Origin of the sequence: Brevundimonas sp. (genome assembly GCF_036677305.1) — a bacterium.
Taxonomy (GTDB): Bacteria; Pseudomonadota; Alphaproteobacteria; order Caulobacterales; family Caulobacteraceae; genus Brevundimonas.
The window spans coordinates 1-57,671 of the sequence record NZ_JAKFEB010000175.1 but is presented as its reverse complement, the minus strand read 5'-3'; the positions used below and the strand labels follow the sequence as shown (position 1 = coordinate 57,671).

General features: G+C 67.8%; 46 protein-coding genes (1 of these 46 running past the window's edge). 21 read left to right on the top strand and 25 right to left on the bottom strand.

Features of this window, described 5'->3' with window-relative positions; genetic code table 11:
* On the bottom strand, nucleotides 1-5 hold the 5' portion of the coding sequence (locus tag V6M42_RS10365; RefSeq protein WP_332658794.1) for a putative quinol monooxygenase. The gene continues 439 nt to the left of window position 1, outside the view; the window shows 5 of its 444 coding nt (coding positions 1-5); it begins with the start codon at nucleotides 3-5; its stop codon lies beyond the left edge, outside the window.
* 521 nt (nucleotides 6-526) lie between these two features.
* On the opposite strand from V6M42_RS10365, the gene V6M42_RS10360 reads away from it, so the two are divergent.
* On the top strand, nucleotides 527-1,321 hold the full coding sequence (locus V6M42_RS10360; RefSeq protein ID WP_332678417.1) for an OmpA family protein: 795 nt from the start codon (nucleotides 527-529) through the stop codon (nucleotides 1,319-1,321).
* 130 nt (nucleotides 1,322-1,451) lie between these two features.
* Here the strand turns inward: V6M42_RS10360 and V6M42_RS10355 are convergent, their stop codons facing one another.
* From V6M42_RS10355 to V6M42_RS10340, 4 genes are all read right to left on the bottom strand, one after another.
* On the bottom strand, nucleotides 1,452-2,930 hold the full coding sequence (locus V6M42_RS10355) for a TolC family outer membrane protein (protein WP_332678416.1): 1,479 nt from the start codon (nucleotides 2,928-2,930) through the stop codon (nucleotides 1,452-1,454).
* 94 nt (nucleotides 2,931-3,024) lie between these two features.
* Nucleotides 3,025-3,771 (bottom strand): hypothetical protein, encoded by a 747-nt coding sequence (locus V6M42_RS10350; RefSeq protein ID WP_332678415.1) that lies wholly within the window; start codon nucleotides 3,769-3,771, stop codon nucleotides 3,025-3,027.
* Nucleotides 3,772-3,779: 8 nt separating this feature from the next.
* Complete coding sequence (locus tag V6M42_RS10345) at nucleotides 3,780-4,508, bottom strand: DUF2092 domain-containing protein (protein WP_332678421.1); 729 nt, start codon at nucleotides 4,506-4,508, stop codon at nucleotides 3,780-3,782.
* A gap of 285 nt (nucleotides 4,509-4,793) precedes the next feature.
* Nucleotides 4,794-5,429: a response regulator gene (locus V6M42_RS10340; protein WP_332658789.1), complete on the bottom strand. Its 636-nt coding sequence runs from the start codon at nucleotides 5,427-5,429 to the stop codon at nucleotides 4,794-4,796.
* A 315-nt stretch (nucleotides 5,430-5,744) separates the two neighbouring features.
* Here V6M42_RS10340 and V6M42_RS10335 point away from each other — a divergent pair, with 315 nt between their 5' ends.
* The gene (locus tag V6M42_RS10335; RefSeq protein ID WP_332658788.1) at nucleotides 5,745-6,380 is read left to right on the top strand and encodes a response regulator transcription factor; all 636 of its coding nucleotides are present in this window, start codon (nucleotides 5,745-5,747) and stop codon (nucleotides 6,378-6,380) included.
* 281 nt (nucleotides 6,381-6,661) lie between these two features.
* Here V6M42_RS10335 and V6M42_RS10330 read toward each other — a convergent pair whose 3' ends face one another.
* Together V6M42_RS10330 and V6M42_RS10325 are read right to left on the bottom strand one after the other, a co-directional pair.
* Nucleotides 6,662-7,129: an ion channel gene (locus V6M42_RS10330; RefSeq protein WP_332678414.1), complete on the bottom strand. Its 468-nt coding sequence runs from the start codon at nucleotides 7,127-7,129 to the stop codon at nucleotides 6,662-6,664.
* Complete coding sequence (locus V6M42_RS10325) at nucleotides 7,126-8,232, bottom strand: AI-2E family transporter (RefSeq protein WP_332678413.1); 1,107 nt, start codon at nucleotides 8,230-8,232, stop codon at nucleotides 7,126-7,128. Before V6M42_RS10325 ends, V6M42_RS10330 begins: the two co-directional genes overlap by 4 nt.
* Before the next feature lie 347 nt (nucleotides 8,233-8,579).
* Here V6M42_RS10325 and V6M42_RS10320 point away from each other — a divergent pair, with 347 nt between their 5' ends.
* Complete coding sequence (locus V6M42_RS10320) at nucleotides 8,580-9,413, top strand: hypothetical protein (protein WP_332678412.1); 834 nt, start codon at nucleotides 8,580-8,582, stop codon at nucleotides 9,411-9,413.
* 101 nt (nucleotides 9,414-9,514) lie between these two features.
* Here the strand turns inward: V6M42_RS10320 and V6M42_RS10315 are convergent, their stop codons facing one another.
* From V6M42_RS10315 to V6M42_RS10275, 9 genes are all read right to left on the bottom strand, one after another.
* The gene (locus V6M42_RS10315; protein WP_332658784.1) at nucleotides 9,515-10,744 is read right to left on the bottom strand and encodes a patatin-like phospholipase family protein; all 1,230 of its coding nucleotides are present in this window, start codon (nucleotides 10,742-10,744) and stop codon (nucleotides 9,515-9,517) included.
* A 115-nt stretch (nucleotides 10,745-10,859) separates the two neighbouring features.
* Nucleotides 10,860-11,939 (bottom strand): DUF2955 domain-containing protein, encoded by a 1,080-nt coding sequence (locus V6M42_RS10310; RefSeq protein ID WP_332678411.1) that lies wholly within the window; start codon nucleotides 11,937-11,939, stop codon nucleotides 10,860-10,862.
* 1 nt (nucleotide 11,940) lies between these two features.
* The gene (locus V6M42_RS10305) at nucleotides 11,941-12,999 is read right to left on the bottom strand and encodes an HlyD family secretion protein (RefSeq protein WP_332658782.1); all 1,059 of its coding nucleotides are present in this window, start codon (nucleotides 12,997-12,999) and stop codon (nucleotides 11,941-11,943) included.
* Between the two features lie 171 nt (nucleotides 13,000-13,170).
* Nucleotides 13,171-13,635, bottom strand: a complete 465-nt coding sequence (locus V6M42_RS10300) for a hypothetical protein (RefSeq protein ID WP_332658781.1) — start codon at nucleotides 13,633-13,635, stop codon at nucleotides 13,171-13,173.
* A gap of 167 nt (nucleotides 13,636-13,802) precedes the next feature.
* Nucleotides 13,803-14,612 (bottom strand): bestrophin-like domain, encoded by an 810-nt coding sequence (locus V6M42_RS10295; RefSeq protein ID WP_332678410.1) that lies wholly within the window; start codon nucleotides 14,610-14,612, stop codon nucleotides 13,803-13,805.
* Between the two features lie 36 nt (nucleotides 14,613-14,648).
* Entirely contained in the window at nucleotides 14,649-15,038 is a 390-nt protein-coding gene (locus tag V6M42_RS10290; RefSeq protein WP_332658779.1) for a hypothetical protein, read from the bottom strand.
* A 111-nt stretch (nucleotides 15,039-15,149) separates the two neighbouring features.
* Nucleotides 15,150-16,592 (bottom strand): aldehyde dehydrogenase family protein, encoded by a 1,443-nt coding sequence (locus V6M42_RS10285; RefSeq protein WP_332678409.1) that lies wholly within the window; start codon nucleotides 16,590-16,592, stop codon nucleotides 15,150-15,152.
* Between the two features lie 141 nt (nucleotides 16,593-16,733).
* The gene (locus V6M42_RS10280) at nucleotides 16,734-18,035 is read right to left on the bottom strand and encodes an MFS transporter (protein WP_332678408.1); all 1,302 of its coding nucleotides are present in this window, start codon (nucleotides 18,033-18,035) and stop codon (nucleotides 16,734-16,736) included.
* A 118-nt stretch (nucleotides 18,036-18,153) separates the two neighbouring features.
* Nucleotides 18,154-19,653 (bottom strand): UxaA family hydrolase, encoded by a 1,500-nt coding sequence (locus V6M42_RS10275; protein ID WP_332678407.1) that lies wholly within the window; start codon nucleotides 19,651-19,653, stop codon nucleotides 18,154-18,156.
* Nucleotides 19,654-20,069: 416 nt separating this feature from the next.
* Here V6M42_RS10275 and V6M42_RS10270 point away from each other — a divergent pair, with 416 nt between their 5' ends.
* The 4 genes from V6M42_RS10270 (at nucleotide 20,070) to gltB (ending at nucleotide 28,249) form a co-directional block, all read left to right on the top strand.
* Entirely contained in the window at nucleotides 20,070-21,431 is a 1,362-nt protein-coding gene (locus V6M42_RS10270) for an ammonium transporter (protein ID WP_332678406.1), read from the top strand.
* Nucleotides 21,432-21,519: 88 nt separating this feature from the next.
* Nucleotides 21,520-22,200 carry a TorF family putative porin gene (locus tag V6M42_RS10265; protein ID WP_332678405.1) on the top strand — a complete coding sequence of 227 codons (681 nt, stop codon included), beginning with the start codon at nucleotides 21,520-21,522 and terminating at the stop codon, nucleotides 22,198-22,200.
* Between the two features lie 155 nt (nucleotides 22,201-22,355).
* Nucleotides 22,356-23,789, top strand: coding sequence for an NAD(P)-dependent oxidoreductase (locus V6M42_RS10260; RefSeq protein WP_442880952.1), 1,434 nt, complete (start codon nucleotides 22,356-22,358; stop codon nucleotides 23,787-23,789).
* On the top strand, nucleotides 23,786-28,249 hold the full coding sequence (gene gltB / locus V6M42_RS10255) for a glutamate synthase large subunit (RefSeq protein WP_332678403.1): 4,464 nt from the start codon (nucleotides 23,786-23,788) through the stop codon (nucleotides 28,247-28,249). The genes V6M42_RS10260 and gltB overlap by 4 nt, the downstream gene beginning before the upstream one ends.
* Before the next feature lie 6 nt (nucleotides 28,250-28,255).
* Here the strand turns inward: gltB and V6M42_RS10250 are convergent, their stop codons facing one another.
* Both V6M42_RS10250 and V6M42_RS10245 read right to left on the bottom strand, forming a co-directional pair.
* Nucleotides 28,256-29,023, bottom strand: a complete 768-nt coding sequence (locus tag V6M42_RS10250) for an SDR family NAD(P)-dependent oxidoreductase (RefSeq protein ID WP_332678402.1) — start codon at nucleotides 29,021-29,023, stop codon at nucleotides 28,256-28,258.
* A 4-nt stretch (nucleotides 29,024-29,027) separates the two neighbouring features.
* Complete coding sequence (locus V6M42_RS10245) at nucleotides 29,028-29,930, bottom strand: SDR family NAD(P)-dependent oxidoreductase (RefSeq protein WP_332678401.1); 903 nt, start codon at nucleotides 29,928-29,930, stop codon at nucleotides 29,028-29,030.
* Between the two features lie 178 nt (nucleotides 29,931-30,108).
* Between V6M42_RS10245 and V6M42_RS10240 the strand changes: the two genes are divergently transcribed.
* The 5 genes from V6M42_RS10240 (at nucleotide 30,109) to V6M42_RS10220 (ending at nucleotide 37,842) form a co-directional block, all read left to right on the top strand.
* The gene (locus V6M42_RS10240) at nucleotides 30,109-32,283 is read left to right on the top strand and encodes a TonB-dependent receptor (RefSeq protein ID WP_332678400.1); all 2,175 of its coding nucleotides are present in this window, start codon (nucleotides 30,109-30,111) and stop codon (nucleotides 32,281-32,283) included.
* A 146-nt stretch (nucleotides 32,284-32,429) separates the two neighbouring features.
* Entirely contained in the window at nucleotides 32,430-34,022 is a 1,593-nt protein-coding gene (locus V6M42_RS10235) for an AMP-binding protein (protein WP_332678399.1), read from the top strand.
* A gap of 73 nt (nucleotides 34,023-34,095) precedes the next feature.
* Nucleotides 34,096-34,812: a TetR/AcrR family transcriptional regulator gene (locus tag V6M42_RS10230; protein WP_332658861.1), complete on the top strand. Its 717-nt coding sequence runs from the start codon at nucleotides 34,096-34,098 to the stop codon at nucleotides 34,810-34,812.
* Between the two features lie 19 nt (nucleotides 34,813-34,831).
* On the top strand, nucleotides 34,832-36,151 hold the full coding sequence (locus V6M42_RS10225; protein ID WP_332678398.1) for a spinster family MFS transporter: 1,320 nt from the start codon (nucleotides 34,832-34,834) through the stop codon (nucleotides 36,149-36,151).
* Nucleotides 36,148-37,842, top strand: a complete 1,695-nt coding sequence (locus V6M42_RS10220; protein WP_332678397.1) for a carboxylesterase/lipase family protein — start codon at nucleotides 36,148-36,150, stop codon at nucleotides 37,840-37,842. The genes V6M42_RS10225 and V6M42_RS10220 overlap by 4 nt, the downstream gene beginning before the upstream one ends.
* Nucleotides 37,843-37,854: 12 nt before the next feature.
* Here V6M42_RS10220 and V6M42_RS10215 read toward each other — a convergent pair whose 3' ends face one another.
* The 3 genes from V6M42_RS10215 to V6M42_RS10205 form a co-directional block, all read right to left on the bottom strand.
* The gene (locus V6M42_RS10215; RefSeq protein WP_332678396.1) at nucleotides 37,855-38,841 is read right to left on the bottom strand and encodes a YeiH family protein; all 987 of its coding nucleotides are present in this window, start codon (nucleotides 38,839-38,841) and stop codon (nucleotides 37,855-37,857) included.
* A 149-nt stretch (nucleotides 38,842-38,990) separates the two neighbouring features.
* Nucleotides 38,991-41,366, bottom strand: a complete 2,376-nt coding sequence (locus tag V6M42_RS10210) for a TonB-dependent receptor (protein ID WP_332678395.1) — start codon at nucleotides 41,364-41,366, stop codon at nucleotides 38,991-38,993.
* Between the two features lie 177 nt (nucleotides 41,367-41,543).
* A complete protein-coding gene (locus V6M42_RS10205; RefSeq protein ID WP_332678394.1) occupies nucleotides 41,544-42,626 on the bottom strand; it encodes an AraC family transcriptional regulator in 1,083 nt (360 codons plus the stop codon).
* A gap of 173 nt (nucleotides 42,627-42,799) precedes the next feature.
* Here V6M42_RS10205 and V6M42_RS10200 point away from each other — a divergent pair, with 173 nt between their 5' ends.
* The 4 genes from V6M42_RS10200 (at nucleotide 42,800) to V6M42_RS10185 (ending at nucleotide 47,159) form a co-directional block, all read left to right on the top strand.
* Entirely contained in the window at nucleotides 42,800-43,777 is a 978-nt protein-coding gene (locus V6M42_RS10200) for a quinone oxidoreductase family protein (protein WP_332658762.1), read from the top strand.
* 13 nt (nucleotides 43,778-43,790) lie between these two features.
* A complete protein-coding gene (locus V6M42_RS10195) occupies nucleotides 43,791-44,639 on the top strand; it encodes a TauD/TfdA dioxygenase family protein (RefSeq protein WP_332678393.1) in 849 nt (282 codons plus the stop codon).
* 50 nt (nucleotides 44,640-44,689) lie between these two features.
* Complete coding sequence (locus V6M42_RS10190) at nucleotides 44,690-45,745, top strand: 3-keto-5-aminohexanoate cleavage protein (protein WP_332678392.1); 1,056 nt, start codon at nucleotides 44,690-44,692, stop codon at nucleotides 45,743-45,745.
* Nucleotides 45,746-45,848: 103 nt separating this feature from the next.
* Nucleotides 45,849-47,159 (top strand): MFS transporter, encoded by a 1,311-nt coding sequence (locus V6M42_RS10185; RefSeq protein ID WP_332678391.1) that lies wholly within the window; start codon nucleotides 45,849-45,851, stop codon nucleotides 47,157-47,159.
* Here the strand turns inward: V6M42_RS10185 and V6M42_RS10180 are convergent.
* The gene (locus V6M42_RS10180) at nucleotides 47,096-47,971 is read right to left on the bottom strand and encodes a TSUP family transporter (protein WP_332678390.1); all 876 of its coding nucleotides are present in this window, start codon (nucleotides 47,969-47,971) and stop codon (nucleotides 47,096-47,098) included. The genes V6M42_RS10185 and V6M42_RS10180 overlap by 64 nt on opposite strands.
* Before the next feature lie 79 nt (nucleotides 47,972-48,050).
* Between V6M42_RS10180 and V6M42_RS10175 the strand changes: the two genes are divergently transcribed.
* The gene (locus tag V6M42_RS10175; RefSeq protein WP_332678389.1) at nucleotides 48,051-49,220 is read left to right on the top strand and encodes a M24 family metallopeptidase; all 1,170 of its coding nucleotides are present in this window, start codon (nucleotides 48,051-48,053) and stop codon (nucleotides 49,218-49,220) included.
* On the opposite strand, the gene V6M42_RS10170 is transcribed toward V6M42_RS10175, so the two are convergent.
* From V6M42_RS10170 to V6M42_RS10160, 3 genes are read right to left on the bottom strand one after another with little or no spacing between them, the layout of a single operon-like run.
* Entirely contained in the window at nucleotides 49,217-49,867 is a 651-nt protein-coding gene (locus V6M42_RS10170) for a GntR family transcriptional regulator (protein ID WP_332678388.1), read from the bottom strand. The genes V6M42_RS10175 and V6M42_RS10170 overlap by 4 nt on opposite strands.
* Nucleotides 49,868-49,869: 2 nt before the next feature.
* Nucleotides 49,870-50,871 (bottom strand): 4-hydroxyproline epimerase, encoded by a 1,002-nt coding sequence (locus tag V6M42_RS10165; protein WP_332678387.1) that lies wholly within the window; start codon nucleotides 50,869-50,871, stop codon nucleotides 49,870-49,872.
* A gap of 2 nt (nucleotides 50,872-50,873) precedes the next feature.
* On the bottom strand, nucleotides 50,874-51,770 hold the full coding sequence (locus V6M42_RS10160) for a dihydrodipicolinate synthase family protein (protein WP_332678386.1): 897 nt from the start codon (nucleotides 51,768-51,770) through the stop codon (nucleotides 50,874-50,876).
* 68 nt (nucleotides 51,771-51,838) lie between these two features.
* Between V6M42_RS10160 and V6M42_RS10155 the strand changes: the two genes are divergently transcribed.
* The 4 genes from V6M42_RS10155 to V6M42_RS10140 all read left to right on the top strand — a co-directional run.
* Nucleotides 51,839-53,089: an NAD(P)/FAD-dependent oxidoreductase gene (locus tag V6M42_RS10155; RefSeq protein ID WP_332678385.1), complete on the top strand. Its 1,251-nt coding sequence runs from the start codon at nucleotides 51,839-51,841 to the stop codon at nucleotides 53,087-53,089.
* Between the two features lie 118 nt (nucleotides 53,090-53,207).
* Nucleotides 53,208-53,465: a hypothetical protein gene (locus tag V6M42_RS10150; protein ID WP_332678384.1), complete on the top strand. Its 258-nt coding sequence runs from the start codon at nucleotides 53,208-53,210 to the stop codon at nucleotides 53,463-53,465.
* A 25-nt stretch (nucleotides 53,466-53,490) separates the two neighbouring features.
* A complete protein-coding gene (locus V6M42_RS10145; protein ID WP_332678383.1) occupies nucleotides 53,491-55,791 on the top strand; it encodes a beta-glucosidase in 2,301 nt (766 codons plus the stop codon).
* Between the two features lie 43 nt (nucleotides 55,792-55,834).
* Nucleotides 55,835-57,671: TonB-dependent receptor plug domain-containing protein (locus V6M42_RS10140; protein ID WP_332678382.1), on the top strand; the 1,837-nt coding region annotated here is incomplete at its 3' end.

Genomic DNA, 57,671 nt, shown 5'->3' with positions numbered 1-57,671 from the left:
ATCATTGCCGGTCTCATTGCTGGCTCGCATTGGCGGCGCGAACGTCGTCGCCCGGAGGCGACATGCGTTCGACCGAAGCCCCCATGAAGGCTCGCAACGGCTCTCGGGCGCCACCGGGCAAAACCCTTATTTCGGGATGCATTTGCGAGAAAGGACCGCACCGGAAACGGCGCGGCGAAGCGGCCACGGCCCCGCACGTTAGCACGGGGCCGTCTCCACGGTGGGCTATGACACCCAATGCTCAGGGTCAGGGGTTCCGAGCCCTGTGATCTGACCTCATTTGGTCGGCGCGCCACATCGGGTGGAGACCCGAAACGGCGCGCAGCGAATCCCCGTACCGGCAATGATCGGCAACATTCACGTCGATCGATCAGGACATCTCAAGTATCGACGGTATCGAAATGTGACGAGGATCGGGACTTGCTCGTTAAAACCTAGGGGGTCCACCTGATACCGAGCGTCAGCGCACATCGGTACGCCGATATCCTGGCGGGCCATCTCGGCCTCGCTTGACGAGGACACGACGATGACAAGAACAAGGAATGTATTCGCGGCGTTGATGGTCGCCGCAGCGGCATCCTGCGCCGTCGCCGGCGCGGCTCTCGCCCAGGAACCCAGGGAAGTCGGCGGCGTGATCACGGCGAACGAGGGATCGACCGTCGTCATCCGGAACGCCGAGGGCGATCACCGGGTGAATCTGACCAGCTCCACCAGAATTCGCGGCACCACCGGGGTGCTGAATGTCCGCGGCGAGGATCATCCCGCCGCCGATCTCATCCCGGGCCTCACCGTATCGGTCGAGGGCGTGCAGGACGGCGCCGGCGTCACCGCCGCCGAAGTCATCTTCAAGGAAGGCGACCTTCGCACCGCCCGGGCGATCGCCGGCGGGCTGGTCGGCACCGAGGCGCGCGTCGCCGAAAACGCGGAACGCATCGACAACGTGGGACAGCTTGTCCAGGCGGGCCGGACCAAGGTCTTCTTCGCGCTGGGCAGCTCAGCCCTGACCGATGAGGCCAAGGCCAGTCTCGACGCGATCGCGGCCCAGGCGCGCGGGCTCAACACCGCCTACCGGTTTGCCGTCGTCGGTCGCGCGGATCCGACGGGCAACGCCGCGGCCAACGAGCGGCTCAGCCAGCGGCGGGCGCAGGCCGTCATCCGGTATCTGGAACGGTCCGCCGGCATCACGCCTGACAAATTCCTTCTGCCCGCCGCCCTGGGTTCGGCGCCCGTGGCGCACGACCCGGACGTCCCGCAGAACGACGCCGAGGCTCGTCGCGTGACCGTGACGCTCGCGGTCAGCGCCTCGGCCCGGCGCCCCTGAACCCCACGTCCACCCACCCGCTCCGGACGAAGGTCGGGAGCCGTGAGGGGGAGGCGAGCCTGACGGCTGGCCTCCCCTTTGCAATTCCGGGTCGGGTCGCGGCAAGGCTTCGAGGCCGCGCGCGGACGCCTCAATTCCGGGGATCGCTGCCCGGGGTTTCCGACTTGAGCCGCCGATCGATCGGCGCGTCCGGCGCATCCTCCGCCGGTACGACGCGTGGAGCGGCCAGGCGATCGAGCGACTCCACGGCCCCGTCCCAGGGCAGGGCTCCCCGATCGCGGATCCGCTCATAGTTGGCGGCGGGGTCGTAGGGGATCAGTTCAGGATCGAGATCGGGCCCCTCCAGCCGCCCCATGGCGGCCAGCAGGTTCGCCTGGGCCACGTATTCGTTGCGCTGGGCGCTGACCAGGCCGATCTCGGCGTTGCGCAGTTCCAGCTCCTGGTTGAGCACATCCAGGGTGGTGCGCAGGCCGACGTCCGCCTCGTCCCGCACGCCCGCGACCGCGACGGTTCCCGCCCGCACCGACTCCCGGCCGGTGCCCAGGGCCGCCCGGGCGGACAGAGCCTGGGCATAGGCCGAACTGACCGCCTGCAGCGTGTTGCGACGCTCGCGTTCCACATTGATCTGGGCCGCGTTGGCGCGCTCGTAGGCCTCGGCGATCCGCGAGCCGTTCAGGCCCCCGGTCGACAGGGGCACCGACAGGGTCGCGCCGGCCAGGAACTGGGTGTTGTCGATGATGTCGCCCAGCTGGTCGAAGTCGTCGTTCGAGCCGCCGTACGATGCGGTCAGTCGGGCCGACGGCATGTTTTCGGACTTGGCCGCCGCGACCGCGGCCTCCGCCGCCTGCAGCTGATAGCCCGCGGCGCGGATGCCGGGATTGTCCAGGTTGGCGATATCCAGCGCCTGATCGAAGTCAGTCGGAATCCCGGGCAGCGGCGGCATGGGTTCCAGATCGCCCGGCGTCTGGCCCACGACCGAGGCGTAGGCCGCGCGGGATATGCCCAGCTGTCCCTGTGCGTCCGTGAAATCGGTCTCGGCCTGGCTCAGGCGGGCCTCGGACTGGGCGACGTCGGTGCGGGTGATCTCTCCGACCTCGAACCGTGACGTGGTGTCGTACAGCTGCCGGCGCAGAACCACGACGTTGTCCCGGCGGATGCGCAGTATCTCCGTGTCGCGAACGACATCGGCATAGGCCTGGATGACCGACGCCAGGACCTGCTGCTCGATATCCCGCAGGCCTTCCCGTCCGGCCATGATCGTCGCTTCGGCCGCCGTGATCGCGTGGGAGATCCGGCCGCCGGAGTACAGGATCTGCGACAGCCCGATGCTGACCGACGCGCTGTCGCTGTCCTCCGACCCCAGCGGGGATTCCACCTTCGCATAGGCGCCGGCGACCGACACATCCACCCGTGGCCGCAGACCCGACCGGGCCTGCACGATCAGCTCGTCCAGCGCCCGCTGGTTGGCGCGCTGATACAGCAGCGACGGATTGGTCTGGTACGCCAGCGCCAGGGCTTCCCTCAGCGTATCCGCCCATGCCGGCGCGCCGAGCCCCGCCGCAAGGGTCATCACGGCGAACGGGACGAGGGCGCGGGTGCGTTTCATCATGACCAGGGTCCCGAATGACAGCGGTCAGCCCCGCCCCGCGCGCCTCTGGACCTTCCCCCGCCCGAGCAGAGGAAGGCCCCACCCCCGGACCGGCCTAGGGCGTCTGCACCACCGTCGTCGTCGTCGCCGGATCGTCGACCGTGACATAGACCACCGTGTCCCCCTCGTACTGGGGTTGGTAGTAGACGCCGCCGCAGTAGTAGTAGGACACGTAATAGGGCGAGCAGCCGTAGGGCAGGGCGAACATCCGGGCGCCGATGCCGATGGCCGCGCCGACGGCGATGCCTCCGGCGATGGGGTGATCCCAATCCCAGCCGCCATCGCCCCAGCCGCCGTCAGCATCGATGTTGATGTCGCCGGTGTTGATGCGATTGCCGCTGTTATTGATCCGGTCGCCGCCGTTGATCCGGTCGCCGCCATTGATGCGGTCGCCGCCGTTTATGCGATCGCCGGTGTTGGTCCGGTTGCCGGTGCGGTCGCCGGAGGTCCGGTTGCCCGAGCGGTCGCCGGTCGAGGGCCGGTTTCCTGCGCGGTCCCCGGTCGCGGCCCGGTTGCCGGCGCCGGCCGACCGATCGCTGGCTCCCGCGCTGCGGTTCGACGCCGACGCCCGGTTTCCCGCCGAGGCCGAACGGGAGCCCATGCTGCTGGAGCGTGAACTCATCCCGCTGGAGCGGGCGCTCATGCCGCCGCCGGAGAAACCTCCGCGCGAAGAGGCGCCGATGCTGGATCGGGCGCCGCCGCCGCCGCCGCGGCGTTGGGCTTCGGCCATGGTGGGCACGACCGTGGCGATGACGGTGACCATCATCAGCGCGGCGGCCTGGGCAACCTTCCGGGTTTTCATGACGCTTCTCACAGGGGTTCGACGGTCGCGATGCCGATAGGCATGGCGCCGCTGGGCGGGGTGAAGGTGAAGGAGTCCGCGGTAAGCTGCGGAGGCTCGTTCCAGGTCAGCTGACCCTCGTAGCGGGGCAGTGAGGTCTGGGCGCGGTCGATGATGACGATCCTGCGCGGCAGGGGCTTGTCGCCGCGCTGGATCCAGATCTGCCAGTCGACCGAGCCTTCCCGGAACGCCAGGTGATCGCAGTCGACGCCGTCGATCCGGGTTACCCCGATCACCGAAGCGGTCTCGGGTCCGGGACGGGTGTGCTGGCTCAGGTCGGTCCAGGCGAACAGGTCCTGGAGAGGGATGGCGAGGCCGTATCTGGCTTCCGCCAGGTCCAGCGCTTCGCGCGCGGTGGGCGGCGCATCGACGGTCGCATAGACGCCGCGTTCCGGCGCGTACAACGTCATCTGCTTGCCGTCATAGATGAGCTGCCGCACCCGGTGATCGGTAGCGACTTCCACCCGGAAACCGTCGGGACGGCGGACCAGATACCGGTTGATCCCGTCAATCTGGATTTTCTGGTCGTCGGCGGTGACCAGATCCTGGCTGGTGCGGGCGACGATCTCGAAGGTGGTGAGGGTTTTCAGGTAGGCGCTCATGCGCTCGAGGGTCTCGAGAGCCGCGGGTTCAACTGCCACTTCGGGCGGCGATGGCGCGGCTTCCGCAGGCGGGGGTGCTGTCTGGGCCGCGGCCATGGGCGCGGCGGCGGTTGCCAACGCAAGCACCAGGCCGGCGCCGAGTGTCAGACGAAGCGATCTCATGCCGTGATCTCCAACGCTGTATTGGCGCGCAGCAATGCGGCCCTTGGAGAGGCTCTACCTTTCAGGGGCCAAACCAAATCGGGCGAAACCCCGAAGGATTTTGCCCCAGTACCCGGGCGCGGAGCGATTGGGAGAACGGCACCGGACACAGCCGGGGCGTGCCGCGCCGCGACGGCCGGGAGGCGGACTCACGGCGCCTTCGGGCCAGGCCGATCGGCGTCAGGCCTGGATGAGGTTCTGCTTGATCGCGAAGCGGACGAACTCAGCGGCCGTGCGTACCCCGGCCTTTCGCATCGCCGCGGCGCGGTGGCATTCCACGGTCTTGATGCTGCGCACCAGTTTGCGGGCGATCTGCTTGTTGGAATTGCCCTCGGCGATCAGCTGCGCCACCTCGAGTTCGCGCATGGTGAAGCTTTCCAGGCGCGAACGCTTGCGGTCGTTGACTGCCGCGTCGAGCAGGAATTCCGAGACCGCGGACGAGAAATAGGTGCGCCTCGCTCCCAGTGAGGAAATGGCCGCCTCGAGGTTCGCGGCGCTGTCGGTCTTGAGCAGATAGCCTCGCGCCCCGGCGCCGAGGCCGCCGCTGATCGTGTCGTCCTCGTCATGCATCGTATAGAGAAGCACGCTGGTGTTCGGGAGGTCCTGGTGCAGCCGGCGGGTGACCCCGACGCCGTTCATGGTCGGCAGCGAGACGTCCAGAACGACAACGTCCGGCCGCTCCTTCATGGCGAGATCCAGCGCGGCCTGGCCGTCGTCAGCCTCGCCGCAGACCTCCCAGCCCGGATGGCATTCCACGACGTTCCTCACGCCGCGCCGGATCAACTCGTGGTCGTCCGCAATCAGAACCCGAAGCATTGCCAGCCCCCCAGCCCAAGAGTCCATCCAACTCTGAAGAAACCCTAGCATACAACCGAAGAAACCCCACCAAAGAAAACACTCATTTTCTATGGGTAGAAACCCTGAGAGGCCCCGTAACTTGACTATCCAGAATGATTTATGGCCATTTACTACAACAGGCAAAGTCTTGATTCTGTCGCTTAACTGATGCCCGGCCGGACTGTTTTCGCGATGCAAGCTTAGGGAGTCGCCGCGCTCCATTCAGGCCTAGACCTGATTTTTTCGCATCAAAGAGTTCGTACGCTGCCCGCTACCGCTCCGGCTGGAGGGCGCATGCTGCGAATTTTGATCGCGGACGAAAACGAAATCGTGCGCCTCGGCGTGCGTCACGTCATCGAGGCACACGACGGCTGGGAGGTTTGCGGCGAGGCCGCGGACGGTCAGTCGGCCCTGGAGATGGCCCTTCGGGAACGCCCGGACATTGTGATCTTCGATGTCTCGCTGCCGGTGCTGGGCGGCATACTGCTGACCCGACGGCTGCACAGCGCCCTGCCGGCGACTCGGGTTCTCATATTCACAATGGCGGCCGACGAGGAAACCGTGAGCAACTGCCTCGTCGCCGGCGCACGGGGCTATCTGCTCAAGACGGAGACCTGTCCGCTTCTGGAGGCCGCCTTCACCGCGCTGGCGACCGGCAAGCCCTACTTCTCGCCGGTGGTCGCCGAAATATTGCTGGAGGCGGCCGTGAACGATCGAAGGCGTTCAAGCCTCGAGGCGTTCACCCCCAGAGAACTGCAGATCGCCCAGCTGATCGCCGAGGGCGCATCCAACAGGGACGTCGCGGACCTGCTCGATATCGCGGTCAAGACGGTCGAAAGCCACCGTGCGTCGGCGATGCGAAAGGCGGGGGTGCGGACCGCCGGGCAGTTCGTTCGCTTCGCCATCAGGAACAACCTGATCCAGGCCTGATCCAGGTCCGGCGCAGGCCGGAATTCCCGGCTCCTCCTTACGTCGGGGCGTCCCGGGCACTCCGGGTTTGTTGAGAACGGCTCGGTGCAGTCTGACGAACACCTAGGGCCTGAGCCCGATGGGCCGAAGGGCGCCAATCGTTCTAGATGGGCCTGCTCAGCAAGAGGCCTTGGGACTTGTCGAGCTCAGCGGGCCACCTACCCGCAGACACGGCCCCGCGCTTGCGCCCCCCCGAAGGCGCGGGGCCACCTTGGCCACCCGATAGAAACCGGTGTCGACCTTCAGGGCTCTTCAGTGGGGCTGATGGATCCGACCGCCCGCTTGCTCTCCACTCGCCGGGTCACGGCGTGCTGGACGGCCGCGAGAAGAGCGGCAGACGAGAGTGCGAACATCATCACTCCGCTGGCGCCCTGGAATGGCGCGAGAAAGCGAAAGCGACCCTCAAGCAGGACGTCGCCATACCCCAGGGTCGTGAAGGTCACGGCCGAGAAATAGGCGGCCGTTTCGAAATCCTGGAAGGCTCCGATGGAGCGGTACAACAGCGCCCAGATGAGAATCTGGATCAGGGTGCCGACCATCAGGCAGACCATCATCGTGGACAACTGGAAGAAGTCGCTGCGCGCTGTGTATCCGGCCGGCCTGCGCTTTGCCGCCCATGCGAAGTATCGCACCGCAAAGGTCAGGGTCGACGCCTGCAAGGCCAGACAGGCGGACATCGCCAGAAGCCCCAGGATGATGCTGAGGATCATGACGGCGGATTGTTCGCGACCAGCGCCGGCGGGACCTGCTGTTGCCGGAACCAGTCCATGAACAGCACATAGGCGACGGCCAGCAGGACCGGGCCCACGAACAGGCCGAGAAGGCCGTCCGCAATCATGCCGCCGATGACGCCGATCAGGATCACCGGCATGGGCACCTCCAGACCACGGCCCAGCAGCAACGGCTTGAGGAAGTTGTCGCTAAGGCCGGCGACGAAGGTCCAGGCGCCGAAAATCAGGGCCGGGGTGAGCGGCTCCTTCAGGAACACATAGGCGATGACAGGCAGGCTCACGATGACCGCCGGCACCTGAACGATTCCGAGCAGGAACACGACCAGGGTTACAAGAATCGCGCCGGGCAGACCGATCAGGAAGAAGCCGGCGCCGAGCAGCGCCGCCTGTATCGCCGCAACGCCCACGACGCCCAGGGCGACGCCCCGGATCGTTGACACCGTAAGGGCCACGAGGCGGCTGCCCTGGTCTGCGCTGCGGGTGAGGATCTGGGCGAGCCGCCGGCTGAAGCTGGTGACGCTTCCACCATAGGCGATCAGAATGGTCCCGATCACGAACGAGAGAATGAAGGCCAGCTCCGCCGTCGCCATCTTTCCGGCGAAGGCCACCAGCGAGGCTGTGAACGAACGGACGGCCGATCGATGCTCGGCGAGGGTCGCTGGAAGATTCACCGCAGCGCTGGCCCATGCCTCGAACATTCTGGCGCCCACAACCGGCACCTCGGCGAGCCCGGCAGGCGGGGGCGGCAGGGGCAGGGTGTGATTCTGCAGATCCGCGATGAGCCCGGAGATGGCCGAGGACAGAGAGGCCGTGAGCAGGACCATCGGCGCGACCGCCAGAACCACGCCCGCGATGCCGATGAGCCAGGCCGACCAGGTGTTGCCGATGCGGCCGGCCAGCCAGAGGTGCAGGGGATAGAGCAGCACCGCCAGTATGACGGACCATGCCAGGATGCTGGCGAACGGCAGCACGACGCGCGCGCAGGCGAAGACCAGCAGGGCCAGCAGGCTGAGCTGCATCACCTGGAGGATGCCGAAGCGGGGTCTCGACGGGCCGTCGATCGGCGGAGAGGCGATGGTCATCCGGGTCTCCCGATCCAAGGGACGAGTCACGCCAGCAGCGATTGGCGCGCTACAGCTCATCACGAGGGGCAGGCCTTCATGACGTCGCCCCGCCACCAGCGGCGGATGCCGATCCTACGGGGGCAGCGTCCCGCGACGGCATCAGGCGCAGCCCGTAGGCAGCCGCACGAATGGCCTTAGCCAGATCGTTTCGGGATCGCCGCGCGGACAGCTTGGAAGCGCGGGCATTTGCGGGTGTGTCTTCCGCGACAGCCTTCGCGGGCCGACCGTGTTCCCCCTAGGGTTCAACCCGATGGAACCTGTGCCGCAGGCCTCGAATACTGGCCTTCCGAATTACAGGAGGGCTCATGTCAAACCATCTGAGGAACGGCGCGCTGCTGGCCGCCATGGCGGTGGCGGGGGTTGCGTCCCTGGCCGCCGCACCCGCCAGCGCACAGGCGCTGGACGAGCGATTCTGGCTTGAGGGGTCCGCCTATTTTCCGGGCATTGAAACCAAGATCAACGTGTCCCGTCCCGGCCAGCCCGGCACGGACATCGACGCCGAGAGCGATCTCGGCATGGAGGACACCGACACCCTGCCGGCGATCTACGGCGGATGGCGGTTCAGCCCGCGGTGGATCGTTACGGGCGAATTCTACGCCCTGGACCGCGAGGCGTCCAAGTCGCTGGAACGGACCATCGAATTCGACGGCACGACCTATCCCATCGGGGTGAGCCTCGACTCCAAGATTGCGTCGAACGTGTACCGCGCCACCATCGGCTATTCGTTCATTCACAACGACCGGAGCGAGCTCGGCGCCTCCCTGGGGCTGCACGCCACGGACTTCACGCTCGAACTGGAAGGCGAGGCCCAGGTCGGTCCCGCCGTTCGTCAGGTCGTTGCAAGACGACGGGACTTCCTGGCGCCCATGCCGACCATCGGGGTGTACGGCACCTACGAGATCACGCCGAAGGTCATCCTGAACGGACGCGTGGACTTCCTGTCCCTTGAAGTCGACGAATACGGCGGCGGCATCACCAACGCCCAGGCGTCGGTGTCCTACCGGTTCACCCGGATGTTCTCGGCCGGCGTGGCCTACCGCTATGTCGCCTACGACCTCCAGGTCGAGAAAACCGACTACAACGCCGACATCGATTATAATTTCAGCGGTCCGTCGGTTTTCGCCCGGGTCAGTTTCTAGGCCTGGCGACAAGCCGGCGATTGGCATCGGACCCGGCAATGCCGGGTCCGATCTTTCTTGCCTGGATGCGATGCAGGAACGGCCGCCCCGGGGAGGCGGACCTACGGGACGCTGACCGCTTCCTCCGGGGCATAGCCGGGCGGGTATTTGTCCCAGGCATAGCCGGCGGCGGCCATGGCGCGGCCCCGTTCGAAAAGGGCGGTCATGTATCTGCTGTCGAATTCGCTGTTCTTCACCACGGTGAAGTCGCGCGGAATATAGGCCAGGTTGTAGTCGATGCCGTCGCGTCGGGACGACAGGAACATGCGATTGAGATCCCCCACGCCCTGGGCCTGGATCAGGGCGGACACCGACCGGTTGACGATGCTCATGAGCCGGCGATCCACGCTGGCCCAGTCGGGGTCCAGACGGGAGTTGCGGATGATGTAGAGGTGCCGGTCCCGCTCCAGCCCCGCCTGTCTCGCCAGGTCCCCGACGTGGACCGTGGGAGGATACAGGAAGACCTGACGGCTGGCCCCGCCGTCGACGTGCATCTCCTGATAGGGCTGACCATCGACCGTGACGTCGATCATGATCGGAGGAAAGGCGCCGGGGATGGCGGCCGAGGCCAGGGTGATGCGCCGGAACAGCTCGAGCGCGGCCGGATCCTGGCTGGAGGCGATGGCGCCCATGTTCCAGTAGACGGCTTCCCGGGCGTCCAGATTGGTCGTGCCGATGAAGAGGATGCGCCCCTTGGCGTATTCGGCGGCGATGCGGTCGAGCAGTTCGCGGGTGACATAACGGCTGACCATTTCCGCCATGGGCGCGGTATCGGCCATGGCGTCGCTGAACATCAGGGCGGTGATGTCCCGCTTCTTGAAGATGTTGTCGTCCGTCACCTGGGTGTAGGTTTCCCGGAGGATCGGGTCGTAGTCGGACCCGAGGAAGGCGAAGGGCGCGATCAAGGCCCCGGTGCTGATCCCCGTGACGTATTTGAAGGTCGGACGCGTCCCGGCCTCGGTCCAGCCGACCAGCAATCCCGCGCCGAACGCTCCGTCGCCGCCGCCGCCCGACACCGCCAGATAGGAAACCGGCGGCAGGGGCGTTCCTTCAGGCAGCTGCGCGCGGATCGCGCGCTCCCGCTCGACGGCCGCTCCCATGATCCGCACGAAGGTCTCGGGATCCCTGTCCGGGAAAAAACGGGCGTCGGGGATCGAGGTTATGGCGCGCGCGGTGTCGGCGCTGGGCACGGCCTCGAGCCGCTGCGGCGTGGCGCAGGCGGAGAGGAGCAGCTGCAATGCCGCCACCACGGCGACTGAGATGCTGGCCGGTGACGCGGAGGGTCTGTCCATCTTGAGATACCGCAAGGTGTCTGCCCCCTTGGGGGACCTCTCTCAATGTCGCCGTGACGAACAGGCGTTGCCATCAGGGAAAACCCGCAACACCGGACCGGGGCGAACTCGGTCCTCAACCCTGAGCGGGAGCGGGGGGCGTCGGCCCGGGCTGGACCCGGCGCAGGGGCGACACAACGACAAGGGCGACGACCGCCCAGACCCCGGCGACCAGGATATGGATGATGCGCAGGAGGTAGGATTGCTCGGACCCGCCGGGCAGGGGAGTCACCGCCAGGCCGAGGATCAGCATGAAGGTGCCGGCCGCGAGTCGGTACAGGTCGGCGGACGGACCGGGGCGCGTCAGTCCGCGGGCGAACCACAGCGTCGTCAGGAAGACGGTCAACAGGAAGAAGAACAGGTTGTCCGCGAGGAGCACGACCTGCTGGGCCGCGACCGCCAGCAGCCCGCCGATCGAATTGCCGAGGATCATGTTCATGCCGGCGGTGCGCGTGCGGGTCGGTTCGAGCTCATTCAGAATGGTGATCGTCATCATCACCATGACGAAGTTGTGGATGGCCGAGCCCAGTAGGAGGTAGGCCAGCAGGGGGACCAGCACCAGGACGTCGGCAAGGGCGACCCGCGCCGCAGAGGCCGGTGAAAGGCGCAGCGGCGCCGCGCGCGGAGGGGCTTCCTGGGGCGCGGGCGGAAGCGCCGGCACCAGCAGATGACTGATCAACATGGTCGCCGCAGCTGCGACCGTGTTCCGCTGCAGGAACCCGGCGACGAAATGGCCCAACTCGAGCGAGACCGTCGCGAAGAGCGGAATGACGCAGAATCCGACCTGCAGGAGCAGGATGACGACGCCCGGAGCCCCCCGCCACTTGGCGTAGAAGGTGGCGAAGATCACCAGGGTGAGGACGATCAACTGCACAAGCGGCGCATCGCCCAGCACGGACACAAGCAGCATCGAGGCGGTCGTGCCGACCCACATCACGACCGGCAGGAGCGCGGCCTGGATAGGGTTTGGAAACGTCGGCATCGCCGGGATCATCTTCACGGCCAGCATCGGCGCGAGGAAGCTGATCGGCCAGCCCAGCCAGACGGCGATGGCGAAGCCCAGGGTCCCCGCGACGGCCATGCGCAGCATGAAGCGGTCGGTTGCCGAGAAGCGGGGTCGCAACGCTCCGGCATCGCTCGGCTGGGCGGCGGTCATGTCAGTTCAGATAGCTGAGCCACGACACGAGCCGGATCCAGATCCGCCCCACGATGTCCGTCAGCCCGTTTACGCCGGTGTAGACGACGACACTGGCCTGCGACCCGACGCGCACGTCGCCGGGGCGCTTTTCGGGGTCGAGACGAATCCGCACCACGAACCGCTGGGGATCGCGAACCCAGCCGCTGTCGTTGTTGACCGTGGGAAGCCCCGTCTGGGGGTCGGTGTCACGATTGTCGATGCCCCAGCCGACGCTGTCGACCTTGCCGGGGTAGACCCGGCCCGGCCGTACATCGAGCACGATGGCGACGGGGTCGCCGACCTTGATGTGCTCAAGGGAGTTTTCCCTGAACTCGGCCTCTATCCAGACGGCGTCGTTCTCCACGAACGTCATGACCGCCTGACCCGCGCCCGCGAACCGGCCGGGTGCGAGCTGAAGGTTGGTGACCCTGCCGTTTGAAGGCGCCCGCACCACGGTATCGGCCAGATCCCGGCGGGCGGCGCTGAGCGCGGCCTGTGCCTGACGGATCTGGGGATTGTCGGCGCCCGACGGGCCAAGGCTTTGCCGGGCCTGCTCGAGTTCGGCCCTGCTCCGCGCCACATCTGCGATCGCATTGCGGACGCTGGCGCGGGAGTCGTCGCCCCGGCTGGGGCTGCTGACGCCGCGCCGGACCAGTTCGAAGACCCGTTCGCTCTGGACCCTGGCGTTGACCAGGGTCGCCTCGGACGCGGCCAGCCGGGCCTCGGCGGCGACCACGCTGGCCGTTGAGGCTCCGACTGACTGGCCGGCGGTGGAGAGTTGCGCCTGGGCGGCCTCGACCGCGATCTCGTATCGTTCGTTGTCGATTGTGAACAGGACGTCCCCGGTCCGGACCAGCTGGTTGTCGCGAACGCCGATGTGGTTGACCCGGCCGCTCACGTCCGGGGCGATCATGATCACGCTGGACTGGACGGCGCTCTGGTCGGTGTAGGGCGTCCAGCGATCGGCGAAGAGGCCGTAGACGAATATGACCATGGCGGTGAGGAGCACGATCACCGTCAGCTTGCGCAAGGGGCTCATGGGCGCCCGTGGCGGTTTGGCAGGCGCCGTCGGCTCGTCCGAGGGCGGGGGCGCTGGAGGGGGCGCGGACGCCGGCGGCTCCGGTTGGGGGGCGGGGGCCTTTACCGCGTCATCCATGGCTCAAGCCTCGCTCGCCCCTGACCCAGCAGGGCCGCGCGTTGACCGGCGCTGTCACGCCGCCGCGGGGCCATCGGCCTTCGGGCCGAGCCGGCGGTAGAAGCGCACGATGACTTCCTCCACCACCAGCATGACGACGACCACCACGATGAGGGTGATGATCCCGTGGAAGACGCCCGAGAAATGCACCTGGTCGCCGAAGGCCAACGCCAGCGCTTCCAGGATGACGAATTTGGAGCCGAACAGGACCAGCCAGGCGCAGAAGAAGCGCATGAACTTCATGAACCCGCCCGGGCGAGCCTTGAAGAAGCCCGCCACGACATGCTCGATCGCGATCGTCACCTTCAGCAGTATCTGAAGCAGCACTGCGGCCAGCACCATGACGGTGAAGGACGCGACGTGAACCTTGTCCCAGTATTCGTCGAACAGTCCGAGGACGAGCAGGTCGATCAGCATCCCCGTGAAATAGCGCGCGAACATCCGCTGGCGGTCGGACGGCGCCTGTATCGTGGCCGGCATCAAGCTGTCGTTCGCCGCTGTCATGCCTGCCCCTCTGTCTACCAGCCGCGCCCGGATGCGATTCCGCGCGAATACAGACGCCATCTATCCGGGTGTTCACGGCGCCAGACATCAGGTTTGACCCCTAGAAGCAGCGCGCCGTGTGCCGAGGGGCGGGGCCCGAGCGTTTACGGAGCTGTCTGTCCCTTGGGCGGAAAACCCGCGACGAGCTGGGTCATCGGCGTCTGGTCGATGCGGATCGTCCCGCCCTGCGGCCGGTCGAGATCGAGGATCAGCAGGATGGCCAGGCTCAGCAGGGTGAACAGGATCACCGTCGTTGCGCGGTGGCGGGCCCGGGCTCCGGTCAGCCCATAGCCGAGCATCGCCGCGGTCAGCAGGGCGTAGAGGACGAGGGCCCTCAGGATGGTCAGAGGCACCCGCGCGTCATTCATCGCCTCCCGTTCGACCCCGATGTCGAGCACGGCGTTGATCGACGCCCCCACGAACGCCGCCAGCGCGGTGGTCGATACCGGAGCCAGGGACGAGAGAGCCGCCGTCTGCAATGCGCTGCGCTGAATCGCCGAGGACCGGGCCAGGGACGGCCTGTCGGTCGTGTCGGCCAGGCCATAGGCCGCGCGCGTCCGGGCGTAGTCCCGCAACATGTCCGCCAGCCGGGCGCCGTCCGGAGGAGGCAGCAGTTGCACCCGCATCTCGGCGGTCCCGATGGCGTTGGCTTCCTCCGTCACCAGGTGACGACGTCCCTCGTAACGGTCCACCGCGAGGCCGAAGGTGAAAGCGATCAGAAGCGCAAGAAGGCCCAGCACGCCTGACAGGAGGTATCCCTTGTCGGAGACTTCCTCGGCCGACTCGCCGGCATCGGCCGACACGCGGCGCCGGATCCAGCCGCCGACCTCCCTCATCAGGCATTGGGCGAGAAACAGCAGTCCCGCGATGAGGAGGAGCGGCGCGTCGTTGATGAAGGCCGTGAGTCCGTCCATGGCGACCTGCCTCCCCGGGAGCGCCTCCGACCGCCGTCAGCCGTCCTCGCTGTAGGCGGTGCTGAACTGCCCGTCGTACAGTCCGCCGATTATCCAGGTCATCGTAAACCCGTCGACGAAGCCGAGCTCGTAGGTCTCGTAGAGGACGCCGCCCCGATCTTCCGCCTTGAGGAGAGTGATCTTCTGCACGTCCCCGAAGCGCTCAAGCGTGAGCGCGATCTGGTCGATGCGACGCTGGCACGCCAGCTGAACCCCGGCGGACATGAGTTCGGAACAGGTCCCGGCCCTGGCGTCGGCGACGATCCGGGTCAGGGCCTCTGCGTACTGCCCGCCCTGCGCCTCCGCGGCCTGGCCTTCCTGGGCCGAGGCGGAAAAGGCCAGCAGGGAAGCCGCCGCGGCCCCGCACAGAATTTGGTGGATGCGCATGACGGCCCCCTCGTTTTCCTGCCCTGACGATAGGCGGGCGGGCAGGGCGGGCAATCAGGCCTTTCCCCGGTAGGGCGCAGTCCGGCGCCGGGGCGTTTCGGCGTCGGGGGGTCAGGCCGTCGGATGCTTCCGGATCACCAGATTGCGGATCTCGGTCATGTCCTCCATGGCGAACCGCACGCCCTCGCGGCCCAGTCCGGAGTCCTTCACCCCGCCGTAGGGCATGTTGTCGACGCGATAGCTGGGCACGTCGCCGATCAGAACCCCGCCGACTTCCAGCACCTCCCAGGCCCGCATGGCCTTGTGGATGTCGCGGGTGAAGAGGCCCGCCTGCAGGCCGAAGCGGCTGTCATTGACCTCTTCCAGCGCCGCCTCGAAATCGGAGAAGCGGGACAGGATCGCCACCGGGCCGAACGCTTCCTCCTCGCGGATCTTCAGACCGCGTCCGACGCCTTCCAGCAGGGTCGCCTCCAGCATCGCGCCTTCGCGGCGCCCCCCGCACAGAAGCGTCGCGCCCGCGGCGGTGGCCTCGGTGATCCAGTCCTCCAGTCGGCGGGCTTCGCCCTCGTCGATCATGGGACCGATGAAGACGTTTTCGTCCTGCGGGTCGCCCGAGACCAGCGAGCGGGTCTTCGCGACCAGCCGGTCGCGCAGGGCGTCATAGATGTCGTCGTGGATCAGGATGCGCTGCACCCCGATGCAGGACTGGCCCGACTGGTAGAAGGCGCCGAAGATGATCCGGTCGGTGGCGTCGTGCAGATCGGCGTCCCGGTCGACGATCACGGCGGCGTTTCCGCCGAGCTCCAGCACCACCTTCTTCTTTCCGGACTTCGCCTTGAGCGCCCAGCCCACTTCCGGCGAGCCGGTGAACGACAGCAGCTTCAAGCGGTCGTCGGTGGTGAACAGGTCCGCGCCGTCGCGGGTGGCGGGCAGGATCGAGAAGGCGCCCTTGGGCAGATCGGTTTCGGCCAGAACCTCGCCGATGATCAGCGCGCCCAGCGGCGTGCGCGAGGCCGGTTTCATCACGAACGGGCAGCCCACCGCCAGGGCGGGGGCGATCTTGTGGGCCGCGAGGTTGAGCGGGAAGTTGAACGGCGAGATGAAGGAACAGGGGCCGATCGGCACGCGCTTCCACATGCCCTGATACCCTTTTGCCCGGGCGGAGATATCCAGCGGCTGGACCTCGCCGGTCATGCGCACGGATTCCTCGGCCGCGATGCGGAAGGTGTCGATCAGCCGGCTGACCTCGCCGCGGGAATCCTTGATCGGCTTTCCGGCCTCGATGCACAGGGCATAGGCCAGTTCGTCGGCCCGTTCCTGGAACCGCGTCACGCAGTGGGCGAGGACCGCCTGCCGCTCATAGGCCGCCATCTCGGCCATGGGCCGGACCGCCTCGACCGCCGCGCCGATGGCCCTGTCGATGGTCGCGGCGTCGGCCATGGCCACCCGCGTCGCCACCTCGCCGGAGTATTTGTCCGTGACCGCGAGATCCTGATTGGGGGTCAGCGCCTCATTGGCCAGATAAAGCGGATACGAGGGCTTCAGGGACGGCATGGGAGATCGCTCCACGATGGGACTGCGACCAGCCTACAACGCAGCGTGCGCGTCGGGCACCTGATTATTCATAGGGTTACGTGACGGAAGGCCGCCGGGTTGAGGTCGCCCGCGCTCAGGCGGACGACCTCAGGGGCAGGATCAGACCTTGGCCGGCTCGTAGCGCGGCGACAGCAGGTGGATGACGAACAGGGCGATCAGATAGGCCGAGGCCGCGACCACGAAGATGGGCGTGTAGCTGCCGATCTTGTCCAGGACGTAGCCGGCGTATTTGGCCATGGCCATGCCGCCGAAGCCGCCGATCATGCCGCCGATGCCCACCACCGAGCCCACCGCCGAGCGCGGGAAGACGTCGCCCGGCATGGCGTAGAGGTTGGCCGAGAAGCCCTGGTGGGCGGCCGTGGCGATGCCGATGATCAGGACCGCGGTCCAGACGTTGGAGGCCATGCCCGCGAAGGCCACGGGGATGACGGCCAGGGCGCAGATCAACATGGTCAGCTTGCGTGCGGCGTTCAGGCTCATGCCGCGCTTGAGGAACTGGCTGGACAGCCATCCTCCGCCGATCGAACCGACGTCGCTGAGCAGATAGATGGCGATCAGCGGCGGGCCGAAGGTCAGAAGGTTGAGGTCGTACTGGGTGCCCAGGAAGCCTGGCAGCCAGAACAGGAAGAACCACCAGATCGGGTCGATCAGGAATTTGCCCAGCGCATAGGCCCAGGTCTCCTTGACGGTCAGCAGCTTCAGCCAGCCGATCTTGTGCGCGGGGTCGGGCGCGTCCTGGGCGATATAGGCCAGCTCTTCGGGGGTGACCTTCTTGTGCTCGCTGGGCCGCTTGTAGACCCAGAACCAGACGGGCACCCACAGGAAGCCGAGCGCGCCGACGATGATCAGGGCCATGCGCCAATTGGGCTCCTCGACCGTGCCCAGCCAGATCGAGGCGATGAACGGAATGATCAGCGGGGTGACGATGGCGCCGATGTTGGTGCCGGCGTTGAACAGGCCGACAGCGAACGCGCGTTCCTTCTTGGGGAACCACTCGGTCACGGCCTTGATGCCCGCCGGGAAGCCGCCGCCTTCACCCACGCCCAGCGCCAGACGGGCGAAGATGGCGGTGTTCAGACTGCGGATGCCGGCGTGGGCGATGAAGGCGATCTGCCAGAGGATGAAGGCGATGCCGAAGCCCCATCGGGCCCCGATCTTGTCGACGATCCGGCCCCACAACAGGTAGGAGATGGCGTAGGCGAACTGGAACCAGAAGACGATGTCGGCATAGTTGGTCTCGGTCCAACTGAACTCGGCCATCAGCGTGGGCTTGAGCACGCCCAGCGCCTGACGGTCGACGTAGTTGATGACCATGGCGGCGAACAGCAGCCACACCACCACCCAGCGGTACTTGCCCGCGGGCGCGGGCTGGTTCGCAGTCGCGCCTGCAACGTTGCTCATGATCCCTCGTCCCGTTCGTTTCCTGCCGGTCCGTCCTGTTTCCGGGCGGTTGTCGGCGACGTCAGACCGCAGAATGCGGACGCATGGTAACCGGTGTCAATGCCTGTTCGTGCGCAGCCTAAAGGTAGCCTCCAACCTGCCAGGGGACGAATTCGTTGTCGCCGATTCCGAGCGTTTCCGACTTCGACGGTTCGCCCGAGGCGACGGCCAGCATGCGGGCGAAGATGATCTCGCCCATGGCGGCCAATGAGACGCCGTCCAGGACCGGCGAGGCGTCGATGTCGATGTCCTCGTCCATCCAGCTCGCCACGCGGGCGTTGGAGGCCAGTTTGATCGACGGCGCCGGCTTGGCCCCGAACACCGAACCGCGTCCCGTGGTGAAGGCCAGAAGATTGGCGCCCGAGGCGATCTGGCCGGTCGCCGAGCAGGGATCGTAGCCGGGGCTGTCCATGAAGCTGAGGCCCCGCGCGGTCACGGGCTCGGCGTAGCCGATCACGTCGTTGAGCGGCGTGCCTCCCGCCTTGGCCACGGCGCCGAGGGATTTTTCGAGAATGGTCGTCAGGCCGCCGGCGAGATTGCCGGGCGAGGGGTTGTTGTTCAGCGCCATGTCGTGCCGGTCGGCATAGGCCCGCCACCAGTCCAGCCGGGCCAGCAACCTGTCTGCGACCTCGGGCGACGTCGCCCGCCGCAACAGAAGGTGTTCGGCGCCCCAGATCTCCGGCGTTTCGGACAGCATGGCCCGGCCGCCGTGGGCGACCAGCAGGTCGACGGCGGCGCCGAGCGCGGGATTGGCTGTGACTCCGGACCAGCCGTCCGACCCGCCGCACTGCAGGCCGACGGTCAGGTGAGCGGCGGACACCCGCTGGCGGCGCGCCGCCGCAGCGTCGGCGATCATCTCGCGGACGATAGCCACGCCGGCCTCGATGGCCCGGCGGGTGCCGCCGGCTTCCTGGATGGTCAGGGTGCGCAGGCCGGGGGAGGGTGCAAGGCCTTCCCTGGCCAGCCAGTCCGGGATCTGGTTCGCCTCGCAACCCAGGCCGACGACGAGGACGGCCGCGAAATTCGGATGGCGGGCGTAGCCGGCCATGGTCCGCTGCAGGACGGCCGTGTCCACGCTCAGGGACGAACCCCCGCAACCGCCCTGATGGGTGAAGGCCACGACGCCGTCGACCCCTTGGGGCAGGGCTGAGTCGGGGAAGGCGTCCGCGATCCGGCGGGCGACGGTCGCCGAACAGTTCACGCTGGTCAGGACGCCGATGTAGTTGCGCGTGCCGACCGTTCCATCCGGGCGGACGAAGCCTTCGAAGGTCGCCCCGTGGAGACCGGCTGCGGGCTGCGCGTCCGCCCCGATCGAGGCGTCTGCGCGGGCTTCGCTCATCGCCAGATTATGGACGTGGACGTGGGCGCCGGCGGCGATGTCGCTGACCGCTTCGCCGATGACCTGCCCGTATTTGCGCACCACGGTTCCGGCGGCGATGGCATGACGGGCGATCTTGTGGCCGGCCGGTATGGCGTCGACCGCCCGCAGGTCCAGGCTCTCGATTACAGCGCCCGGTTCGAGCGGTTCGAGCGCGATCGCCACATCGTCTGCCGGAGTCAGCGTCAGCGCCCGGGTCATTCCGCGACCCTCCTGGAGACGCGAACAGGGGTTCCGGCGCTGGATCGCGCGGCGAGTCGAGGGTTCGCGAACCGCGACGGACGGGCGTGTCCCTGAGTGCGCATGAGGCGATCCTGACCAGCGGCTGACCAGACACCGGTTACCACAACTCGCAGCGGATCGGCCTTTCCCACCGGGATTCACCAAACCGGGCGCCGGTCGCGCGGGGGAAATGCTGCAACAGCGAGGGCCTCCGTGGGGTCGAGAGCGGCAATTCGACCGCGGAATGCCGCCAAGAAAGGGCAGCAAGTTGCAGAATTAAGAAGAGTTCCCGGACAATCCGCAAAAAAGTCCCATAAAACGCCGTGCGCCCACTTGTCTATTTCGCAAATGCGGTAAACATTTCGCACATGCGTAATGCTGGCCCGGGGGATCCCATGACTCGACTTCGTATCGGACTTGCGGCGGCTCTGACCCTTACGGCGAGCGGACTGACCGGCGCGGCTTCAGCCGCCGCGCCGGCCGCTCCGCCTGCCGCGCTTCTGGCGCACCAGACGACGCTCGCCCTCGACGGCGCGGCGACGGGCTGGATCCTGACATCGACCGCCCTGGTCCTGCTGATGACCCTGCCGGGTCTGGCCCTGTTCTACGGCGGCATGGTCCGGCGCAAGAACGTCATCGCCACAATCACCCAGTCGCTGGGCGTGGCCTCGGTGGTCACCCTGGCCTGGTTCATAGCGGGCTACAGCCTGTCGTTCGGCGTGGGCCAGCCGATCGGCGGTTACCCGGGCGAAGAGGTGCAGAGCTACATCGGCTCGTTGCAGTCGCTGTTCCTGAACGGCGTGACGCCGACCACGGCGCACAGTTTGACGCCCGGTCTGCCGGAATATCTCTGGATCGCCTATCAGCTGACCTTCGCCATCATCACCCCTGCGCTGATCGCGGGGGCGTTCGCGGAACGCATCAAATATTCGGGCCTGCTGCTGTTCACCGGCCTGTGGACACTGCTGGTCTACGCCCCGATCTGTCACTGGGTATGGGGCGGCGGCTTCCTGGGCGCCGCGGGCGTGCTGGATTTCGCCGGCGGCGCCGTGGTGCACGTCAACGCGGGCGTGGCCGGTCTGGTCTGCGCCATCTTCCTCGGCGCGCGGAAGGGCTACGGCAAGGAGAGCATCGTCGCCCACAATCCGGTGCTGACCATGATCGGCGCCTCGCTGCTGCTGGTCGGCTGGATCGGCTTCAACGCCGGCTCGGCCTGGACCGCGGACTCGATCGCCTCGGTCGCCATTCTGAACACCATCCTGGCCGCCATGGCCGGCTCCCTGACCTGGAAGATCGTCGAGATCATGGAGAAGCGGAAGCCGTCGCTGATCGGCGTGCTTTCGGGCCTGATCGCCGGCCTGGTCGCCATCACGCCCGCTGCGGGTCTGGTCGATCCGAAAGGGGCGGTGATCATCGGGCTGGCCTCGGGCCCGGTCTGCTACGCGGCCTCGGTCTGGATCAAGAAATTGCTGCGCTATGACGACAGCCTGGACGCCTTCGGCATCCACGGCGCCGGCGGCATCCTGGGCGCGGTTCTGACCGGCGTCTTCGCCTCGGCCGCCGTCAACGGCGTGGCGGAGGGCGCGACGGTCGCCAAACAGCTCTGGGGTCTGGGCGTGACGATCGGCTGGAGCGCCGTCGTCACCTTCCTGATCCTCATCGTCTGCAAGTTCACGACCGGTCTTCGGGTCTCCGCCATGCAGGAGGTCGAAGGTCTGGACGGGCATCTGCACGGCGAGGTGATGGAGGGGGTCTGACCGAACCACAGCCGGCGCGAAGCCTCCCCTCCGCGCCGTCGCCCAGTAGGCGTGAGTCTCGAACAGCCATCGATAACAAGGGGATACGATGATGAGATCAGCTTTCGCCTGCGCGGTCGCTGCGGCCGCCCTGCTGACCGCCGGGGCCGCCGCCGCCCAGTCCGCGCCCGAGGCGGCCTGGAACGTCGGGGTGGTCAGCGACTATGTCTTCCGCGGCTTCAGCCAGACGGACGAAGAGCCCGCCATCCAGGGCGGCGTGGACGTCACGATCGGCGCCTTCTACGTCGGGGCCTGGGCGTCCAGCGTCGATTTCGGCGATGACACCGACGCCGAGGTGGACCTCTACGGCGGCTTCCGCGGCGAGGCCGGGGGCTTCGCTTTCGACGTGGGAGCGATCGGCTATGGCTATGTCAACGCGCCGGACGGCGCCGACTACGACTTCCTGGAGTTCAAGGCCGCGGCGTCGCGCGCCGTGGGGCCGGCGACGTTCGGGGCGGCGCTCTACTGGTCGCCGGACTTCTTCGGCCTGGACGAGGAAGCGACTTACGCCGAAGGCAGCGTCGCCTTCACGCCGGCCGAAAAATGGACCGTATCGGGCGCGGTCGGCCATCAGTGGCTGGACGTGAACGACGACTATGCGACGTGGAATCTCGGGGCCGGCTACGCCGTCACCGAACACGTGGCGATTGATGTCCGGTACTACGACACTGACGTGGACGGCCCGTTGTCCGACTCGCGCGGCGTGGCCGGAATCAAGGTCCTCTTCTGAATGCGCCGCACAAACCAGACCGGTCAGGCGTTATGATTTTCGGCGCCTGACCGGCATATTTTTGCACCCGCGGGGGCTTCTGCTGCATATGTTGCACGGAAGTTGCCACATCTCGTTCCTGACCCTAAGCCCTGTGCGATAGCGAAGGGATCGATGTGGCGTCCGTGAACCAGACCTTTGTCGTGACTCCGAGGACCGGCCCGGCCAAGGCCGGAGCCGCCGACCGGGTGCGCGGATTCGACGAGATCTATGCGGACTTCACCCCCGTCGCCGGGGCGGGCCAGTCGAGCCGTTGCGCCCAGTGCGGCGTGCCCTTCTGCCAGACCGGCTGCCCGCTGCAGAACAACATCCCCGACTGGCTGAAGCTGGCTGCAGAAGGCCGGGCCGAAGAGGCCTGGCGACAGGCCGAAGCCACCTCGACCCTGCCGGAGATCTGCGGCCGCATCTGTCCGCAGGACCGGCTGTGCGAAGGCAGTTGCACCCTGGAGCAGGCGGGCTGGGAAACGGTGACCATCGGCTCGGTCGAACGCTGGCTGGGCGACATGGCCTTCGAGAACGGCTGGGTCGATCCGATCCGGCCGCGGATCGAGCGCGGGACCTCCGTCGGAATCGTCGGCGCGGGACCGGCCGGGATGGCCGCTGCGGACCGGCTGCGGTCGGCCGGCTATGCGGTGACCGTCTACGACCGCCACGACCGGGCGGGCGGCCTGCTCACCTATGGCATTCCCGGCTTCAAGCTGGAGAAGCACGTGGTCCGGCGACGGCTGGACCGATTGGCCGATGGCGGCGTCGAGTTCCGGCTGGGCGTGGACGTCGGCGGAGATCTGCCGTTCGCCGAGGTGCGGGCGGCCCATGATGCGGTGCTGGTGGCGACGGGCGTCTATCAGGCGCGGCGGCTGACGGCGCCCGGGTGCGGGTCTGACGGCGTGGTCGCGGCGCTCGACTATCTGATCGCCTCCAACCGGAAGGGGTTCGGCGACGCCGTGCCGGCCTTTGACGGCGGGGTCCTGAACGCCTCGGGCAAGCGGGTGGTGGTGATCGGCGGCGGTGATACGGCCATGGACTGCGTGCGCACCGCCGTACGGCAGGGCGCGGTCTCGGTGACCTGCCTGTATCGCCGCGACCGGGACAATATGCCGGGCAGCGCGCGCGAGGTCGCCAACGCCGAGGAGGAGGGCGTGGTCTTCGAATGGCTGGCCGCGCCGCGCGCCGTGCTGGGCGAGGCCGAGCGGGTGACCGGCGTGCGGGCCCAGCGGATGGCGCTGGCGGCGCAGTCGGTCGATGGCCGCTGGAGCGTCGAGCCGGTTCCGGGCGGCGAGTTCGACCTCGCCGCCGATCTGGTGATCGAGGCCCTGGGCTTCGATCCCGAGGACATGCCGGACCTGTTCTCCGAGCCCGATCTGGCCCTGACCGAATGGCGGACGATCCGCACCGCGGGCCATACGAAGGCGACGACCCTCGAAGGCGTGTTCGCCGCCGGCGACATCGTCCGCGGGGCCTCGTTGGTGGTGTGGGCGGTGCGGGACGGACAGGACGCGGCGGCCGAGATCGACGCCTGGTTGACCAGCCGCCAGAGGGCGGCGGCATGACCTTCGATCCCGAACAATACCTGGCGGCCCGCCAGCGGCTGATCGACGGCCACGCCTATGATCCCGCGTCCGAACGTGACGCCTGCGGGGTCGGTCTGGTCGCCGCCATCGACGGCAAGCCGCGTCGCGAAGTCGTCGATCTGGCGCTGAAGGCGTTGAAGGCCGTCTGGCACCGGGGCGCGGTTGACGCCGACGGCAAGTCCGGCGACGGGGCCGGCATCCTGATCGGCTTGCCGCGCGCCTTCTTCGAGAGCCAGGTGCGCGACGCCGGGCATGAGCCGCGGCGGGGACCCATCGCCGTGGGCATGATCTTCCTGCCGCGCGTCGATCTGGCCGCCCAGGAGCGGGCCCGGACCATCGTCGAGCGCGAGGTGATGGCGGCCGGCTTCTGGCTGTACGGCTGGCGTCAGGTGCCGACCCATGTCTCCGTGCTGGGCCAGCGCGCCGCCGCGACCCGGCCGGAGATCGAGCAGATCATGCTCAGCGCGCCCGAGGGTCTGGACGGCGAGGAACTGGAGCGGGCCCTGTACCTGCTGCGCCGCCGGATCGAGGCGCGGGCGACGGCGGCGGGGCTGCAGCATTTCTATGTCTGCTCGCTGTCGGCGCGGTCGGTCATCTACAAGGGGATGATGCTGGCCCAGGCGCTGGCGGACTTCTATCCGGACCTGAACGACCCGCGGGTCGAGGCCAATGTGGCCCTGTTCCATCAGCGATATTCGACCAACACCTTCCCCGAATGGCGGCTGGCCCAGCCGTTCCGGATGCTGGCCCACAACGGCGAGATCAACACCCTGCGCGGCAACGCCGGCTGGATGCGCAGTCACGAGATCCGCATGACGGCCGAGGCCTTCGGCGCCGACGACGCGACGGTCAAGCCGGTGATCCAGGCGGGGGGGTCGGACTCGGCGGCGCTGGACAATGTGTTCGAGGTTCTGGTCCGCGCCGGACGGCCCGCCCCCATGGTCAAGGCCCTGCTCATTCCCGAGGCGCCGATCGAGGGCGTGATCAGCGACGATCATCGGGCCCTCTACGCCTACTGCAACGCGGTGATGGAGCCATGGGACGGGCCGGCCGCGATCTGCGCCACCGACGGCCGCTGGGTGGTCGCGGGCAAGGACCGCAACGGCCTGCGCCCGCTGCGGGTGGCCGAGACGGTGGACGGCCTGCTGATCTGCGGCTCCGAAGTCGGAATGACGGGCGTCGCCGACGACCGGATCAAGCGCCGACTGCACATCGGCGGCGGGCGGATGATCTCCGTCGATCTGGAGGCCGGCGTTCTCTACGACGAGACCCGGACCGTCGACCGGCTGGCGGCGGCCCTGCCGTACCGCCAGTGGCTGTCGAACATGGTCGAACTCGAGCCGATGATCGGTCCGGGACCCGAGCCGCGCCGGCTGTCGGGCGAGGGGCTGACCCGCTTCCAGGCCGCCGTCGGCTGGACCCAGGAGGACATCGACACACTGCTGGATCCGATGGCCGGAGAGGGCAAGGAGGCGGTCGCCTCCATGGGCGACGATACGCCGCCCGCCGTCCTGTCGCATCAGGATCGGCCCTTCGCCCACTATTTCCGCCAGGCCTTCGCCCAGGTCACCAACCCGCCGATCGACTCGCTGCGTGAAGCGGGGGCGATGAGCCTGCGGACGCGGTTCAAGAACCTCGGCAATATCCTCGCCCAGGACGAGACCCAGACGCAGGTCTTCGTTCTGGACAGCCCGGTGCTCACGACGGGCATGTACGAGCGGATGCTGGAAGTGGTCGGAGCCGGGGCGACGACGGTCATCGACTGCACCTTCCCTGCCGGGGACGGCGCCCTGAAACAGGCGCTGGACCGCATCCGCGACGAGGCGGTGGCGGCGGCTAAGAGCGGCGCGGGCCTGATCGTGCTGACCGACGAACGGATGGGGGAGGGGCGGCCGCTGATCCCCATGATCCTGGCCACGGCCGCCGTGCACGGCCGGCTGGTCGACGAAGGGTTGCGCACCTTCTGCTCGCTGGTGGTGCGCGCGGCCGAGGCGATCGACGCCCACACATTCGCGGTCCTGGTCGGATGCGGGGCGACGGCGGTCAACGGCTGGCTGGCCCAGGAGACCTTCCTCGAGCGGCTGGCCGGCGGGCGTTATCCGGGACTGACGCTTCGCGACGCCTGCCTGAACCACAAGGCCGCGGTCGAGGCCGGGCTGATGAAGATTCTCGCCAAGAAGGGCATCTCGGTCATCTCGGCCTATCGCGGGGCGTGCGAATTCGAGGCGCTGGGGCTGAGCCGCGCGCTCGTGGCCGAATTCTTCCCGGGCATGACCTCGCGCATCTCGGGCATCGGCCTGGCCGGGATCGAGGCCCAGGTCACCCGCAAGACGGCGCGGGGCTTCGAGGCCTGGCGCCCGGCGCTGCGCATCGGCGGCGCGCATCGCATCCGGGCGGGCGAGGAAACCCACGGCTGGGACGCGGAACTGATCCACCGTTTGCAGGACGCCACCACGCGCGGCGACTACGGGCGATACAAGGCCTACAGCCGCCGGGCGCGTGAACTGCCGTCAACCGCGCTCCGGGACCTGCTCGATTTCCGGGACGCCGTTCCGGTCGCCGTCGACGAGGTAGAGAGCGTCAACGATATCCGCCGCCGGTTCGTTACGCCCGGAATGTCGCTGGGCGCCCTGTCTCCCGAGGCGCACGAGACGCTGAACATCGCCATGAACCGCATCGGCGCGCGGTCCGTCTCCGGCGAGGGCGGAGAAGACCCCGAGCGCTATGCGCCGCGCCCCAACGGCGACAACGCCAACAGCGCGGTCAAACAGATCGCATCCGGCCGGTTCGGCGTCACCGCCGAATATCTGAACCAGTGCCGCGAGATCGAGATCAAGGTGGCCCAGGGCGCCAAGCCCGGCGAGGGCGGCCAGATTCCCGGTTTCAAGGTCACCGAATTCATCGCCCGGATGCGCCATTCGACGCCGGGCGTCGGCCTGATCAGCCCGCCGCCGCATCATGACATCTATTCGATCGAGGACCTGGCCCAACTGATCTACGACCTGAAACAGGTCAATCCGGACGCGCGGGTGACGGTCAAGCTGGTGGCCCAGTCGGGCATCGGCGCGGTCGCGGCGGGCGTGGCCAAGGCCAAGGCGGACGTGATCCTGATCGCCGGCCACAACGGCGGCACGGGCGCCTCGGCGCTCGGGTCGATCAAACATGCGGGACTGCCCTGGGAGTTGGGTCTGTCCGAGGCGCATCAGGTGCTGAGCCTGAACGGTCTGCGCGGCCGTGTCCGGCTGCGCACCGACGGCGGTCTTCGGACCGGCCGGGACATCGTCATCGCCGCCATGCTGGGGGCCGAGGAGTTCGGCATCGGCACGGCCAGCCTGATCGCCGTCGGCTGCCTGATGGTGCGTCAGTGTCATTCCAACACCTGTCCGGTCGGGGTCTGCGTCCAGGACGAACGACTGCGCGCCATGTTCACCGGGACGCCGGAGAAGGTGGTCAACCTGTTCAGCTTCATCGCCGAGGAGACCCGCGAGGTGCTCGCCTCCCTGGGCCTGCGGTCCCTCGATGAAGCGGTGGGCCGCACCGACCTTCTTCGCCAGGTGTCGCGCGGCGACGCCCATCTGGACGACCTCGATCTGAACCCGCTGCTCGTCCGGGTCGGGGAGGGCGAGACGCGCTGCGCCGAGCCGCCCTGGAACGCCGTGCCTGACACGCTGGACGCGCGGATCGTCGAGGACGCGGCGGGCTTCCTGGACCAGCGCGAAAAGATGTCGCTGACCTATGCCGTGGCCAATACCCAGAGGGCCATCGGCGCCCGGATTTCATCGCATATCGTCCGCCGCTACGGTTCGACCCTGCCGGCGGGTCACCTGACATTGAAGCTGCGCGGGGCGGCGGGGCAGTCGCTGGCCGCCTGGGGCGTTGCGGGCCTGCGTATCGAACTGGACGGCGAGGCGAACGACTATGTCGGCAAGGGCCTGTCGGGGGCTGAAGTCATCGTCCGTCCCTCGGCCTGGGCCGCGGGAGAAGCCCTGATCGGAAACACCTGCCTGTACGGCGCCACCTCCGGGGCCCTGTTCGCGGCGGGCGCGGCGGGGGAGCGGTTCGCGGTCAGGAACTCCGGCGCGGAAGCGGTGGTGGAGGGATGCGGCGCGCACGGCTGTGAATACATGACGGGTGGAACGGTCGTGATCCTCGGCTCGACAGGGTGGAATTTCGGCGCCGGAATGTCCGGCGGCGAGGCCTTCATCCATGATCCGGACGGGACCGCCCTTGTCCGGGTCAACAGCGACTCAATCGTGAGCGGCGTCCCTGCGGGGGACGCGGCCGAGCGACTTCGGACGCTGGTCGCGCGCCACGCGGCCGAAACCCGATCTCCGCTCGCGATCCGCCTGATCGAGATGTGGCCGAGCGCCGTCCGCGAGTTTCGCCATCTTCTGCCGAGGCTTGAAGGGCAGGCTTCCGTCACCGCCCGGCGGGCATGATCGAACTCAGCCCGCGGTCCAGCCGCCGTCGACGATCAGCGAACTTCCGGTCATCAGGCTGGAGGCGTCCGACGCCAGCAGCAGAAGCGGACCCGTCAACTCCTCCATGCGGCCGAGCCGCCCGAACTTGATTCTGCTCAGGACATGTTCGCGCGTGCCCGGAGTGTCCAGGATGGGGCGGGTCAGGGCCGTGTCGATGAATGTCGGGCAGATGGTGTTCACCCGAATGCCGTGGGGCGCGAGATCGATCGCCATGCAGCGGGTCAGACCTTCGAGCCCCCATTTCGAGGCGCTGTAGAGCGAGCGGCCGCCGCCTCCCACGTGGCCCATCTGCGACGAGACATTGATGATCGAACCGGGCTTCCTGGCGTCCAGCAGCCCTTTCGCCACCGCCTGGGCGACGAACAGGGCGGCCTTGAGATTGACGTTCAGGACGGCGTCGTAGTCTTCCTCCGTCACGTCCACGAGGGACCGGATGCGGTTGATGCCCGCATTGTTGAGCAGGATGTCGAACGGGCCGCGCGCCTCTATCTCGTGGCGAACGGCGGCGATGTCGTTCACATCGAGGACGAAGGCGTCAGCATCGAATCCCGCGTCACGGATTTCCGCGACCCGGGCCTCGAGCTCCGAAGCCGTCCGGGCGCACAGGGTGACGGCCGCGCCGGCCTGGGCGAAGACAGCCGCGGCGGCGGCGCCGATACCGCGCCCCGCTCCCGTGACGAGCGCTCTTTTGCCGTCGAGCCGGAACGAGGGCGGGGGCGGGGTGAGCGTCATGATCCTATCCGTTGACGGCCTGGAGCTGAGGCGTCCCCCGGCCGGGATGCTGGACCTCGTGCAGGTACTGGGCTGCGCCGGAGGCGGGGACGGCTTCATTCGAGCGGTCGGAAATCCCGGCCCATTGCGCCTGGATCTGTTCGGCCGCATCCGGCGCGTCTCCGACATAGACGCCCCGGGTCATGGTGACATGCGCCTGTTCGAAGGCGCCGGCGCCCGCCAGCAGGACAACCCGCGTCGGCGCGTCGTCCGCGGCCAACGCCACGACGCCAGGGCTGACCAGGTCCGACGACAGGCCCTTGAGGTCGTCTTCGGAATAGAGGCCGGCCGTCATCTGGGTGGAGGCGCTGGGCGCCAGGCAGTTCACGCGGATGCCGGACTTCTCGCCTTCGAGCGCGAGGGTTTGCATCAGCCCCACCAGGGCCATCTTGGCTGCGGAATAGTTCGACTGGCCGAAATTTCCGTAGAGGCCCGACGAGGAAGTCGTGAAGACTATCCGGCCATAGCCCTTCTCGCGCATGTGCGGCCAGACGGCCTTGGTGACGTTCACCGATCCCATGAGGTGCACGTCGATCACTGTCGCGAAGTCGTCCAGGTCCATCTTGGCGAAGGTGCGGTCCCGCAGGATGCCGGCGTTGTTGACCAGGATATCGACGGAGCCCCAACGTTCTATCGCGCCCGCGACCATGGCCTCGACGGCGTCGCGATCGGTGACGCTGCACGTCCATGCCACGGCTTCGCCGCCGGCCTCCTGAATCTCGCGCGCCACCGCTTCGGCGCCGGCGGGCGACATGTCGTTGACGACGACACGCGCTCCATACCGCGCCAGCGCGAGCGCGTGACTGCGGCCCAGGCCGCCTCCAGCGCCCGTCACGATCGCCACCCGGCGAGTCAGGTCAATGGTCATACGTCGCTCCTGATGCGTTCGCCGCCCTCTACGAACGACCGGAACCTGCCCCGACATTGGCCGGAAGGTCAATATTCACTCGTCGGCTAGTGAAGATTGACACGGCGCCGCTTCAGTGGGACCGTGCCTGTCATGGCGTCGCAAGAGCGCCGAGGAAACATCTCGAGGGAGGAACGCCATGGGCCGCAAGCTCTGGATCACGACATCTGCCGCCGTACTGCTCTGGGCCGGAGCCGCACAGGCCCAGCAAACGACGCCGGCCGCCGGCAACACAGCCGCCGAACAGCAGGAAACGGCGCTGGAAGACGTCGTCGTCACCGCTGAGCGCCGCACGACGAATCTGCAGGAGACCGCCGTCGCGGCGACCGTGCTGAGCGGCGCGGACCTCGAGAACAAGGGCGTGACCTCGCTGGAGCAACTCCAGTTCGTGGCCCCTTCGACCACGGTGCAGAATTTCGGTCAGGGCAATTTCTTCAACGTGCGCGGTATCGGCAAATCCGAGCCGACCACGGCCATCGGCGTGGGCGTCACGACCTATCGCGACGGCGTGCCGGTCTTCCCGGGCTATTTCCAGACCGAGCCCTACTATGACATCGGCAGCGTCGAGCTTCTGCGCGGGCCGCAGGGCACGTTCGCCGGCACCAACGCCACGGGCGGCGCGGTCTTCATCAACGCGCGCAACCCCGACTTCACGGGCGTGAACGGCTATGTGATGGGGCAGGTCGGCAGCTACGAGAACGTCAAGCTGCAGGGCGCGGTCAATGTGCCGATCACCGACACGCTGGCGGCGCGCTTCGCCTTCAACTCAGAGATCCGCGACAGTTTCCACGAGATCACCGGCGCCTATTCGGGCACGCCGGGTGAAATCGAGGCCCGCAGCCTGCGCGCCAGCTTCCTGTGGACGCCGACGCCGGCCCTGCGGGTGCTGCTGAAGGGCGACTACAACTTCCTCGATTTCGGCGGCTATCCGGCGGACCCCGCCCTCGCCACCAACGATCCGTTCGAGATCACCGCCAACGGGCCTCATTCGGGCGTGGACGAGACCGCCCGGGTGTCGCTGAACGTCAGCTATGTGTTCGACAACGGCATCACGATCCGTTCGATCACCGGCTATCAGGACGGGATCAGCGAGTTCTCGACCGACCTGGACGGGACCAGCCTGCTCAACAACACCTTCTATGACCGCGTCGAGGAAGAGGTGTGGTCGCAGGAATTCAACATCGTCTCGCCCGATGACCAGCGCCTGACCTGGATCCTGGGCGCCTTCTGGCAATATGACGACGTGGTCTTCCCGGTCACGACCTTCCCGCAGGGCGCCTACCATGTCGGCTTCCCCGAGGGCGTGATCGACTACTACATCTTCGGCGAGACGCCGAAGGAGACCCAGGCCGTCTTCGGCCAGATCAGCTATGACGTGTCCGATCGTCTCCAGGTTCAGCTGGGCGCCCGCTGGTCGGAATCCACCTCGACCAATGACAACGTCTATACGACCTATCCGGCCTTCGGGCTCGTCCTGCTCCAGAACGACGAGGTCACCGCCGAGAAGACGACCGGAAAGCTGAGCCTCAACTACAAGGTCGACGACAACAACTTCGTCTACGGCTTCGTCGCGACGGGCTTCAAGATGGGCGGCCTGAACGCGCCCAACTTCTATGTGCCGGCGAGTTCGTTCGGACCGGAAGACGTCATCGACTACGAGCTGGGCTGGAAGTCGACCCTGTTCGATGGCCGCGTCCGCACCCAGCTGGGCGCCTATTACATGGCCTATGAAGGCTTCCAGGTCGTCGTGGGCGACCCGACGGTGCCGCTGTTCAACTCGATCGTGAACGTGGCCGGCGAGACCGTGCTGAAAGGCATCGAGGGTTCCGCCCAGATGCGGCTGGGGCAATGGTCCGTCGATGTCGGCGCCTCCATCTCCAGCTCCGAGCTGGGCGAGTTCTTCGCGGTCGACCCCCGTCTGGCGCGCAGGCCGTGCGATCCCGAGACCGGCCCCGCCGGCGGGAACTGCCAGAACCTGGCGGGCAACAGCCAGAGCTATGCGCCGGAGTTCACCTTCAACTTCGGGGCCCAGTACGAGTTCGCCCTCGGCGACGGGGCTACCCTGACGCCGCGCATCGACTATTCGCACATCGGCGAAGCCTACACCTCGATCTTCAACAACGAGGCGCTGGGCGATCAGCTGGAGGCGCGCAACATCGTCAACCTGAAGCTGACCTATCAGCGCAACGACTGGACGCTCGCCGCCTATGCGCTGAACGCCACGGACCAGACCTACATCGCCGCGATCAATGCGGGCCTGCGCTACGCCGGACCGCCGCGGCAGATCGGTGTGAACCTGATGCGGACCTTCTGAGGTCCACCGTGAGGGCGGCGGCCGGCTATCCGGCCGCCGCCCCGCAATCTGCCGACGGCGATCGCCGGCCCTTCTGTAATGCGTGGATTTCCCCCAATGGCCTTCGCTGCCCTCCCCATCACGATGAAGGCTCCGGCCGCGTCCGAATGACCGTCCCCAGCCTCAGCCCGATGCAGGACTACGCCCTGACCGTGGATCGCTTCCTTGATCACGGCGCAAAATGGCACGGCCAGACGCAGGTGATCACGGCCTTGAAGGGCGGCGACGGGACCATTGGATACGCCGACCTGCGCCTGAGGGCGAACCGGCTGTCCGGTGCGCTTCTCTCGCTGGGTCTGGCGCCTGGCGATCGCATCGCCACCCTGGCCTGGAACAGCCAGCACCATGTCGAGATCTGGTATGCCGCCATGGGCGCGGGCCTGGTCTGCCACACCCTGAATCCGCGCCTGACGGTCGCCCACCTCACGGCGATGATTACCGAGGCCGGAGACCGCATTCTGGCCGTCGGCGCGGGTCTGGCTCCCATGGCTGAGGCCCTGGCGGCGGCCTGCCCGTGCCTCGAGCAACTGATCCTGCTGGACGGAGACCTCCCTCCCGTGGCTGGCGGCTGGGCTCCGGTCACGGATCTGGAAACCCTCCTGTCGGACGATGGGAGGTCGACGGCGTGGGGCGGCTTCGACGAACGGTCGCTGGCCGGACTCTGCTTCACTTCCGGCACCACGGGGGCCCCGAAGGGGGTCGCCTATACACACCGGTCGAACTACCTCCACACCATCCGGTCCCTTCAGGCCGACGCCATGGCGCTGACGGCCGAGGATGTCGTTCTCGTCGCCGTTCCCATGTTCCACGCCAATGCCTGGGGCCTGCCGTTCGCGGCGCCTGCGGTCGGCGCCAGCATGGTCCTGCCCGGACGCGTCACGGACGGCCGCAGCCTCGCCGACCTTATCAACCGGCACGGGGTCACTGTCGCCGTCGGCGTGCCTACGGTCTGGTTGGGGCTTCTGGATCATCTCGACGCCACGGGCGGGGAAACGCCGAGCCTGGAGCGCATCATCATCGGCGGCTCCAGCTGCCCCGACACCCTGCTGAAACGAATGGAGAGCCGGCTCGGCGCGACGGTTCAGACCAGCTGGGGAATGACGGAGTTGTCGCCCCTCGGCACGATCTCGCCCCGGGGCGTCGGCGCCAGTGCGGCCCGGGGAGCAGGGCGGCCGCCCATGGGTCTCGATCTGCTGCTTACGGACGCCGGAGGCACTCCGCTGCCGGATCAGCGCAACGCCCTCGGCTATCTGAAGGTGCGCGGCCAGAGCGTGGTGCAGAGCTATTTCGGCTCGTCTGAATCGGCGCTGGACGCTGACGGCTGGTTCGACACCGGAGACCTGGCGATCCTCGATGACGCGGGCAATCTGACCCTGGCGGGACGCTCGAAGGACCTGATCAAATCGGGCGGCGAATGGATCAATCCGGTCGAGATCGAGGAGATCGTCGGCGCCCTGCCTTCGGTCAGTCTGGTTGCGGTCATCGGCAGCGCCGATCCCAAATGGGGCGAGCGCCCGCTGATGGTCATCGAGCCTGCCCAGGGACAGGAAATCGAGGACAAGGCCCTCAGGGAGAGCCTGAGGGGACGCGTCGCCGACTGGTGGATTCCCGAGCGAATCGTCCGGGTCGCCGCCATGCCGCTGGCCGCCACGGGCAAGATCAACAAGACGCAGCTTCGCGCCACCTATGGGGGCGCTTAGGATGGCCGACATCTCCGTCATCGAGTCGGCGCGTCGGTATGAGGATGCGCCGGACCGTCTTGAGGTTCAGGTCATGTCCACGCCCGTCCGCACTCCGCGCCGCAAGGCCGAGCAACGCGCCGAAAGTCTCGAGCAGATCCTGGACGCGGCCGAGGAATTGTTCTCGCAACATGGCCTGCACGGGGTGACGGTCAAGGACATCGCCGACAAGGTGGGAGTGCACAAGTCGCTGGTGCACTACTATTTCACCGACAAGCAGGAAGTCTTCGACAAGGTCATGGCGCGGCGCGCGCCGATCACCGTGGGCCGCCGGATGGAGGCGCTGGACGCCTATGAGGCCTCCGTCGACGGCAAGCCGACGGTCGAGGGCGCCCTGCGCGCCTTCCTCGACACCGACCTCGACACCTATTCGACCGGCGGCGAGGGCTGGCGGAATTTCGGCGCGCTGAGCGCCCAGATCAACAACACCCCCGCCTGGGGCGCCGAGGTGATGGACCGTCTGTACGATCCGGTGGTCCTGCGGCTGGTCGGCCTGCTGAAGAAGGCGATGCCCGACTGCGCGGATGAAGACATCTTCTGGGGCTATCACTTCGTCACCGGGGCGCTGACCCTGACGCTCGCGCGCACGGGCCGCATCGATCATCTGTCCGGCGGCCTGTGCCGATCGGACGACTTCGACGCCATCAAGACGCGGATGGCCGCCTTCATGGCCCACGGTTTTATCGGCATCTGCGAAGGCCGCGCCGCCGAGCGACGAAAGACGTCCGGCCCGACCCACACCGACAACTAGCTGAGGCCAAGGAAACGCCATGAGCCAGACCGATGCGATCGCCCCCGCCGTGCCGCACTCCGCGGGGACCGGAGGCGTCGGTTCCAGGGCCTGGGTCGCGCTGGGCGCGTTGTGGTTCATCTATGTCCTGAACTTCCTCGACCGGCAGCTGCTGTCGATCCTGGCCAAGCCGATCCAGGACACGCTGCACATCACCGACAGCCAGCTGGGACTGCTGGGCGGGCTCTATTTCGCATTCTTCTACTGCTTCATCGCCATTCCCGTGGGCTGGCTGGCGGACCGGACCAACCGGGTGGCGGTGCTGGCCATCGCCTGCGGCATCTGGAGCGCGGCCACCATGGCCTGCGGCCTGTCGCGCAACTTCGGTCAGCTGGCCGTCTCCCGCATGACCGTCGGCTTCGGAGAGGCCGGAGGCGTGCCGCCCTCGTACGCGATCATCACCGACTATTTCCCCCCGGGACGGCGCGGCATGGCGCTGGGCATCTACAACCTGGGCCCGCCGATCGGCGCGGCCCTGGGCATCGCCTTCGGAGCGTCCATCGCCGCGGCGTTCAGCTGGCGCCTGGCCTTTGTCGTGATCGGCGCGGTGGGACTGGTCGCGGCGGCGGCGGTCATGTTCGTCGTCAAGGAGCCCAAGCGGGGCGGTCTGGACCCGGCCAACGCCGTCGGAGCCGAGAAGGCGAGCTTCTGGGGGACAGTGCGCATGTTCTTCTCGCGGCCTTCGCTTGTGCTCGCCTCGGCGGGCAGCGGCGTCACCCAGATCATCACCTATGGGCTCGGCAATTTCGCCACCCTCTTCCTGATGCGGGAAAAGGGCATGACGCTGCAGGATGTGGCGCTGTGGTACGCGCTCGTCGTCGGCATCGGCATGAGCGGCGGCATCTTCGTGTCCGGCTGGCTGATCGACCGGTTCACGCGTCGTTCGAAACAGGCCTACGCCGTGCTCCCCGCCCTGTCGCTGGCGCTGGCCATACCCTTCTATCTCGCCTTCGTCTGGGCCCCGACCTGGCCGCTGGCGCTGGCCTTCCTGATCGGTCCGACCTTCCTCAACTATTTCTACCTGTCGTCATCGGTGGCCCTCGTCCAGGCGGAGGTCCGACCGGACCAGCGCGTCATGTCCGGCGCCCTGCTGCTGCTGGTGATGAATTTCGTCGGTATGGGCGTGGGTCCGACCATCGTCGGCTACGCCAGCGACTTCTTCCGCGCGGCCCATCCGGAAAACTCGCTGCAGATCGCGCTCTATGCGCTGACGCCCTTCTATCTGGCCGCCATCGCCCTGTTCCTGTGGCTGGCGAAGGTTCTGGGACGCGACACCTCGCGGGCGGGAGGGGCTCAATGACCCGATCGTCCAGGCGTCATGCCTCGGCTCTCGCGGCGGGAGCCCTGTTCTTCGGAGCGTTCGGCGCCGGTGCGGTCGCGAGCCCGGCACGATCGGACGCCGGGCCGCCGGAGGTGACCGCTCCGGCCGGCGCGCTGCGCGGTCGGGCCGTCGGCGACGTGCTCGCCTTCAAGGGCATTCCGTACGCCGCGCCGCCCGTGGGCCAGAACCGCTGGCGGCCGCCGCTGTCCGCGCCGCGATGGTCGGGCGTCCGCGACGCGGGCGCGTTCGGGCCCGCCTGCATTCAACCGACGCCGGGCGCGCCGCACATCTACTCGGACACCCTCGGCGCCACGAGCGAGGACTGTCTGTCCCTGAACGTCTGGACTCCGTCCACCGCGGGCAAGGCTCCGGTCATCGTCTGGATCCATGGCGGTTCGCTGGTGGCCGGTTCCAGCAAGGAGCGGCTGTATGACGGCTCCACCCTGGCGGCCGAAGGCGCAGTGGTGGTGTCGATCAACTATCGCCTGGGCGTGCTGGGCTATCTGGCGCATCCGGACCTGAGCGCAGAGTCGCCGGTCGGGATCTCGGGCAACTACGGCCTGATGGACCAGATCGAGGCTCTCCGATGGGTCCAGCGGAACATCAGCGCCTTCGGCGGCGACCCGGACAATGTGACCATCGCCGGCGAATCCGCCGGCGGCCTCAGCGTCATGTATCTGATGGCCTCGCCGCTGGCCCGCGGCCTGTTCGCCAAGGCGATCGCGCAGAGCGCCTACATGATCTCCACGCCGGAACTGAAGCAGGCCCGGTTCGGCGCGCCGGCCGCGGAAACCGCGGGAACCAACCTGGCGCGTGTCCTCCAGGCGCCCAGCCTGAGGGTGCTGCGGGGCATGGACCCCCAGGTGTTGACGGACAATGCGGCCCGAAGTGGCTTCGCGCCCTTCGGAGCGGTCGACGGCGTGCTGTTGCCGGGGCAGCTGGTCGATGTGTTCGACCGGGGCGAGCAGGCGCCGGTTCCGGTCCTGGCCGGGTTCAACAGCGGCGAAATCCGGTCGTTGCGGTTCCTCGCGCCGCCCACGCCCGCGAGCGCGGCCGAATACGAACGCGTCATCCGCGACCGCTACGGCGACCTGGCCGACGAATTCCTGCGGCTCTATCCCGCCGCGAACATGGGCGAGAGCATCCTCGCGAACACCCGGGACGCCCTGTATGGCTGGACGGCCGAGCGGCTCGTCCGGAACCAGACCGCGATCGGTCAGCCGTCTTTCCTCTACCTGTTCGACCATGGCTATCCGGCCATGGAGGCGGCGGGGCTGCACGGCTTCCACGCCAGCGAACTGCCCTACATGTTCGGCATGCTGGAGCGGACGCCTCCGCTATGGCCGAAGATTCCCGACACCGCTGAAGAAGCGGCCCTGTCCGCGGCCATGGTCGACTACTGGGTCAGTTTCGCCCGCACCGGCGCCCCGCGCGCCGCAAATGGCCCGGAGTGGGCGGCCTACGGCTCCCCGGGCGCCTATATCGCTTTCCGGGAAGCCCCGGTTCCGGGCGAGGGGCTGTTCCCCGGCATGTTCGCTCTGCACGAACAGGCGATGTGCCGGCGTCGGGCCGGCGGCGAACTCGGATGGAACTGGAACACCGGCCTGGCGTCGCCGAAACTGCCCGCTCAGGCGGGAAGCTGCGACGACGGCAAGGCTCGCGGGCTCTGAGCCGCCGATCCGTTACAGCTCCAGCAGGCGGATCAGCGACAGGCCCAGCAAGACGAGCGCGATCAGCGACAGCGTCACGGTCGCGATGGCCCGACCGCCGGCGCGCGCCACCGCGCGGATGTCGGTCTGCAGTCCCAGCGCCGCCATGGAGATCACGGTCAGAAGGCTGGACGCCGCCGCGATCGGAAGCAGGAAGGTTTGCGGGATCAGGCCCAGGGACCGCAGGCCGATCATCAGAACGAAACCGACGATGAACCAGGGCAGCAGACGATGCAGGCCTGGCCGGCCGGGGGGCTTGCTGCGATCCCGGAACAGCAGCGACAGGGCCAGGATCACCGGCCCCAGCATCAGCACCCGCACCAGCTTGACCACCGTCCCGGTCTGGATTGCGGCGAAACCGAACGGCACGGCCGCGGCGAGAACCTGCGGCACCGCATAGACGCTCAGCCCGGCCAGCACGCCGTACTGCATGTCCGTCATGAGAAGCAGGCCGCCGAGGATGGGCAGGGTCAGCACCACCACCACCCCGAGCACCGCCGTGAAGGCGATGGACGTCGCGACCTCCTCGCCGTCGGCGTCGATCACCGGGGCGACAGCGGCGATCGCCGAGTTGCCGCAGATCGCATTGCCGCAGGCGATCAGCAGGGCCATCCGCGTATTCAGACCCATCAGTCGCCCTATGGCGAAGCCGACCAGGATCGTCAGCGCCACCAGGACGAAGATGCCGAACACGAGGGGCACCCCGAGAGACGAGAGGGTCGCCGCGCTGACGGACGCGCCCAGCAGCACCACGGCGATTTCCAGCAAGGTCCTGGCGCTGAAGGCGATGCCGGCGTTGAAGCCGGGATTGGGCGTCCAGACCGCACGGACTCCGGCGCCGAGCAGAATCGCCAGCACGAGCGTCTCCAGCCAGACGCCTCCGGTCAGATATTGCTCGAGGCTGGTCAGGCCGACGGCGGCCATGGTCACTGCAAGGCACAGCGCTACGCCGGGCCTCACTTCACGCCCGAACGCCAGAGCCGAGGCGAGGGATAACGGGACAGGGGACGAGGGCAGGGCGGCTTTCACGGGGTCGTCACTTCAAAAAAAGATGGCGCGGCTGTGAACAGCCGCGCCACGAGTATCAGGAACTGTCAGGAGACGTCCGCTTAAAACGCCTTGCGCACCGTCACGCCGATCTCACGCGGTGGAGCGAGGAAGCGTTGGTAGGACGGGTCCTTGCCGAACAGGGTGGTGACGGCGTCCTGGACGACGACCGCCTCGTCGAAGAGGTTGTTTGCGAACAGCGAGAAGTCATAGCCATCCACGGTCCGGAACCCGAGCCGGACGTTGACCAGCGAATAGGCTTCCTGGACCAGACGCGGATCGAGGTTGGTGTTGGTGAAATACTCCGACGACCAGGCCCAGTCCCCGCGAGCGTAGACCTCGCCCCAGGCGACCTGGCGCTCGTAGTCGAGGCCGATCGAGGTGCTCAGGTCGGGGGCGATGGGCAGGGGTTTGCCGGACAGGTCGCAGGAGATGGGCGCGGGCGCGGGCGCCTGCGGGAACGGAGCGTGGCAGGCGCCGCCGGTGTATTTCTCGTAGCGCGAGTCCAGCCAGGTGGCGCTGGCGGTCAGGTTCAGACCATCGGCGATGACGAAGGCGCCGTTGAACTCCACCCCGTCGACGACGACTTCCTCGGCGTTGTTGACGTTGAACTGGGCGCCGATGAACCCGGCGTTCTGGTAGTCGTCGTAGACCGCATGGAAGGCTGCGGTGCTGAGCCGCGCGCGCTTGTCCAGCAGATCGACCTTCAGCCCGACTTCATAGTTGTCGACGCTTTCCGGCTTGAACGGACGGGCCGCGAGCGGCGCGTTGCCGAAGCCGATGTTGGCCCCGCCCGACTTCGCCCCGTGCGACCAGGTCGCATAGAACATGGTGTCTTCGTTCGGGTGATATTCGCCGGTCAGGGCGCCCACGACATTGTCCATGTCCGGGATCGCCACGGATCCGTTCACCGACGATGGCGTGAGCAGGACGTTCAGGGCGTTGATGCCCAGCGGGTTGGCCGGCGAGTTCACGAAGCGGTTGTTCACCGAGGCTTCCTTGGACTCGTGCTGCCAGCGCAGGCCGCCGGTGAGGGCGAACTGTTCACTGATGCGCCACGTCGCCTGTCCGAAGGCGGCGTAGTATTCGGACGACGAGTTGGAATCCAGGAAGCCCTGGTCTCCCGGTTGCCCGAGGCGCGCGGCGGCGGGAGCCGGAGCGCCCAGCGGCACGAAGCGAGCCGCCGGCCCCATGACGAAGGTCGGGGTCCGGCCGTGATCGCCGCGATTGAACTCGGTGGTCAGGTAGGTCGCGCCGGCCTGCCACTCCACGGTCTCGCCGCCGGGCGAGGCCAGGCGGAATTCCTGGCTGAAGACCTCTCCCGACTGGGTGTCGAAATAGGTGATCAGGGGAAGCTGTGTCTGGGCCACGTCCGAGGTCGTGGTGCGCGAGCGGTAGTCGGACCAGCCCGTGATCGACGTGAAATCAAGGCCGGCGATCTCGCTGTTCAGCGTCGCGGAGATCAGGTTGTTGAAACCCTCGGTGTGGGTCGGGTCGGTGGTGCAGATGACGCGGTCCCGGCTGTCGGTGTTCGGGCAGCGGGACACGCCGAACATCGGGCCGAGGAGGCCCTGGAGGGTCCAGATCGTGTTGTCGCCCGGTCCCGCCGGATAGCTCGAGGTCGGCTGGACGAAGATTTCCGGGTTGATCGCCTCGGTGTCGTAGATCTCGCTGCGGGCGGCGGCGACACGAAGGGTCGTCGTTTCGCCGAGGTCGATCGCCAGCTCGCCGCGCACGGCGTAGCGGTGCATGCTGTTGGCGTCGCCGGCGCCGGCCACCAGGTTCTCGTAGGTGTGGTCCTGATCATAGGTCACGCCGGTCACGCGGAAGCGGACGTCGTCGGTGACCGGGCCGGAAATCGAGCCGGCCAGACGGACGGCGGTCGCGTCGCGGCCGCCCTGCAACTGGGACAGGGTCCCGGCAAAGCTGGCCTCGAAATCCTCGGCCGGCGCCTCGGTCACGACGTTGATCACGCCGGCGTTGACGTTCTTGCCGTACAAGGTCGACTGGGGCCCCGACAGGACCTCGACCCGCGCGACATCGACCAGATCGCCCACGCCGAGGCCGGAGCGGGGCATGTAGACGCCGTCGATGAACAGGCCGACTTCCGGCTCGAATGTCGGAATGCTGGGCTCGGAGCCGATGCCGCGTATCCGGTAGGCTTGCGCCACCGGCTGGAAGCTCACCTGCGTCTTCAGCGACGGAACCAGCGCCGAGATGCTGTTCATGTCGACGACGCCGGCTTCCTGCAGCGTTTCCGTCGTCAGGGCGGTCACCGAGATGGGCACCTCCTGAAGAGCCTGTTCCCGCTTCTGGGCGGTGACGATGACCTCATCGAGCGTGCTCGGTTGAGGAGCCTCCTGCGCGTGCGAAGCGACGGCGGCGAGCATTGCCGGCGCCGACACAGCAGCCAGCAGCCATGCGTGACGAACCTTCATACGTTTCCCCATGGCCCGTTGATCGGGCCTGTTTCCGGCGGTCGAACACCGCTCAAGTAACGGCAACCTGTCATCGCCCGGGGGGAGGCCCTTTTCATTTCGCGACACGGACTTGGCATATGGCGACCGGGACTTCCGGCGCCGCCAGGAATTCCCGGACTGGAAAGCCGCCAGAAGTTACGACGCTGTCCGGGTCCCGCGCTTGCGCCTGTTGCGCCCGTGCGGTTCCCCGGGGCGGACCAATGCCGCGCGCTTGCGGATATTCTCGGCGCGCCACTGGGCCGGAGCCATTCCGAACTGCGCGGTGAACCAGCGGGTGAAGGAACTGGGCATGGCGTAGCCCAGCAATTCGGCGACCCGCCCGAGGGGATACCGCTCGTTCTGGATATAGCGGAGCGCAAGGTCCCGGCGGACTTCCGTCAGCAGGTCCGAGAAGGTCGAGCCGGCTTCCTCCAGCTGCCGCTGAAATGTCCGTACGTTCAGGCCGACCGCCTGCGCCACCAGCTCGATCGTCGCGCGCCCCATCGGCAGGAAGAGATAGATCGCCAGGCGCGCGTCCCGCAGGACCGACAGATCGTTGGGCACCGGAAGCGTTTCCAGGAAACGCTCCGCGTACCGGGCCATGACCGGGTCCGCGGTGGGGTTCTTCTGTTTCAGGTCCGCGGCGGAACAGACAAAACCGTTGAAGTCGCTGTTGAACTCTATCTTCGCGGCGGTTCCGAAGATGCGACGGTGCACCTGCAGGTCCGGCGGCGCCGCGTGGCAGAAATTGACGCTGTACGGCCGCCAGTGGGAGCCCAGCAGCGCGCTGCACATCCGGAACAGGACGCCGAGGGCCAATTCCGTGGCCTGCCGCGACGAGGCGGAGGCGTCAGTCACCACCTCCGTCCGGACAATCACAGTGTCCCCGACTTCCTCAAGATGGATGGCCACCGCCTCGTTGAAGAGGTGGCGATAGGCTATCGTGGTGCGCAGGGCGTCGCCGAGGGTCGCCTGATGAGTCAGCAGCAGACTCATCGCTCCGAAGTCCGACAGCTGGCGCGCCTCCGCCATGCGCAGACCGAAGGTCGGACAGCGGGATTCATGCGCCGACTCTTCCAGCAGGGCGACGACAGTACTCGACGAAACGCGAAGATCGGGATCGGCGAGCGCGGCCTCGCTCAGCCCGACCTTGCGCAACAGGGTCCGGGGATTGAGCCCGACCTGGCACGCCACATTGACGTAATTGGTAAGGCCCGCGGCGCGTATCAGGGTGCTCATGCGGAAGTCCGTTGCCCGGCGACGCCGGCGCACCGCGAAAGCGGCGCGAGACGCGGAACCCACCTACTCCCAGTGTCGTGAAATGAAAAGCGTGTGTCGCCGGATGGCGAGCGTGGCGCGGTAACGGCCCGTACCGTTCCGCCCTGCAAGCCCCCGTCGGAAGACCCAGTAGAATGCAAAAAGCCGTACTGTTTCACGAGACCGGAGGACCGGAGGTTCTCCAGTATGAGGACACGTTCGTGGGCGCCCCGGGCCCGGGCGAGGTGCGTGTCCAGCACGCCGCCGTCGGCCTGAATTTCGCCGACACCTATTTCCGCACCGGCTACTATCCCGTGAAGCCGACCTGCGGGATCGGCGTCGAGGGCGCGGGCGTGATCGAGTCCGTCGGCGAGGGCGTCGAGGGCTTTGAGGCCGGGGACCGGGTCACCTACACAGGCAGCCCGCTGGGCGCCTACAGCACCGCCCGCGTCATGCCGACCGGATCGTTGATCAAGCTGCCGGAGGCGATCGATTTCGAGACGGCCGCCGCCATGACCATGCGCGGCCTGACCGCTTCCTACCTGCTGCGCCGGATCTGCCCGACCCTGAAGGCCGGCGACACCATCCTGTTGCACGCGGCGGCCGGCGGCGTCGGCCTGATCGTCAGCCAGTGGGCCAGGCTGCTGGGCCTGACCGTCATCGGTACGGTCTCGACCGAGGCGAAGGAAGAACTGGCCCGCGCCCACGGCTGCGACCACATCATCCGCTACGACCACGAGGACGTGGCCAGGCGGGTGCGCGAGATCACCGACGGCGTCGGCGTCGCGGTGGCCTATGACACCGTCGGCAAGGACACCTTCGCCGGCTCGCTGGATTCGGTAAGGCGCCGCGGCATGCTGGTCTGCGTCGGCACCTCCTCGGGCCCCATCCCGCCGATCGACGCGCTGCAACTGGCCATCAAGGGCTCGCTGTACGTCACCCGCCCGGCCCTGGCCGACTACATCGCCGACCCGGCCGAGAGGGCCGAACTGGCCGGCGAACTGTTCGGCCATGTCGCCGCCGGCCGCATCAGGATCGAGGTCAACCAGCGCTACGAGCTGGCGGATGCGGTCCAGGCCCACCGCGACCTGGAAGCCCGGAAGACCACCGGCTCTTCCATCTTCGTGATCTGAGGAAACCGCGCCGATGCTCGTCCACCCGTTGACACGTAACATCGGCGCTGAACTGGAAGGCGTCAGCCTGGCCGACGCCGCCCGCGATCCCGCGCTGTTCGCCGAGATCAGGGCCCTGCTGCTGAAGCACAAGGTGCTGTTCCTGCGCGATCAGGACATCACCTCCGCCGACCATGTCGCCTTCGCCCGCTGCTTCGGCGAGCTGGAGGATCATCCGGTCGTCGGCAGCGACCCGGAGAATCCGGGCCTCGTCCGCATCTACAAGGATCTCGACAGCCCGCCGGAGCACTATGAGAACGCCTGGCACTGCGACGCGACCTGGCGCGAAATCCCGCCTATGGGCGCCGTGCTGCGCTGCCTCGAAACCCCGGATGTCGGCGGCGACACCATCTGGGTGAACATGGCCCAGGCCTGGGCGGATCTGCCCGACCACATCAAGACGCAGATCGCCGACCTGCGGGCGCGCCACAGCATCGAGGCCTCGTTCGGCGCCGCCATGCCGATCGAGAAGCGGCATGCGCTGAAGGCCGCCTATCCCGACGCCGAGCATCCCGTCGTTCGCATCCATCCGGAGACCGGCGAGAAGGTGCTCTACGTCAGCGGCTTCGCCACCCATTTCGTGAATTTCCACCGGCCCGGGAACGTCCGCTACGGCCAGGACTTCGCGCCGGGCGCTTCGGACCTGCTCACCTATCTGATCGGCCGCGCCGCCATCCCCGAATACCAGGTCCGCTGGCGCTGGAAGAAGAACAGCGTGGCCATCTGGGACAACCGCTGCACCCAGCACTACGCGGTCCAGGACTACTGGCCGGCCGTCCGCAAGATGGAACGCGCCGCCATCATCGGCTGCAAACCCTACTGACCCGACACGGCCCGGAACACACGGGTCGACCCATATGGAGGACTCCCCCAATGCGTTTCCTTGACGACTCCCTGCTCCCCGAAAACCAGGAGCCGCTGGTGATCCAGGTGGCGCCCTATGCGCCGTCGTTCTTCCCCCGGGATTCCGACGACATCCCCGTGACCATGGACGAACAGGTCCAGAAGGCCGTCGATTGCTGGAACGCGGGCGCCACCGTGCTGCACGTCCACGTCCGCGAACTGGACGGCAAGGGCTCCAAACGTCTGTCGATGTTCAACGAGTTGCTCGGCCGCCTGCGGATCGCGGTGCCGGACATGATCCTCCAGGTCGGCGGGTCCATCTCCTTCGCCCCCGAGGGCGAGGGCAAGGACGCCAAATGGCTGGGCGACGAGGCTCGCCACATGCTGGCTGAGCTGGATCCCAAGCCCGACCAGGTCACCATCGCCATCAACGTCAACCAGATGAATGTGATGGAGCTTCTGACCGACGACGACGTCGGCGGAACCTCCATGGGCGAACCGGCCTATCGCGAGGCCTATCGCGAGATGACGATCCCGTCGGGGCCGGCCTTCGTCGAGGAGCACCTCAAGCGTCTGCAGGCCTCGGGCATCCAGCCGCACTTCATGCTGGGCGACGTCGGCCAGCTGGAGACGGTCGAACGCCTGGTCCGCCGCGGCGTCTACACCGGTCCGCTGGTGCTCAACTGGGTCGCCATCGGCGGCGGCCTCGACGGCCCCAACCCGCGCAACATGATGGAGTTCATCAACCGCTGCCCGGAAGGCTCGGTGCTGACCATCGAGGGCCTCATGCGCAGCATCTACCCGCTGAACGCCATGGCCATCGCCATGGGGCTGCACGCCCGCGTCGGCATCGAGGACAATCTCTGGGGCCGCAAGGGCGAACGCATGACCTCGGTGCAGCAGATCGAGAAGATCGTCCGCATCTCGCGCGAACTCTATCGGGACGTCGCCACCGGCGAGGACGCCCGCCGCATCTACAGGCTGGGCGAGACCTACAAGAGCGCCGACGAAACCCTTGCAAGGATCGGCTGGCCGCCCAACCGCCAGCCGGGCGAGCGTGGCCTGCCGCTTCGCGTGGCGGGCTGACGCTCCTTCGCCGGGATCGCGTGGGTCGGGGGGCCCTGATCCCGGCGAAGTCGCCGGCCCGTGAAGGGCCTGTGCTATCGACCGTTGAGACCGGAACTGACCTATGGCGACCCACTCCGTCACCGCTGACGCGCACACACCCGTTGTGAAGGTGCCGCTCGGCTATGCCTGGGTGATCTTCGCCCTGACCTTCGGGCTGCTGATCTCGGACTATATGTCCCGCCAGGTGCTGAACGCCGTCTTCCCCTTGCTGAAGGCGGAATGGGCGCTGACGGACACCCAGCTGGGTTCGCTGAGCGGCATCGTCGCCCTCATGGTCGGCCTGCTGACCTTCCCCCTGTCCCTGCTGGCCGAGTGGTTCGGCCGCGTGCGCAGCATCGTCGCCATGGCGGTGCTGTGGAGCCTGGCCACCCTGGGCTGCGCCGTGGCCCAGTCGTTCGACCAGATGCTGCTGGCCCGCTTCCTCGTCGGACTGGGCGAGGCGGCCTACGGCAGCGTCGGCATCGCCGTGGTCATCAGCGTCTTTCCCGTGAACATGCGCGCGACCCTGGCCGGCGCCTTCATGGCCGGCGGCATGGCCGGCTCGGTCCTGGGCGTGGCGCTGGGCGGGGTTTTCGCCGCCCAGTTCGGATGGCGCGCCGCCTTCGCCGCCATGGCCGTATTCGGCCTGGTCCTCGCCATCCTCTATCCCCTGATCGTTCGGGAATCCCGCATCACCGGTCCGAAGACGACCGCTGTCGCGGGCGCGCCGCGGCCCAGCTTCCGGCGCAGCCTCGTCAGCCTGGTTTCGACCCCGTCCGTCCTGTGCGCCTACGTCGGCAGCGGCCTGCAGCTGTTCATCAGCGGCGCGATGATCGTCTGGATGCCCAGCTATCTGAACCGCTATCACGGCATGGCCCCCGACAAGGCGGCTGTGACCGCGGCCGGCCTGCTGCTGCTCAGCGGCGCGGGCATGGTCCTGTGGGGCATGTTCAGCGACCGGCTGAGCCGACGCGCGCCAGAGCGCAAGGCGACGCTGGCGATCGTTCTCTGCCTGCTGTGCTGCGTCCTGCTGTCGATCGCCTTCCGCATGCCGGCCGGCCCGACGCAGCTGCTGGTCATCGCCGCCGGGCTGTTCGTCGCCGCGGGGGTCACAGGTCCGTCGGGCGCGATGGTCGCCAATCTGACCGACGCCGCGGTTCACGGCGCCGCCTTCGCGGCCCTGACCCTGGCCAACAATCTGCTGGGTCTGGCCCCCGGGCCGATCGCGACGGGCGCCTTGGCGGACCGGCTGGGTCTGGACGTCGCCTTCCAGGTCATTCCGCTGATCAGCATCGCGGCGGCGCTGGTCTTCTGGATTGCCCGGCGCAACTACCTCAGCGATCTGTCCGGCCGGGCCGAGAACGCCGCCCTGAGCAGCAGCACGGCGGCGTAGAGGACCACGATCACGACCGCCCAGCGCAGCGGCTCGATCGGCATCTCCTTGACGAGGAAGGCGGCGATGAGAACGGCCGGAATCCCGCCGAGCGCGATGCCGATCACGATCCGCAGATCGATGCGCTCGGCGTGGATGTAGCGGAAGCCGGTCGTCGGCATCAGGAAGGCGCAGGCGCTGGCCATCACCGGGAAGGCCAGGCGAGGATCGAGACCCAGCAGGCTGAGGAGGATCAGGGACGGGGCGTAGAGGCCGATCCCGAAGGCCATCAGCATGCCCATGACGAAATGGGCGGCGACGGCGATCCAGAGCAGGCGCGGCTCCAACGCTGTCGCGGTTCCGCCGATCGGCATCAGGTCGAGGTTGCTCATGGCGTAGAGGGCCGCGGCGATCAGCAGGGCGACGCCGACGATCCCCTGCACCACGCGAACCGGCGCCCGGACCATCAGCGGCGCTCCGACCACGGCGCCGGCGACGGCCGCGAGGATGCACGCCACCAGCAGCGTCGGGTCGACGTGCACGCCCAGCAGCACCAGGAAAACGGCCGACTGCACCATGGTCGGCAGGGCATGGCCCACGTTCAGGGTCGCAGGGATGAAACTGTCCGGCGTCATCTTGCGGAACCGGAGCCACGCTGTCGTCGGAGCGAAGGAGCCGATGCCCAGGGTGTCGAAGAAATTGGCGACCGCGCCGAGGAGGATCGCCTCCGGTCCGGGCGCGCCGGTCCGGCGCTTCAGGGCGGCCCGCCCCAGCACCCCGATGAAGGCCGTCGCCAGCAGGGCGAGCGCGGTCAGCAGAATTGTCAGGACCAAGGTCTTCCCCCCTTGCCGTTCGTCGCCCACCTGAGCACGATCGTATACGATACTCAATCTGGCGGGACGGGAGCGGATGATGGCGAGCGTATCAGGATCGGCGCCGGCCCCGATCGGAGCGGCCGAGCGACAGGCCCGCATGGCCGGCCTTCGGCGAGAGATGGAGACAGCGGGCGTGGAGGCGGTGCTGCTCGGTTCGACCTCGAGCCTCCGCTATTTCACCGGTCTGGACTGGTATCCGTCCGAGCGCCTCGTGGGCGCCGTGGTTCATGCCTCGGGCGGGCTCGACTACATCACCCCGCGCTTTGAACTGGAGAAGATCGAGGGTCTGATCACCCTGCCCGGCGAGATCCTGACCTGGGAGGAGGACCAGAGTCCCTGGCGGCTGGTCGCGGACCGGATCGGGGGGAAGGGCCGTCTGGCCGTCGACGAGCGGATGGCCCTGGCCATGTATCGCAGCCTTCGGGCGGAGATCGACGATGCGCGCCTCGTAGACGCCGCCCCCCTGATCCATCCGCTGCGGAGCCGGAAATCGCCGGCCGAGATCGCCCTGATGCGCCACGCCAAGGCGATCACGATCGAGGTCCACCGCCGCGCCCATGAGCAGCTTCGCGCCGGCCAGCGCGCCTCGGAGGTGGTCCGGTTCATCGACGACCAGCATCGCGCCCTGGGCGGATCGGGCAATTCCTTCTGCATCGTCTCCTTCGGCGAGGACACCTCCCTGCCGCACGGAGGCGAGGGCGACCGGGCCCTGGCGCCCCGCGACGTGGTGCTGATCGACACCGGCACGCGGATCGACGGCTACAGCTCGGACATCACCCGGACCTATGTGTTCGGCGAGGCGACGCCCGAGGTCCGGATCGTGTGGGAGGCCGAAAAGCGGGCCCAGGCCGCGGCCTTCGAGGCCGCCCGGCCGGGCGCAGCCTGCGAGGCTGTCGACGCGGCGGCGCGACGGTCGCTGCAGGCCGACGGTTTCGGCCCCGGCTACAGCCTGCCCGGCCTGCCGCACCGCACGGGCCACGGGATCGGTCTGGATATCCACGAGGGACCGTATCTCGTGAAGGGCGACGTCACCCCGCTGGCGACGGGCATGTGTTTCTCGAACGAGCCGATGATCGTCGTGCCGGGCAAGTTCGGCGTCCGGCTGGAGGATCATTTCCACATGACCGACACGGGGCCCGAGTGGTTCACCCGGCCGCAGCACAGTCTGGACGAACCCTTCGCCGACGTTCCGGCCTGGCCCGCCTAGGCTTCCGGCAACTGGGCTCGAAGGTCGATCAGGGTCGCGCGGATATGCGTGCGGGCCTCGCGGCGGACGGTTTCGGTCCGACGGTCCAGCCAGGCCTGCAGCAGGGTTTCATGCTCGTGGCTGGCGCGGTCCAGCCGGCGGTGCTCGCCGAGGTGGACCCGCACATAGCGTTCGGACAGGGCCAGCAATCGGTCGACCGTCTCGATGGTGACGCCGCGCCGGGACGGCCGGACCAGCGCCAGGTGGAATTCGCGATTGCGCCGTCCGATGTCGGCGAGACCGTTGCGAAGCGCGGCGTCCAGTGCCGCGAAGGCCTCGCGCGCGGCGTCGTGCGCGGCCTGATCCGCCTCAAGCGCGCCCAGTACGCAGGCGTTGGGTTCGATGCGCAGGCGCAGGTCGAAGACGTCCTCGGCGTCGGCGCGCGACAGGGGGCGGACAATGAAGCCGCGGTTGGGGTGGGAAACGACCAGCCCTTCGCTTTCCAGCCGCGCCAGGGCCTCGCGCAGCGGAATCTTGCTGACGCCCAGTTCCAGCGCCAGGGCGTCCTGGCGGATCGGGGCGTCGGCGGGCAGGCGGCCGGACAGGATTCGCTCGCGGGCCTCGGCGAAGATCCGGTCGGGCAGGGGACGCGGCGCGCGGCTGGTCATCCTCAGACCACCTGGAAACCGTGGGCGAAGACGTCCTCGTCGTCGATCCAGATCTCGTTCAGGCCCGTGGCGATGGCCGACCCCTCGACAGAGGGGATGATGGCGGGGCGGCCGCCGACCTCTGTCTCGGCCTCGACGCGGCCGGTGAAACGGCTGCCGATATAGCTTTCGTGGACGAAGGCCTGGCCGAGCGGCAGGCGGCCGGTCGCATGCAGATGGGCCAGTCGCGCCGAGGTCCCGGTGCCGCACGGGCTGCGGTCGATGGCCTTGTCGCCGTAGAAGACGGCGTTGCGGCCGTCGGCGCCCTGGCCCCGCGGCCTGTCGGCCCACAACAGGTGGGAGACCCCCCGGATGGTCGGGTCGAGCGGATGCACAGGGGTGAAGGCCTCGCGCACCAGAGAACGGATGACCGGCGACAGCTGCAGGATGCGGGCGGCGCCGAGGGCGTCGAGCCCGGCGTAGGCTCCCTGGGGCTCGATGATGGCGTAGAAATTGCCGCCGTAGGCGACGTCGACCGTCAACGGTCCAAAGTCGGGGACGTCGATCTCGATGCCCTGCTGGTCGAGCCACGACGCGACGTTGCGAATGCGGACCGAACGGACGCGCCCGCCCTCCCGGACATAGTCGAGTTCGATCACGCCCGCCGGGACCTCGGCGACGACCTTGCCGGGCGTGCGCGGCGTGATCAGGCCGTGTTCGAGCGCGAAGGTGACGATGCCGATGGTCCCATGCCCGCACATCGGCAGGCAGCCGCTGGTCTCGATGAACAGGATGCCCACATCGGCTTCCGGCGTGGTCGGCGGATAGAGGAAGCCGCCGCTCATCATGTCGTGGCCGCGCGGCTCGAAGCACAGGCCGGTGCGGATCCAGTCGTAGCGGGCCATGAAGTCCTGCCGCCGCGCGCTCATGGTGTCTCCCGTCAGCGCGGGCGCGCCCTCGATCACCAGACGCACGGGATTGCCGGCGGTGTGGCCGTCGATGCAGCGGAAGACGTGGCGCGCCACGGCTACAGCACCGGCCGGGTGGCGGCGGCCTTCTCGACCATGGCGACGACCTCGGCCCGGCGGGCGCCGATCAGCGGGTGGCGAGGCGGGCGGACCCGTTCGTGGCCCCGGCCCATGATCTGTTCGGCCAGCTTGATCGACTGGACCAGGTCATGGTCGGCGTCGAGATGCAGCAGGGGCATGAACCAGCGGTAGATGGCGAGCGCCGTGGTCATGTCCCCCCGCTTGAAGGCGTCCCACAGGGCCAGGGACTCCTTCGGGAAGGCGTTGGTCAGGCCCGAAACCCAGCCGCGCGCGCCCAGCATCAGCCCTTCCAGCGCCACGTCATCCAGCCCGGCGAACAGGACGTAACGGTCGCCGAACTCATTGAGCAGGTCGGTGAAGCGGCGCGTATCCGGCGCGCTCTCCTTGAGGGCGACGACATGGGGCAGGTCCGACAGGGCGTGCAGGGCCTCGAAGCCGATGCTGACGCGGTACGCCGGCGGGTTGTTGTAGAGCATGATCGGCAGGCTGGTGGCCTCGGCCACGGTCCGGAAATGCGCGGCGAGCTCGGCCTGGGTCGGCACATAGACCATGGCGGGCAGGACCATCAGGCCGTCGGCGCCGATAGCCTCGGCGTCCCGGGCGAAGGCCGCCGCGCGGCGGGTGTCCAGCTCGGCAACCCCGGCGATGACGGGGACGCGACCGGCGACCGTCTTCACCGTCGCGGCCAGGACGGCGCGCTTCTCGTCGGCGTCCAGCGAGTTGTTCTCGCCCACGGTGCCCATGACGATCAGGCCGTGGACGCCGTCGCGGATCAGCCCGTCCTGCACGGCCGCCGTGGAGTCGAAATCGACCGAGAAGTCCGCCGCGAACTGCGTCGTGGCGGCGGGGATCACGCCCTCCCAGGAAATCGACATCGGGTCCTCGCTTCCAACGATTTAAGCCATTATCGTATACGATCTTCAGGTCGAGGCAACGGACGCCGATGCAGCCGAAGTCCTATCTCGTGATCGGCGGCGGTCTGGTGGGCGCCGCCTCGGCGCTGCGTCTGCAGGCGGCGGGCTTCGCCGTGACCCTGATCGATCCGGGCGATCCCCGGCGAGGGGCGTCATTCGGCAACATCGGCCATATTGCGGCCGAACAGGTCTCGCCGCTGGCGTCGCGCGAAAGCCTCAGGGCTTTTCCCAAGCGGCTGTTCGGTCTGGGCGGGCCTCTCGATTTCCGCTGGCGGGACGCCCCCTTGTGGCTCCCCTGGGCGGCGCGTTTCATCGCCGCTTCCGGTCCGGCGCGTCACGCGCGAGGGCAGGCGGCCCTGACCGCCATCCTCGCCCAGGCCCTGCCGGCATGGAGGCGGCTGGCGGAGTTCTCCGGTTCGCCCGATGTCGTCGGCCGTGAAGGCCACGCCGTCGTCTGGATGTCCGACCGCACGGCCGAGGCGGGTCGCCGGAGTTGGGACGGAGCCGCAACGGGCAGCGCCGCCTTCCGGCCGATGTCGACGGACGAACTGGAAACCTATGCGGACGTCATGGCGCGCGCCCCCGTCGCGGGCATTCGTTTCTCCGGCACAGCCCAGGTCAGCGAACCGCAGGCCGCCCGTGACGCCCTCATGGCCGCGTTCCGGACGCGCGGCGGCGAGGTGGTCCATGCCCGGGTCGAGCGTCTCTCATGCGGCGCCCGCGTCGTGGCGCACCTTGAAGGCGGCCCCTGTCACGAGGCGGAGGGCGCGCTGGTTGCAGCCGGCGCGTGGGCCGGCCGGTTGATGCGCGGGCTCGGCGTCGATGCGCCCGTGATCGGCGAGCGCGGCTATTCGGTGCAGAGCGCCGAACACGGCTGGGACGAAGCGCTGCCGCCGACGGTGTTCGAGGACCATTCCATGGTGGTGTCGCGCTTCACCAGCGGTTTGCGCGCCTCCAGCTTTGTCGAGTTCGGCTCGCCCGACGCGCCCGGAGACCCGCGTAAATGGCGCGCCCTGCAGCAAAGACTCTCGGATCTCGGCATCCGCTTTTCGCCGGATCCTGACCGCTGGGTGGGGCCGCGGCCGACCCTGCCCGACTATCTGCCCGCGATCGGCAGGCTGGAACACGAACCGCGCATTCTCTACGCCTTCGGGCATCAGCACCTGGGTCTGACCATGGCGGCGATCACCGCCGAACTCACGGCGTCGCTCGCGGAAAACCGCGACCCGGCCATCGACCTGAAGCCGTTCCGGATCGAGCGGTTCAACCGGCGACAGTGATGTCGGAATCGCTCCTCAGGCCCGCCGATCGCGTTGTTTACCCATGACAGAACTCTGAAATCACACGGTTCTTCGACCGTAACAATTTGTGGCGGGTTTGTGGTTGTGAACGCTCTCAATGCGTGATTATCTGAATGCTCCAGAAGGCGAAGACCTTCGGGGCGAGGAAGCAGAAGGGAGGGAGGCCGGAGAACAACTTTACGGCTCAGGCGCCGAAATGAACCCGCGACAAGGTTCGGATCGCCGCTTGCCTAACCCGCCGTCAGGTTACGACAGCAACATCGTCAGGGCCGTCTGGTCCGAGTTGGCTCGCAGCGCCGCCGGCGTTGCGCAGCAGGTTGTCGACGTTCCAGGTCTTGCCGACGCCGACGCTTGATCGCCCGACTGTTTCGGGAGACCAGATGCGTTCGTCCGCCAGGGCCATGTTGTTCCGCCGGCATTCCAGCGCCCTCGTGGCGCTGCTGGCGGCTGGCGTCATCGCCGCCCCCGGCCTGGTTCATGCCGAGGCCAGGGCCGACCCGTCCGTGCAGACGGACGGCGCCGCGACGGATGCCCGGGCCCGCGCCGCAGCCCTGACAGCGCGAATGACGCGCGAAGAGAAGCTTCAGCTGATCCACGGCTACTTCCCTCCGATGGCGGATCGGACGCCCGGCGCGCCCGTCGCCGACATGATTCCATCGGCCGGCCATGTGCCGGGCATTCCTCGCCTGGGCATCCCGACGCTGCGGGAAAGCGACGCCAGCCTGGGCGTCGCGAACCAGGTGGAGCAACGCAGGGGCGATGTCGCCACCGCCCTGCCGTCAAGCCTGGCGACAGCCGCGACCTTCGATCCGGCGATCGCCCGGGCGGGGGGCGCCATGATCGGCGCTGAAGCCCGCGCCAAGACGTTCAATGTATTGCTCGCAGGCGGGGTGAATCTGACCCGCGACCCATGGGCCGGGCGCAATTTCGAATATCTCGGCGAGGATCCGCTGCTCGCCGGGGTGATGGCCGGCGAACACATCCGCGGGGTGCAGTCGAACCGCATCGTCGCGACGGTCAAACACTATGCCTTCAACGCCCAGGAGACGGGGCGAATGATCATGGATGCGCGGATGAGCGAGGCTCATCTGCGCGAGAGCGACCTGCTGGCGTTCCAGATCGCCATCGAGCGCGGGCGGCCCGGTTCGGTCATGTGCGCCTACAACAGGGTCAACGGCGACTATGCCTGCGAGAACGATTTCCTGCTGAACCAGGTGCTGAAGCGCGACTGGGCCTATCCGGGCTGGGTCATGTCGGACTGGGGGGCGGTGCATTCGACCGAGAAGGCGGCTCTCAGCGGCCTGGATCAGGAATCCGGACAGGAGCTGGACAGCGCCATCTTCTTCGGCGCGCCCTTCGCCGCCGCGGTCGAGGCCGGCCGTATCCCCGAGGCGCGGCTGGACGACATGGTCAGCCGGGTTCTCACCGGCCTGATCGACGCCGGAGTGCTGGACGCTCCCGTGGTCACGACGCCCCAGCCCATCGACTATGCCGCCAACGCCGATGTCGCCCAGCGGGCGGCGGAGAACGGCATCGTTCTGTTGAAGAACGACGGCGAGGTCCTGCCGCTGGCCAGGACGGCCCGGCGGATCGTCGTCATCGGCGGCAACGCCGACGTCGGCGTGCTGTCGGGCGGCGGGTCGTCACAGGTGCGCAGCGTCGGCGGCGCGCCTATCGAGATTCCGCTGACCTCCGGCGCGGCCGCGTCGTTCGCCCGGGTCACCTATCACGCGTCCTCGCCGTTGGCCGCGATCCGCGCCCTGGCGCCCGAGGCCGAGGTCGCGTTCGTCGCCGGTGACGACGCCGCCGCCGCCGCCCGGTCCGCGAGCGAGGCGGATGTCGCCGTCGTATTCGCGACCCAGTGGACCACCGAAGCGCAGGACGTCGAATCGCTGTCCCTGCCTGACGGTCAGGACGCGTTGATCGGCGCAGTGGCGGCCGCCAACCCGCGGACCGTGGTGGTGCTGGAGACCGGCGGGCCCGTGCTCATGCCCTGGATCGACGCCGTGCCGGCGGTGGTCCAGGCCTGGTATCCGGGCCAGCGCGGCGGCGAGGCCATCGCCCGCATCCTGTTCGGCGAGATCAATCCCTCGGGCCGACTGCCGATGACCTTCCCGCGCGCGGCCGAGCAGGCGCCCAGGCCCGTCGCCCCCGGTCTGGCCGAGTTGAAGGCGTCAGACGCCGCGGCCTCCAACCCCGGCGCCGGCCCCGCTGTGGGCCTGCAGGCCTTCGCCGTCGACTATGTCGAAGGGGCCGACGCCGGGTATCGCTGGTACGAGCGGGAGGGCCACAGGCCGCTGTTCCCGTTCGGCCACGGGCTCAGCTACACCGAGTTCCGCTACTCCAATCTCGAGATCGCCGACGGGGACACGCTCAGCGTCAGCCTGGATGTCACCAATACCGGCCGCCGCGCCGGATCGGACACGCCCCAAGTCTATGTGTCGGCCGAGGGCTCGGATCGGCCCCGCCGCCTTGCAGGCTGGACGAAGCTGACGCTCGAACCGGGGGAGACGCGGCGCGTCACGATCACAACCGAACCACGCATTCTGGCCAGCTACGACACCACCCTGCCGGGCTGGCGGATCACGGGCGGCGCCTATCGCGTGACTGTGGCGCGCCACGCCCTGGACGAAGCGGTCGCCGGTCGCGCGAACCTGACGGAACGAACACTACAGCCCTGAGGACAAGGCCGCACGTCAAGAGGCGGCCAGAGGAGGAAACGGGATGAGACAGTACAGGACAACGGCGCTGGCGGCCCTGCTGGCCAGCACCGCGTTGAGTTCTCCGGTCTTGGCGCAGACGCAGGACCCGGGCCAGGATGAATCGACCCTGGACGAGGTCATCGTCACGGGCATCCGCGCTTCCCAGGAGCAGTCGATCGACATCAAGCGCGATACGACCGCGCTCGTCGACGCCATCTCCGCCGAAGACATAGGCAAGCTGCCGGACGTGACGGTGGCCGACGCCCTGCAACGGATCGCGGGGATCCAGATCCAGCGCAACGCCGGGGAGGGCGCCACCGTCAACATCCGCGGCCTGCCCCAGGTGGTCACCCTGCTGAACGGCGAGCAATATCTCAGCCCGGGCAATCTGGGCTCCGCCCAGCCCAACCTGAACGACGTGCCGGCCCAACTGATGGGATCCATCGTCGTCTTCAAGTCCATGGACGTCAGAAACGCCGTCTCCGGCATCTCGGGCACGATCGATCTGCGCACCCGTCGCCCGTTCGACTTTTCCGAGGGGCTGACCGCAGCCACCGCGCTGGAATACGCCACCGGCGAGCAGACCCGCGAAGACGACTATATGTTCAACGGCCTGCTCAACTGGCGCGATGACCGCTTCGGCGTCATGGGATCGCTGGTCGTCAGCGAGTCCAATCTGGGCAACAACTACTCCGGCGTCTCCGGAGGCGTCTTCGGCAACAACGACTGGGGCGGTGCGGACGACAACTGGATCGCGCCGCATGGCTACGACAGCTTCAACCGGGTCGTCGAGCGGAAGAAGCTCGGCTTCAACGGCGCCTTCACCTGGCAGATCGACGACGGCTTCGAACTGACGGGCGAGATCTTTTACACCAAGATGGAAGAGCATAACCGGGCCGCCGGCCTGAACATCTCCAATCGCTGGAGCGGACTGACCTGGACGACCCCGACGGCCTTCGAAACGACCGGGGTCAACGGGGGCAACGGCAATCCCTGGCTCGACGTCACGGAGTACGATCTCGATGTCTGGTGGCTGAACTCGTTCACCGTCAACCGCACGACCGAGAACGAGACCAACAACGTCAACCTCGACCTGAAGTACGACAAGGGCGGGCCCTTCCGGTTCTCGGCCCGTGCGATTCACGGCGAGGCGTCGATGCTGAGCATGAACGGTCAGGTGCAGGGCGACCTGTCAGACTGGCAGTATTCTCCCGACCGCACCTTCACCCTGTTCCGCGACCCCCTGGATCGGACGCGGGGGCCGTTCTATCCCGCGAGCATCGCTGCGACATTCCCGGCGTCACGCTATTCCAACGGCGTGGTCGGATCGAACGGCGGCCGTTATGTGAATCCCAATCCGATGGGCATCGGCCAGGATCCGCTGGTTCATCTGAACATCGGCGGCGACAGGACGGTCTGGAGCGGCTTCGACCGGCCGATCGCCGGCGGGCTCGGGAACCGTCCGCTGGCCGACTACATGGCCAATCTGGGCAGTTATGCGGTCGGCGCCTTCTCGTCCGAGGGCAACCAGGACAATGAGTCCGAACTGACCGTGGCTCGGGCCGACGGGTCCTATGAGTTCCAGGGCGACAGCCTGCTGGGCTTCATCACCCAGATCGACGTCGGCCTGCGGCACAGCGCCCGCGAGGTCGAGATCGAGAATTTCCACCTGTTCTCCGACTTCTACGCCGGAATGGGCGCCACCGATCCTGACGGCTGCTCGGCGCAGTGGAAGGCGATCGACGTGGTGATGAACCAGAACCAGTGCCAGGCCGGCGAGATGGTTCCCAATCCCGGCTACGACCCGGGCCAGCCGGTCAGTCCGACCAACCAGCCCACCATCTTCCAGGGCTATACGG

Bases quoted from the DNA above. Each gene is read 5' to 3' on its own strand.
- V6M42_RS10360 (WP_332678417.1), top strand. From the start codon at position 527: ATGACAAGAACAAGGAATGTATTCGCGGCGTTGATGGTCGCCGCAGCG.
- V6M42_RS10355 (WP_332678416.1), bottom strand. From the start codon at position 2,930: ATGATGAAACGCACCCGCGCCCTCGTCCCGTTCGCCGTGATGACCCTT.
- V6M42_RS10350 (WP_332678415.1), bottom strand. From the start codon at position 3,771: ATGAAAACCCGGAAGGTTGCCCAGGCCGCCGCGCTGATGATGGTCACC.
- V6M42_RS10345 (WP_332678421.1), bottom strand. From the start codon at position 4,508: ATGGCCGCGGCCCAGACAGCACCCCCGCCTGCGGAAGCCGCGCCATCG.
- V6M42_RS10340 (WP_332658789.1), bottom strand. From the start codon at position 5,429: ATGCTTCGGGTTCTGATTGCGGACGACCACGAGTTGATCCGGCGCGGC.
- V6M42_RS10335 (WP_332658788.1), top strand. From the start codon at position 5,745: ATGCTGCGAATTTTGATCGCGGACGAAAACGAAATCGTGCGCCTCGGC.
- V6M42_RS10330 (WP_332678414.1), bottom strand. From the start codon at position 7,129: ATGATCCTCAGCATCATCCTGGGGCTTCTGGCGATGTCCGCCTGTCTG.
- V6M42_RS10325 (WP_332678413.1), bottom strand. From the start codon at position 8,232: ATGACCATCGCCTCTCCGCCGATCGACGGCCCGTCGAGACCCCGCTTC.
- V6M42_RS10320 (WP_332678412.1), top strand. From the start codon at position 8,580: ATGTCAAACCATCTGAGGAACGGCGCGCTGCTGGCCGCCATGGCGGTG.
- V6M42_RS10315 (WP_332658784.1), bottom strand. From the start codon at position 10,744: ATGGACAGACCCTCCGCGTCACCGGCCAGCATCTCAGTCGCCGTGGTG.
- V6M42_RS10310 (WP_332678411.1), bottom strand. From the start codon at position 11,939: ATGACCGCCGCCCAGCCGAGCGATGCCGGAGCGTTGCGACCCCGCTTC.
- V6M42_RS10305 (WP_332658782.1), bottom strand. From the start codon at position 12,999: ATGAGCCCCTTGCGCAAGCTGACGGTGATCGTGCTCCTCACCGCCATG.
- V6M42_RS10300 (WP_332658781.1), bottom strand. From the start codon at position 13,635: ATGCCGGCCACGATACAGGCGCCGTCCGACCGCCAGCGGATGTTCGCG.
- V6M42_RS10295 (WP_332678410.1), bottom strand. From the start codon at position 14,612: ATGGACGGACTCACGGCCTTCATCAACGACGCGCCGCTCCTCCTCATC.
- V6M42_RS10290 (WP_332658779.1), bottom strand. From the start codon at position 15,038: ATGCGCATCCACCAAATTCTGTGCGGGGCCGCGGCGGCTTCCCTGCTG.
- V6M42_RS10285 (WP_332678409.1), bottom strand. From the start codon at position 16,592: ATGCCGTCCCTGAAGCCCTCGTATCCGCTTTATCTGGCCAATGAGGCG.
- V6M42_RS10280 (WP_332678408.1), bottom strand. From the start codon at position 18,035: ATGAGCAACGTTGCAGGCGCGACTGCGAACCAGCCCGCGCCCGCGGGC.
- V6M42_RS10275 (WP_332678407.1), bottom strand. From the start codon at position 19,653: ATGACCCGGGCGCTGACGCTGACTCCGGCAGACGATGTGGCGATCGCG.
- V6M42_RS10270 (WP_332678406.1), top strand. From the start codon at position 20,070: ATGACTCGACTTCGTATCGGACTTGCGGCGGCTCTGACCCTTACGGCG.
- V6M42_RS10265 (WP_332678405.1), top strand. From the start codon at position 21,520: ATGATGAGATCAGCTTTCGCCTGCGCGGTCGCTGCGGCCGCCCTGCTG.
- gltB (WP_332678403.1), top strand. From the start codon at position 23,786: ATGACCTTCGATCCCGAACAATACCTGGCGGCCCGCCAGCGGCTGATC.
- V6M42_RS10250 (WP_332678402.1), bottom strand. From the start codon at position 29,023: ATGACGCTCACCCCGCCCCCGCCCTCGTTCCGGCTCGACGGCAAAAGA.
- V6M42_RS10245 (WP_332678401.1), bottom strand. From the start codon at position 29,930: ATGACCATTGACCTGACTCGCCGGGTGGCGATCGTGACGGGCGCTGGA.
- V6M42_RS10240 (WP_332678400.1), top strand. From the start codon at position 30,109: ATGGGCCGCAAGCTCTGGATCACGACATCTGCCGCCGTACTGCTCTGG.
- V6M42_RS10235 (WP_332678399.1), top strand. From the start codon at position 32,430: ATGACCGTCCCCAGCCTCAGCCCGATGCAGGACTACGCCCTGACCGTG.
- V6M42_RS10230 (WP_332658861.1), top strand. From the start codon at position 34,096: ATGTCCACGCCCGTCCGCACTCCGCGCCGCAAGGCCGAGCAACGCGCC.
- V6M42_RS10225 (WP_332678398.1), top strand. From the start codon at position 34,832: ATGAGCCAGACCGATGCGATCGCCCCCGCCGTGCCGCACTCCGCGGGG.
- V6M42_RS10220 (WP_332678397.1), top strand. From the start codon at position 36,148: ATGACCCGATCGTCCAGGCGTCATGCCTCGGCTCTCGCGGCGGGAGCC.
- V6M42_RS10210 (WP_332678395.1), bottom strand. From the start codon at position 41,366: ATGAAGGTTCGTCACGCATGGCTGCTGGCTGCTGTGTCGGCGCCGGCA.
- V6M42_RS10205 (WP_332678394.1), bottom strand. From the start codon at position 42,626: ATGAGCACCCTGATACGCGCCGCGGGCCTTACCAATTACGTCAATGTG.
- V6M42_RS10200 (WP_332658762.1), top strand. From the start codon at position 42,800: ATGCAAAAAGCCGTACTGTTTCACGAGACCGGAGGACCGGAGGTTCTC.
- V6M42_RS10195 (WP_332678393.1), top strand. From the start codon at position 43,791: ATGCTCGTCCACCCGTTGACACGTAACATCGGCGCTGAACTGGAAGGC.
- V6M42_RS10190 (WP_332678392.1), top strand. From the start codon at position 44,690: ATGCGTTTCCTTGACGACTCCCTGCTCCCCGAAAACCAGGAGCCGCTG.
- V6M42_RS10185 (WP_332678391.1), top strand. From the start codon at position 45,849: ATGGCGACCCACTCCGTCACCGCTGACGCGCACACACCCGTTGTGAAG.
- V6M42_RS10175 (WP_332678389.1), top strand. From the start codon at position 48,051: ATGGCGAGCGTATCAGGATCGGCGCCGGCCCCGATCGGAGCGGCCGAG.
- V6M42_RS10170 (WP_332678388.1), bottom strand. From the start codon at position 49,867: ATGACCAGCCGCGCGCCGCGTCCCCTGCCCGACCGGATCTTCGCCGAG.
- V6M42_RS10160 (WP_332678386.1), bottom strand. From the start codon at position 51,770: ATGTCGATTTCCTGGGAGGGCGTGATCCCCGCCGCCACGACGCAGTTC.
- V6M42_RS10155 (WP_332678385.1), top strand. From the start codon at position 51,839: ATGCAGCCGAAGTCCTATCTCGTGATCGGCGGCGGTCTGGTGGGCGCC.
- V6M42_RS10150 (WP_332678384.1), top strand. From the start codon at position 53,208: ATGCGTGATTATCTGAATGCTCCAGAAGGCGAAGACCTTCGGGGCGAG.
- V6M42_RS10145 (WP_332678383.1), top strand. From the start codon at position 53,491: ATGCGTTCGTCCGCCAGGGCCATGTTGTTCCGCCGGCATTCCAGCGCC.